The sequence below is a fragment of the Mycobacterium barrassiae genome (genome assembly GCF_025822765.1).
GTDB lineage: Bacteria > Actinomycetota > Actinomycetes > Mycobacteriales > Mycobacteriaceae > Mycobacterium > Mycobacterium barrassiae.
The window spans coordinates 626206-668819 of sequence record NZ_JACKUK010000016.1; the positions used below are offsets into that span (position 1 = coordinate 626206).

Genomic DNA, 42614 nt, shown 5'->3' on the forward strand with positions numbered 1-42614 from the left:
AGCACCCGCTCGGCCGGGATCCCGGTCACCCGCGTTGCCGCCTCGGCGACTTCGGTGACCAGACGACTGGTCTCGTCGTCGGGATGTCCGCTCCGGACCCACCCGTTGATGATCAACGGGCGGGCCGGACGGCCGGCGGTGTAGACGTCTTCGGTCGGCAACTCGTTGAACACCACATTGATGTAGGTGCTCGGCACGTGGTTGACCGTGGAATGGATCCGGGTCACCTCCGCGGCGAGTTCCGCCTTGTCCTCGGGTCGCAACGTCCCCTTGGCAGTGGTGCAGGTATAGATGGGCATCCGCCTACTCCTGTATCTCAGCCGAGGTGCGGCAGTTGAGGGATGGTGGGGACGACGATGACGGTCGGACCGTCAGCGTTCAGCGCAGTCGTGAACTCCTGGGCCAGCATGTCGGAGCTGTCGACCTCCACCGCACGGCACCCGAATCCGGTTGCCAGCGAGGTGATGTCGAGGCCGGGCAGCTGAAGACCTGGCACGTTCGGTGTCTTCTCCAGCAGCGCAAACGATTTGAGAATCGCGTACTCACCGTTGCGCAGCACCACGAACACGATCGGCAGCTTGTGCTGAGCCGCGGTCCAGATCGCCTGGATCGAGTACTCGAAGGAACCGTCACCGATCGTCGCCACGATGGTGCGCTTGACGCCGCGGGCCCGGTCGCCCAGCGCGATGCCCACTGCGGCGGGCACGCCCCAGCCGATGCCGCCGCTCGGAGTGGCGAAGAAGCCCTGCGAGTGGGTCGTCGGCAGCCAGTTGAACAGATCGACCATCGTCGACGTCGACTCCATGACAACCGAAGCGTCGTCCGGCTTGACCGTGCTGATCACCTCGTAGACCGCGTTGGACGTCATCGGCGCCTGCGCGGGCAGGTCCGAGTGAAGGTCGCGCACCAACGGTGCGGGACGCTCGCGGTCGGCGGGCACCTCGATCAGTTCGGTCAACTGCGTCAGCGCCGTGGTGACGTCACCGGTCAGGCTGTCGCCCACCGGTGCGACCGCCGACAGGTGGGTGTCGGACGTGATCTGCAGCAGTTCGGTGCCCTCAGGCAGGTACTCGCCCGCGACGTAGGGGTAGTACCGGAACACCTGGGCACCGACCACCACGACGAGATCGTGGCCGTGCACCGTCTGCTCGACCTCGGCGATCGTCATCGGCATCACCCCGGCATACAGCGGATGAGTCTCGGGGAAGGAGACGCGATCACCCAGGGCACTGCCGTACACGGGTGCGCCCAGCTTCTCGGCGAACGCGATTCCGGCGTCCCAGCCTCCGGCCCGGTCCACCTCGGGGCCGAACAGCACCATGGGGCGCTTCGCGGCGCTGATGCGCTCGGCGAACTCGGCCAGCCGGGCGGCATCCGGTGCGACCCGCTCGCTGACGGTGCGCACGACGGCGGGGCCCAACGCGGGCTTGTCCCAGTCGTCGAGCGGGATCGACAGGAAGACCGGGCCCATCGGCGGCTGCATCGCCACCGCGTAGGCCTGCATGAACGCCGCGGGCACATCCTCGGCGCGAGCGGGCTCATACGACCACTTCACCCACGGCTGCGGCAGCTCGGTCGCGCGCGGATTGTTCAGGTACGGATCGGTGATCGACATCTCGCGGGCCTGCTGCCCCGCAGTGATGATCAGCGGGGTGTTGGCCCGGAAGGACGCGATCAGGCTGCCCATCGCATTGCCGGTGCCCGCCGCGGTATGCAGATTCACCAGCGCCGGCCGGCCCGTCGTCTGCGCGAAGCCGTCGGCCATCGCCAGGGCCGACGCCTCCTGCAACGCAAGCACATAGGTGAAGTCGTCCGGGAAATCCCGCAGGAACGACTGCTCGGTGGAGCCCGGGTTACCGAAGACCGTTGTCAGGCCCAAGGTCCGGAGGAGGTCGTACGTCACGTCGTGAACGGTCTTCTGATCAGCCATGGTCAGCCCCTTAGCAGTTGGAATAAATGCCCACTGCCAGGTGTTTCCCAGCAGCTTGCCAAGAAGGGTCGCCTGTACGACGTCGTGGGTCATCAACGCTGGCAGCCATCCAGCCGCACGGCAGACAGGAAAGTGTGGGTACCGCTAGCCGGTATCGGCGCTACACCATCTGTTTGGATAAGGGCAGGCCGCCGGTCTCCTCGAACACGACTCGCCTGCCGATTTCGACGGCGTGATCGGCGAATCGTTCGTAATAGCGCCCGAGCAGTGCGACGTCGACCGCCGAGCAGACGCCGTCCTGCCACTTGTGGTCCATCAGCAGCGTGAACAGCCGCCGGTGCTCGGTGTCCACGGCGTCGTCCTCATCGCGTAGACGGGCGGCCTTACTGTGATCACCCGACACCAGCACCTCCCGTGCGGTGTTGGCCAGTTGCACTGCCCGCGCGCCCATTTCGGCGAAGCTGGCGCGGACGTCGGCGGGCAGCGCACAGTCGGGATGGCGCAGCCGGGAGATTCTCGCGACATGGACTGCGAGCGCGCCCATCCGCTCGATGTCGGCCCCGATATGGATGGCGCCGACGATCGACCTCAGGTCACCGGCGACGGGTTATTGTAGGGCGAGTAGGCGCAGCGCGACAGCCTCGGCCCGGCCGGCCATGTCGGAGATCTGTTCGTGCTCCGTGATGACCTGCTCGGCCAGCGCCAGGTCGGCGTCGAGCAGTGCGCGGCTGGCGCGCTCCATGGCGGTCGCGGCGAGCCCGCACATCTCGGCCAGATGTGCCCGGAGTTGTTCGAGCTGCTCGTGGTAGGCGATCCGCACGCGCAAGGTGTACCCGCGGCGGACCTTTCTAACCGGTCGAGCTGACCGGCTCGATGGGCAGGTGCCGCAGCGCGCCGGGTGCGTCGGCGGGGACGACGGGATGCTCCGGCGGGATCGGCGCGAGCCGTTTGTACGGCTCGCCCTGCGCCGGCCGCAGGTCCGCCTGCCCCTTGTTGGGCCACAGCGACGCGGCGCGCTCGGCTTGCGCGGTGATCGAAAGCGACGGGTTGACACCGAGATTCGCCGAAACGGAGGCACCGTCGTGCACCGACAGCGTCGGGTAGTTGAACACCCGCTGATAGGGGTCGATGACGCCGGTTTCGGCAGAGTCACCGATCGCGGCACCACCGAGGTAGTGGGCGGTCAGCGGGATGTTGAACAGTTCTCCCCAGGTCCCGCCCGCGACGCCGTCGATCTTCTCGGCGATCCGCCGGGTCACCTGGTTGCCGACCGGAATCCACGACGGGTTGGGTTCGCCGTGGCCCTGCTTGCTGTCCAACCGCCGGAAGCCGAACCTGGTGCGGCGGGTGAACGTGGTGATCGAGTTGTCGAGATGCTGCATGACCAACGCGATCATCGTCCGCTCGCTCCACCGGCGCACGATGAGCAGTCGCAGCAGTTTGCGCGGATTCGACGCGGCCTGTTGGAGGAACTGTCTCCAGCGCGGGACGTCGGATCCCGAGGGGCCGGCACCGTCGGTCATCAGCGTCTGCAGCAGCCCCATCGCATTGGAGCCCTTGCCGTAGCGCACCGGTTCGATGTGCGTGTCTGCCGTCGGGTGGATCGACGACGTGATCGCAACTCCGTGCGTGAGGTCGAGGTCCTTTGACACCTCGAAGCGTCCGGCGCCGACGATCGATTCCGAATTGGTCCGGGTGAGCACGCCGAGCTTGTCGGACAACTTGGGCAGCTTGCCCGCGTCGCGCATCTTGAACAACAGCCTCTGGGTGCCGAATGTGCCTGCCGCGAGGATCAGGTAGGTCGCGGTGAGCGTGCGACGCCTGCGCAATGGCGAGAGGCCGGTGCGTGCCGTGCGCACCTCCCACAGCCCGTCGGACCGCTGTTCGAACCCGGTCACGGTGGTCATCGGAATGACTTCTGCCCCAGCCTTTTCCGCCAAGCCGAGGTAGTTCTTCAGCAGCGTGTTCTTGGCGCCGTAGCGGCAACCCGTCATACACGAACCACATTCGATGCAGCCGGTGCGCTCGGGGCCTGCGCCGCCGAAGTACGGGTCGGGCACGGTTCGACCGGGGGTCTTGGTGCCGTCCGGGCCGAAGAACACGCCGACCGGTGTCGGCACGAACGTGTCTCCGACGCCCATCTCGTCGGCGACCTCTTTCATGACCCGGTCGGCGTCGGTGAAGGTCGGGTTGGTGACGACGCCGAGCATCCGCTGGGCCAGGTCGTAATGCGGCATCAACTCCGCGCGCCAGTCGGTGATGTTCTTCCACTGCGGATCGTTGAAGAACGGGTCCGGCGGCACATAGAGCGTGTTGGCGTAGTTGAGCGATCCCCCACCGACCCCGGCGCCTGCCAGAATCATCACGTTGCGCAGCAGATGGATCCGCTGGATGCCGTACATGCCGAGTTTCGGCGCCCACAGGAACTTGCGCAGGTTCCACGAGGTCTTCGCGAACTCCTCGTCGGCGAACCGGCGACCCGCTTCGACTACGCCGACCCGGTAGCCCTTCTCGGTGAGCCGCAGCGCCGAGACGCTGCCACCGAACCCCGAACCGATGACCAGGACGTCGTAGTCAGGCTTCATCGGCCCAGTATCCCGCTACCCATGGGTAACTACTACCCAGGTGACCCTTACAGCTAACCTCTCAGGCGCGTCAGACCCCGACGGTCAGACCGACCTTCTGGAACTCCTTGAGATCGCAATATCCGGCCTTCGCCATCGACCGCCGCAAGCCGCCGACCAGGTTCAACGAGCCGAACGGATCGTCGGACGGACCGGTGAGCACCTGCCCCAGCGATGGCCGCTCCCCGAGCGCCACCTGCAGCAGAGCGCCGCGCGGTAGCGACGGGTGCGCGGCTGCCGCGGGCCAGAACCAGCCGCCGCCCAGCGCTTCGGCGGCCGTGGCCAGCGGCGTGCCGAGGACGACGGCGTCGGCGCCGCACGCGATGGCCTTGGCCAGGTCGCCGGAGGTGTGGATATCGCCGTCGGCGAGCACGTGCACATAGCGGCCGCCGGTCTCGTCGAGGTACTCGCGGCGTGCCGCGGCGGCGTCGGCGATCGCCGTCGCCATCGGCACGCTGATGCCCAGCACCTCGTCGCTGGTGGTGACGCCGCTGGTCGACCCGTAGCCGACGATGACGCCGGCCGCACCGGTCCGCATCAGGTGCAGGGCGGTGCGGTGGTCGAGCACACCTCCGGCCACGACGGGTATGTCGAGTTCGGAGATGAAGGTCTTGAGGTTCAGCGGTTCCCCGACGCCGTGATCCTGGGCGACGCGCTCGGCCGAGATGATGGTGCCCTGGATGACCAGCAGGTCGATGCCCGCGGCGACGAGCGCAGGCGTCAGCGCCTGCGCGTTTTGCGGACTCACGCGAACGGCAGTCGTCACCCCGGCGTCGCGAATCCGCGCCACCGCGGCTCCCAGCAGCTCGGGATCCAGCGGTGCGGCGTGGAGCTGCTGCAGCAGCCGGATGGCTGCCGACGGTTCGGGTTCTCCCCGGCTACCGCGTGGGCCCATCTCGGCGGCGGCGATGACTTGGGCGATCTTCTCCTCGACATCGGCGTGCCGACCGATGAGGCCTTCGCCGTTCAGGACGCCGAGGCCGCCGAGGCGACCTATCTCGATGGCGAACTCCGGCGAGACCAGCGCGTCGGTCGGATGCGTGACGACCGGGATCTCGAACCGGTACGCATCCAGTTGCCAGGCCGTCGAGACATCCTGGGACGATCGCGTGCGCCGTGACGGCACGATGTTGATGTCGTCGAGTTCGTAAGTGCGACGGGCGGTTCGGCCCATGCCGATTTCGACCATGTCACGCACGGAGCCATCTCCTCTTCGCGCATGCGCTCTTCGGTGAACGCAAACGCTCGTCAGCGGGTGTAGTAGTTCGGAGCCTCGACAGTCATCGCGATGTCGTGCGGGTGGCTCTCCTTCAGACCCGCAGCGGTGATCTGGACGAACTGCGCCTGCTGCAACTGCTCGATGGTGGCCGAACCTGTGTAGCCCATGGCGGCACGGAGCCCACCGGTGAGCTGATGGATCACCGTCGACAGCGGACCGCGGAACGGCACCCGGCCCTCGATGCCCTCCGGCACCAGCTTGTCCTCGGACAGGGCATCGTCCTGGAAATAACGATCCTTGGAGTACGACCGCGCACCTGCACGTCCGGCCATGGCACCGACCGACCCCATGCCCCGATAGCTCTTGAACTGCTTGCCGTTGACGAAGATCAACTCGCCCGGCGACTCGGCGGTGCCTGCCAGCAGCGAGCCCAGCATCGCGGTCGACGCGCCGGCGGCGAGCGCCTTGGCGATGTCGCCCGAGTACTGCAGGCCGCCGTCGGCGATGACGGGAATGCCTCTTGGTGCACAGGCCGCGACCGCTTCGAGGATCGCGGTGATCTGCGGCGCTCCGACGCCCGCCACCACGCGTGTGGTGCAGATCGAACCCGGGCCGACGCCCACCTTCACGGCGTCGGCGCCCGCCTCGACGAGCGCGGCCGCGGCCGCGCGGGTGGCGACGTTGCCGCCGATGACGTCGACGCGTTCGCCGACCGCGTTCTTGAGGCGGTGCACCATGTCGAGCACCAGGCGGTTGTGTGCGTGTGCGGTGTCAACGATGACGACGTCGACGCCGGCGTCCACCAGCGTCATCGCCCTGGTCCACGCGTCGTCGCCGACACCGACCGCCGCGCCGACGAGCAGGCGTCCGTCGCTGTCCTTGGTGGCGAGGGGGAACTGCTCGGTCTTGACGAAGTCCTTGACGGTGATGAGCCCGGTCAGCTTGCCGTGCCCGTCGACGATCGGCAGCTTCTCAATCTTGTGACGGCGCAACAGCCCTAGCGCGGCTTCGGCCGAAACACCTTCCTGCGCAGTGATCAACGGCGCTTTCGTCATCACTTCAGACACCGGCTTGGACTGGTCGACCTCGAAGCGCATGTCCCGGTTGGTGATGATCCCGACGAGCGAGCCGGTGGCGTCGACGACCGGAAGCCCGGAAATGCGGAAGCGCGCACACATCGCGTCCACCTCGGCCAGCGTGTTGTCCGGCGAGCAGGTGACGGGATCGGTCACCATGCCGGCCTCGGAACGCTTGACGGTCTCGACCTGGCTGGCCTGTTCGGCGACGGGGAGGTTGCGGTGCAGCACACCCATTCCACCGGCGCGGGCCATCGCAATGGCCATCCGCGACTCGGTGACGGTGTCCATCGCCGAGCTGACAAGGGGCACCCTCAACCGGATCCGCTTGGTCAGTTGGCTGGAGGTGTCGGCTGTGGCGGGCACCACATCGGAGGCGGCGGGCAGCAGCAGTACGTCGTCGAAGGTGAGGCCGAGCATCGCGATCTTGGTCGGATCATCGCCGCCGGTCGACACAGGAACGGCAAGGGGAAGGCTGCTTTCAGCGATCGACATGGGTGGGCCTCCCGGGACGGACGAGCTAGATTCCCCATCTTATCGGCATTGACGTCGTCAGTTCGGTGCCACACTCCCGGTTGCGCCATGCCGCTACACGGCTGGCGCGAAATATGGACCGCTGCGTAGTGTGGAGGCGTGCGCGACCACCTCCCGCCGGGTTTGCCGCCCGACCCGTTCGCTGACGACCCCTGTGATCCCTCGGCTGCGCTCGACGCCCTCGAGCCGGGGCAGCCACTGGACCCGCAGGAGCGCACCGCGGTCGAAGCCGATCTCGCGGACCTCGCGGTGTATGAAGCACTGTTGGCGCACAAGGGAATTCGTGGACTGGTCGTCTGCTGTGACGAGTGCCAGCAGGACCACTACCACGACTGGGACATGCTGCGCGCCAACCTGCTGCAGCTCCTGGTCGACGGCACTGTCCGGCCGCATGAGCCCGCCTACGATCCCGAGCCCGACGCCTACGTCACCTGGGATTACTGCCGCGGTTACGCCGATGCCTCGCTCAATGAGGCCACCACGGACACCGACGGGTATCGCTGAGCGCGCAACGTCGAGTTAGCCGCCTGGGTTAGCTGCCGTCTCCCCCGGACCCTGACTCCGGCTTCGGTTCGGGCACCACGATCGTCGTCACCGGCGCCTGCCGCTGGGTCTGCGGTGCTTGCCGCGGGACTGACGGCGCCTGAACTGTTGCCGACGGTGCCTCCACGGTTGCCGGCGGCGCCTGGACTGCTGTCGGCGCCTCCTCGGCGGCCTCAGAAACAGTGGATGACGGCGCAGGCTGGGTTTTCGTAGTCAGCGCCACGGTGGTGCTCGTCGTGGGCGGCTGCGTCGTCGAAGGTGGGGCTGTCGTGGGTGAGGCTGTCGTCGGTGAGGCTGTTGCCACCGACGAACTCGCAGGCAGTTGCTCTTCCTCCTCCGGCGTCGGCGTGTTGGGTACCGATGTCGGCGCCACCGTCGTCGGGAGCGTCGAAGGCGGCGGGGCTTCCACGGCCGTGGTCCCTGGAGCCGACGTCGCGGTGGTCCCCGGGGACGGCGAGGTCGGCGACGGGGTCTCGGACGAAGGCGTCGTCGAAGTCTCCGAGGGCGTCGTGGACTCAGACGGTGAGGTCGTGGCATCCGACGGTGGCGTCTCCGACGAGGTCGTCGCCTCCGGCGAAGTCGGCGTCTGCAGCACGACCACCTCGGGGAAGGTCGGCGGCGGGACGTCAGGCGGCAGCGTCGCCGCGGCGTCCTTCGCCTCGACCTTGACCGTCAGCTCTTGCCACTGACTGACCAGTTCCTGTTTCTGCACATCGTCGCTGACCGTCGCGACCGTCGTGGTCAGCGTCTCCAGCTTCTGCTGCGCCGCGTCCCACTGTCCTTGATCGACGAGTTGCTGCACCTCAGCGAGCTGCTGCGACGCAAGCATCACTGCGTCGTCCCGGGGCGTCGCCTGCTCACCGAAGATCATCGTGCGCAACCCGTACAGCGTGTCGCCCGGTCCTGAACCCGCGACGACGCTGGCGAACCCGCCGAGGCACAGCACCGCCGCAGCGGTCGACCCGACGAGCGCCAGGGTCCGGCGTGACCGGCGGGTGCGCTGCGCGGAGTCCAGTGCGATCACCGCATCCCGCGGCGTCACCGGCACCGACAGCGGCTTCTGCCGAATCTCGTCGCGCCATCCGGACAACAGGCTGATCAGCTCTGCCTCGCTGGCGTCGGTCGCATACACCGGTTGCTCGGTGGCGAGTGCGTCCAGGAAGCGATCGCTCCGGTTGATCTCGTTGAGCGACGGATCGCCCCCGTTGGAAGTCCAGCGTCCGAAGTCAGGCATGGTCGTGCCCCGTCGAAATGATCTCTTCCTTGAGCCGCGCCAGCGCACGGTGCTGGGCGACTCGGACGGCGCCAGCAGTGCTTCCGACGGCCTCGGCGGTCTCTTCGGCACTCATGCCGACGACCACGCGCAGGATGAGGATTTCCCGCTGTTTCTCCGGTAGCACGGCCAGTAGCTTCTTCATCCGCGCCGATGCTTCGGAGTCCAGCGCCATCTGCTCAGGTCCTGCGTCCAGCGAGAAGCGTTCCGGCACGACATCCGTCGGGTCGGAGCGATTTCTGCCCGCTGCGCGATGCGCGTCAGCGACCTTGTGCGCAGCAATGCCGTACACGAAGGCCAGGAACGGTCGTCCCTGATCCTTGTACCGCGGCAGCGCCGTGATGGCGGCCAAGCACACCTCCTGGGCAATGTCATCTGCTGACAGGCCACTTCGCTCAGTCGACCCCACCCTTGCCCGGCAATACCGGACGACGATGGGACGAATGGTCTCAAGCACCCTCCGGAGTGCGTCCCGGTTGCCCGCTACAGCCTCAGCAACGACAGCATCGAGACGTTCTCCCGAAATTGTCATCGTGGGCGATCTCTCCAGCGTTACTTACAGGGACAGTTACAGGTGGCGGTTGGCTCAGCTAAACAATAACTTTCAGGATGGCGTGCTCCTGGCTCAGCGGACGGCCCACACGCCGCCCCGTGACCGGACTGTGTCGGCAGATTCGTCGCGGATGGCGACCACCTCTATCTCTGAGTGCGTGGCGCTGCCGATGCCGGCCAACAGGCTCGCCAACGCCCAGCGCAGCGGGATCATTCCGAGGCGTTCGGTGTCGGCCAGTGCGCTGTCCGCGACCCGCCGGGAGCCGTCCAGGTCACCGGCACAACAGAGCGCCGCAGCCCGCACCACCTCTGATTTCACAGTGTGTCGTGCTGAACCGAGCGCCGCGGCGGCGGCAACCGCCCCATCGGCATGTTCGACCGCCACCGAGCCCTGCCCCCTGGCCATCGCCAGTTCTGCGGACACCCACGCCATCCGCACGTGTAGCCGGGCCGGCACGGACTCGTCTATCAAGTCGGCCGCGCGGCGCAAGGCCCGCTCCGATGCCGTGAACCGACCCACGCCCAACGCGTCGGCGGCCAGACCGATCAGTGCGTCGGCGCCGGCCTCGCGGTCGGTTCCTGCGACCGCCGCCGCGTGCCCGTCCCAGGTGCGGGCCAGGGCGTGCCAGCCGAGCTGCCGCAGGAACGACGCGCGCGTGCTGTGGGCCAACGACAGCAACTGACCTGGCGCCGCGCGGCGCAGCTGCGCGAGATCGGCGAATGCGCTGCTGTAGCGGCCCTGACCGCCGGCCGCCACGGCACGCAGCCACAGATCGTGAGGAGTCATCGCGGCGGGCAGCGGCCAACGTCCGGGGTCATCGCCGAAGGCGACGTCGGACAGGGCTGCTGCCAGAGAAGTGGTCATCGGAGCCGCACGCTATCAACGAGCGGTGCGATACCCGGTACCGGTGGGCACGTTTCCGAATCGGCGTGGAAATCACATTGGTTAACAGTTGGTGCTGCCAATGTTAATTCCATGTAAGCCAGAGTCGGGTCGAAGAAATTTGCCACAGCGGCACCATTTGACGCGATCAGGAAAAATGCGCTTCGTCGACCGTCGCGGCACGTTTGCTTAACATCGACTTCGTTGCGACTGAGTCCCAATGATGAACGTGAAGTAAATTCTGGACCAGCCCCTATGCCGCTAAGCACATGTGCAGGCTATTGACGGAATTTCATGAGCCCCCCTAGTTTGTGGGCACGAGAAGTCATCGGCGACTTGAGCTCGGATCGGTTTTGAAACTCACGCACTCGCGTAGTTAGCGAAATGGGTGTGTAGAGAGGGGTTTTTCCAATGCCACAGCCGCAACAGCTTCCCGGGCCCAATGCAGATATCTGGGATTGGCAGATCGCCGGCCTTTGCCGAGGCGTCGACTCGTCCATGTTCTTTCACCCCGACGGCGAGCGCGGCCGGGCACGCGCTCAGCGCGAGATGCGCGCCAAGGAGATGTGCCGGAGCTGCCCGGTGATCGCGCAGTGCCGTTCGCACGCACTGTCCGTCGGGGAGCCTTACGGCATCTGGGGCGGGCTGTCCGAGTCCGAGCGCGAATTGTTGCTGAAGCGGGGTATCCGCCGAGCCTCGTAGTTCACAACCACTAAACAGAGCGAAGGGCCCCACCCGGGCGTACCGGGTTGGGGCCTTTTCGTACGTGACGCCAATACAGGACAACCGGCCCGCTCTCACCCAGAATGAGCTCCGTGAACTATGACGGCGGCGTTGCCAACTCCGAGTCGATGACGGCCAGCACCGCCGTGGCCGGATCCACAGCGACAGTGGCCAGCTCCGCGGTTGCCGGATCGGCGGCAACGGTCGCGAGCACCGCAGTTGCAGGCTCGGCGGCGACCGTGGCCAGCGCCGGCGTTGTCAGTTCCGCGGCGACCGTCGCCAGCACCGCCGTGGCCGGATCGATCGCCACTGCGGGCAGCGCCGCCGTCGCCGGAAGCATCGTCACCGCGATGTCGCTCGCGGTCGCCGGAAGCATCGCATGTGTGGCGTGCGCGTTCTGCAAGAAGTGTGTCGCCTGCCTCGGCTGTGTCGGTTGCACCAATTGCGTCGGCTGCGTTGGCTGTTACAACTGCTCAGGCGTGCGATTCGCCGTCGGCCTGCGCGACGTCCACGTCTGATTTCGCGGCGTCTTGCTCAGCCGGCGTGGCCGCCGGGACGGTCGCGGGCCGGCGAGCCCCCGCCACTCGGACGATGCCGTAGATGACGCCGACAACGATGGCAAGCAGGACCAGCCATGGCAGCAGCAGGCCGAAGAGCAGCACCAGGTTTCCGGCGACGAAAACCATTGTGTCCCAGCCTCGTTCGACCTGGCCCATAAAGCCCTGATACTCCTTGGGCGCGGGCCCGCCGATTGTCTGCGCCGCGAAGGTCACATTGATGGTGCTGTATTCGATCTGATCGCCGAGCGCTTCTCGTTGGGCACGCAGGCTGTCCAGATCCGCTTGGCGTTGGGAGAGCGCGTCCTCGGCGGAGATGAGCGCCTCGGGGTCCCTGGCGTCGCGCATGATGGCCAGCAGACGATCGACCGATGTCTGCAGGGCCCTGATGCGGGCGTCGAGGTCGACCCGCTGCGCCGTGACATCCTCGGACCTGGTTTCGGCGCTCTGCACCGTGCCGAGACCTTTGAGTTCCCGCACCACACCGTCGAGCTTGGCCGCGGGAACTCGCAGCACGATCGAGGTGCGGGCGAATCCGCGGTCTGACCCCGCGTCCTCGCTACGGCTGTCGACCCGACCGCCGGCCTGTTCCACCAGGACGGCCGCCTTGTCGGCGGCCTCGGAGGTATTGGCAACCGTGATGGTCATCGACGCGGTCTTGATGACGTCGCGCGTCACGTCATCGACTGGCGCAGGCCCCTGCTCTGGTGGGGCTAAAGGTGCGGCGACGCCGCCTTCAGTGAAATTGGAGGCGGGCGCCTTATCGCGATGGGACTGCGTGCCGCACGCCGTCACAAAGCCCAACATCGCGATGACCGAAATCGCCAACGTCGCCCACTTGCGGATCAAACTGCAGGAAGTCCGGCTCATGGCAGCCACCATGCCATTCGCTGTGAGCTTCGACCATTTTCGCTGGTTGGATAGCCGTCGGTCAGGTCTCCTCGACATCCATCCGTTCAGATATCTGGTCGAGAAAGGCTCGGGCAGGCGCGGATGCGCTTGCCGACACGGCAACGCCCAAGTGTCTGACGGTACGAGGAACCAAGCGCCGGACTGCAACACCCGGCAGCTCCGGCAGACCTGCTCCAGGCAGGATGCTCACTGCGAGCCCCGCCGCCACGATCTCGAGGGTCGCCGCGATCTCGCGCGCTTCAAATGCCAAGTCGAACCGGACACCGGCCTTTCGAGCCACCGGCATGAACACATCTGCCGCGCCCCCGGTCCCCCGCGCAAAGGGCTCCTTCGCCAAATCGACGTAACCGACAACATCTTTCGCGGCCAGCCAACTGTCAGCGGGCACCACGGCAACCATCTCCTGATCGCCGAGCGCTGCAACGTCAAGGCCCTTGGCGGGCAGGCTCACCACACCGGCTTCGACAGCCCCCTGGTCGAGCCAGTCCCGTATCTCCTGCTCGCTTCCCTCCAACAACCGAATAGTGACGGCCGGATGCCGATGAGAGAACGTCCGCAGTTCCGGAGCGATCAACGTCGCCGTGGCCGTCGGTATGCTCGCCAAACTCAGCCTCCCGGTCACGTCGCCGGTAAGGGCTGCGGTCTCGGTCCGCATTAACGCCATCTGCCGCACCGCTTCCCGCGCATGGGCCACGGCGACGGAACCGGCTTCGGTCAGGACGGCGCCATCGCGACGGCGGACAAACAGCAGTGCCCGCCAACGCCGAACACAAGTTGACCAACACCGGCGATGACGACCTGATCTTCCTCGTCATCTACGACCCACCGCACGTTGCGACCGACTAAGCGTCGAGCGGGTTCGCCCCGATCCGTCCGGCTCCGTTGTTGGCGATCGATGCCGCAGCGGCGCTGTCCGGCTTGCGTCGAGCCTGCTCTTCGAAGTGCGCGATGAACTCACGACCGAATCCCTGTCGTGGATGGCGCGCGAGTATCACCGCACGCAGTTCCTCCGGGAACTCCTCGGGGCGACGCCCGGCGACGTCCCAGCTGGTGGCGACCTGCAACAGGTGGGATTCCGGGTCGTCGGCCGCAGACACGTCAGGACGCATGTGCAGCACGATGATCTCCTCGGCCCGTGCTGCCCGCTCGGCGGGCCATCCGGCCGCGACGCCGAACACCCAGGCCAGGCTGCCGCCGGACTCTTCGAACGCGACGCGGTGAGTGTCGAACGCTTCAGTCAGACCGAGGTCGTGCAGCATCGCGGACACGTAGAGCAGTTCATCGTCGAAGGTGATGCCGTGAGCCGCCGCGTACTTTGCCGCCCACAGGTACGAGCGGAAGCAGTGGTGGAGCAGGGCGGGCGAGTAGAAGCGGGTGGCTACCGACAGAGCGGCTGTGGCTGCAGGCGTCTGCGGAAACGTGAGCTCGACCCCCGCGCGATCGGTAACAGGTGATCCCATGTCAGACACAACGTCCACGGCTCCTACTTTCATTGCCCTGTCAGGAAACAGCCTCGTCGGCAAGGCGTTCCGGTACGTCGTCGACAACTCGGATCACGGTCTTGCCCCGACCTCGACGCGCCGGATCGAATGCCGCAGCGGCCTCATCGAGGGGCCGTATCGCTCCGACGAGTGGACGCAACCGTCCGCCTCTGAGCCGTAGCTCCAACTCGGCGAGTTCCGCACGGTCAGGTTCGACGACAAAGAACACCGACCGGATGTTGTCGGGCGGATTCGGAGGCGGTTCCGCGATGCTTACCAGCACACCGCCAGCGCGGACCACAGCCGCTGAGCGACAGAGGACTTGACCTCCGATCACATCGAAAACCATGTCAACCTCCCCCACCCCTTCAAGTCGATCCCGATCCAGGTCGACGAAGGTTTCGACACCCAGCCCGTGCACGATCTCCCGACTGGCAGCGCGGCCCGTACCGATCACCCGCGCACCCGCCGCTAAGGCCAGTTGCACGGCTATCGAGCCGACACCGCCAGCCGCACCATGAATCATCACGGTTTGTCCTGCGCGAAGTTGACCGTGGGTGAACAGCCCCTGCCAGGCCGTCAGACCTGAAATCGGAAGCGCCGCAGCGGTGGTGTGGTCGATCCCTGCAGACAGTGGCGCAAGGTTGCGCGCCTCCACCGCGACGAATTCGGCCAGTGTGCCATTGCGAGCCCAATCGGTGACCCCGAAGACTCGTTGACCGACCGTCAATCCGGTCGTCCCGTAACCGAGCTCAGCGACGATCCCCGAGACTTCGTGGCCGGGAATAGTCGGCGCTCGATCGCGACCGGCTCGGTCGATCCAGGTCCCCGGCCAGTCGAGTTCGCCCGGCGTGAACCCCGCCGCATGTACTTCGACGATGACGTCGTTCTCGGCGACGTGCGGATATGGCATCTCCCCCAACGCAAGTCCACCGACTCCGGCGGCGCGGTCACGCGCAACGATCGCTCGCATGGTGGTCAACCTCCGTACTGACGGGCGCTTGGATGGCGCAACGAATCTCGGGCCACGATCTCGTCGGGTTCGAGCATGGTGATCATGTCGACTCCGGGAGCACAGATGCAGACGGCCAGGAAGCGACTCCACCCGTCGGTGTCAAGGTTGCTCACCTGATAGTGCACGACTTCGCCGCCAGGCTCCCAAAATGCCTCGCCCGCAACGATTTCACGCGGAGCATCCCCTTCCAGCTCGAAGAGGATCCTGCCCTTCAGCACATAACCGAAAACCGGGCCGGAATGGCGGTGTGGTCCCACACCCTTGTCCGCTGGGGGCAACTCGACGAGCTGCGTCATCGCGTGTGCCCCTGCGGGAATCGGCGGTGGCGTCGCCGACAGCAGATCGGTGACCCTGACATTCCCGGTGACCAACATGCCTCCAACGCTAATGTCGGAAGATCCGCCAACATGGGCCACTTGAAGACTGCAGGCAGGGTCAGGTTGAGGGCAGCGCTGCGATCAGGGCTTCCAAGGCCGCCGACCACGCGCTGGGTGCAGGCGAGGCATAGCCGATCACCAAACCGTCGCGATCGCGCGCGCCCTCAGGATGGCGATACAGGTCGAGTCCCTCCACGCCGAGGCGCCGCCACTCGCGTCGTCGGGCCAGCGCACTGCTGTCGCCGCCGCGAAACTCGAGCATCATGTGCAGTCCTGCGGGCATTCCCTTCACCACCGTCGACGGCGATGAGCGGGCGATGGTGGTGACGAGCTGTTCACGCCGGCGCCGGTACTCGGAGCGCATGGTGCGAATGTGCCTGTCGTACGAGCCCGACGCGATGAATTCGGCCATCGCCAGCTGGTCGACGAACCCCGAGGTCTCCTCGGTGTCACCCTTCTGCCTCGCGACCGCGTCGACGAGTCGATCCGGTACCACCAGCCAACCGAGCCGAAGCCCCGGCGCCAGCGACTTGCTCGCCGTCCCCATGTAGATCACATGGTCGGGGTCGTTGCCGTGTAACGCCCCGACCGGGCTGCGGTCGTAGCGAAACTCGCCGTCGTAATCGTCTTCGATGATCACACCACCGGTTCGGCGTGCCCAATCGATGACGGCTGCGCGGCGGTCGGAGTGCAGTGACACTCCCAGCGGGAATTGATGCGACGGCGTGAGCATCACGCCACCTACCTCTGGCCTGTCCGCCAGCGCGTCGACGGCGGCGCCGTTGGCGTCCACTCGCAGTGGCGGACAACGTAATCCCGCCCGGCGCAACGAGGCCCACTGAGAAGACAATCCGAACTCCTCGACCACCACCTCCACGACGCCGGTACTCGCCAGGGCGCCGGCGATGAGACCCACGCCCTCCGCGGCGCCACTGCAGACGACGATGTTGCGTGGCTGCGCCCGAACTCCCCGCGCCCGAGCCAGATACTCGGCAAGCGCGTGACGCAATTCCCTCCTGCCGTAGGTGTCGGTATAACCGAACGCCTCGAATGGTGCCGCGTCGAGTGCTCGTTTGACCGCGCGACTCCACTCCGTCCGAGGAAACGACGACAAATCGGGATGTCCGGGCCGGAGGTCGTGCTCAAGCCGGCGCGGTGCGCGTTCCTCCGGTGGTGCGGATGCGGACCGGACCGCCTGGCCGGCCCGTTGGGAGACAAGGGTTCCCGAACCCAGTTGCGAGGTCAGCCACCCCTCGGCGATGAGTTCCGCGTAGGCGCGTGCCACCGTGTTCCGAGCGACACCCAGATCCGCGGCCAACGCACGACTGGAGGGCAGGCGGGTGCCCGACACCAGTCGGCCCGAACGGATCGCGTCGCGGATCGCGTCCATCACGCCGTCGCGGACCCTGCCGCCCGGGCGATCCAGATGCAGATCCAGTCCGCTCATCCGCCTGCGTCGGAGTCCTCACCCTTGTCTTCAGCGTCCTTGTCTTCAGCGTCCTTGTCTTCAGCGTCCTTGTCTTCAGCGTCCTTGCCGGAGTCGTCACCCTTGTCATCGTCGTCCTTGCTGGCCTTTGCCGCGTCGCTGATCCCATCCGCGTGCTTCGTCAGCAGCCGAGCCAATTGCCGGGCCTCTTCAGGCGCCAACGAGTCCTCGAACATCCGCTCGTTGTCCTCGGACATCCGCTCGAGGTACACCTCGTTTTCCTTCGTGGCGACGTTCCACTGCCCACCCTCGTGTTCCACCATTTGCGTTGGGTACCCCGGCTTCTGGGTTATCACCCATTTTCAGGTCACGCGGGTCCAGGGTTGGCAGTTCCGCGACTCGAAAGCCATCACCGTCGTGTTGATGTTCGCGAACATCGGCCCCATGGAGATGTTCGTCGCCACCACATTGTCCTTGTTGGCATCAGGCGTGCTGTAGGTGAACCAGACGCACATCGAGTCCTGGGTCGGCACATCGTTGATCCAAACCCCGAAGGTCGACGCCGTGCCAGCCGTTTGATAGAGACCTGGCGCGATGTCGGGCCCTACGAGAAAGAACCCGTTGCCCGGGATCGGGTCCAGCGGGGCAGCACCGGCCGACGCCACAGGCGCGACAGCGGAAACCGCGGCAATGAGCGCAGCGGCAGCGCAACACGAGATCGAGCGCATACGCACCTCCTAAATGCCTGACTTGGACGGCCCTCGAAAACGTCGGAAGCGAGCCTCCAGGCTCAGCGGTAAGCCCTGTTTGGCCGGTGAGGGCGACATCGTTACAGCCGGAAGAGCGCGATTCTGCGCACGGACGACCACCGGCATGGTGAGCATCTTGGTGAGCACACTGATCTCGCGCTTGGCCTGCTCACGGGCGATGAACAGCAAGTCGAGCGGGTACCACAGGCCGACCCACGCGACGACGAGGAACACGCCGCTGCCGATCAGGTCGTTGGCGAATTCACCCATCCCCGGTCGCGTGAATGCAAACGATAAGGCGATGCCGAGGACGAACAGCAGCGAGCCACTGAGCAGCGACCGCAGGCCTTGGCGCCAGATGAGGTCGTGTTCGCGGTGGGCCCGGCGCAGTCGCAGCTCGCAGTAGCGGCGGACGGCCGCGATCACCTTGGCGGTCTCGTCATCCGAGCACACGCTGGCGATGTCCAGAATGACGCGCTGGTGGGGGCCGACCTCTCGCTGGGCCAGTAAGCGTTCCACCAGTTCGTCCATACCGCTGTCGATGCGACGCGCTCCGGCCATCAGGCCGCTGGGGTCGGCGTAGAACAGCTCGTCGGCGTTGGCGACCTCGATCACCACATCGGCCGGGGGCGTACGCCATCTGCGTCGTAGGTTCACCACACCTCCCCGGCCTGGGGCGCACCGTTCCGCAACGGCACCAGCGAATAGTACGTACCGAGGTGGCCCCCACGAGCGGGATCGGCACAGCTTATTTTCTGACCGATACCGCGGCGGCCGTCGTCAGTCGACTGTGAGGTGATGGCTGATGTCGCCCATGAGGTCAGCATGGATCAACCGTTCCTCGAATCGCCATTGCCCGTCGACTTTGGTCAACCTGTCGTGCCAGCGACCCGCCAGCACGGGTTGAAGCGGGAAATCCGGGAGCGCCTGCAACGCGACGAAGTACGAGCGTGCGTCGGCGTCGCGTCCTCCTGCGGCGATATCGATGATGACGTTGGTGATGAAGTGTTTGGTCATCGGAATGCCGTCGTACAGCCGCATCCTGTCGGTGAGCAACGAACGTATCGCTGCGCCGGTGAAAGTCGCATCGCTACCAGACACACGAACACGAGCTTCCGCGAAAAGACCCACGGCAGAATCGAAGTCACCGGTGTCGAACGCCTCGGAATAGCGATATACCAGATTCTTGATCGCCTGAACGTCATCGATCATGTTGGACAACCTCCGCTCAGGCATCGGACGCACGAAACACTTCTGGCCCAACAGAACCGGGCCGCATCACCAGTCAGGCCGGCGCTTCTCGATGAAGGCCGAGACACCCTCGAGTGCGCTCGGATCCATCATGTTGCAGGCCATCGTCGAGCCCGCATCGCCATAGGCCGACTCGATGCCGACTTCAATCTGGCGGTAGAAGAGCGCCTTCCCCATCGCGACCGCGACACGGGGTTTCGCAACGATCTGCGCCACCAGCGCCTCGATTTCGTCGTCCAGGCGCTCGGGTGCCGTCACCCGGTTGACCAACCCCAGCACCCGGGCCTCCTCTGCGGAGACGAACTCGCCCGTGACGAGCATCTCGAAGGCGGCCTTACGCGGGACGTTGCGTGATAGCGCCACTCCCGGGGTCGCACAGAAGAGTCCGACGTTGATACCGCTGACTGCGAACCGCGCATCGTCGCTGGCAACCGCGAGATCACACATCGCGACGAGCTGACATCCTGCCGCGGTCGCGATGCCCTGCACGCGCGCGATCACCGGGACCGGAAGGCGCTGGATGGACAGCATCACGTCGGTGCACTGGGCGAACAGCTGTTGGTAGTACTCCAGCGACGGCTCGGCCCGCATCTCCTTGAGGTCGTGGCCGGCGCAGAAGGCCTTGCCTGCCGCCGCAATTACGACGGCGCGAACCGACTCATCGTCGGCGAGCGCGTCAAACGTCGTGCCCAGCGCTGCGAGCATCGCCTCCGACAGCGCGTTGAAGGCGCCGGGACGGTTCAGAGTCAGCGTGACGACGCCGCGGTCGTCACGGCAGTCCAGCAGCAGTGGCTCATCCATGGGGTCGACCTCACTCGGCTACGCGGGGTGTGCGGCCAAGCATGCACGATCCACCCCTGAATCGGTGGCGAACGAAAACACCCCCGGCCCAACAGGGCCGAGGGTGCTTCGTAATGACGAACTAGTGGTGGTGGTGATGACCGTGGCCGTGGCCATGGCCGTCATCCTCCGACTCGGCCGGCTTGTCGACCACCGCGGTCTCGGTAGTCTAGATTTAAGCCATGCCTGACCACGCTAAACGAGCCCTTATCGTCACCCGACTCTCCCGAGTCACCGACGCTACTACCTCCCCCGAGCGTCAGCTTGCGATCTGCCGAGAGCTGGTCGCTCAGCGTGGCTTCGACGAGGTCGGCGTTGCCGAAGACCTGGACGTGTCCGGTGCGATCGATCCGTTCGACCGCAAGCGGAGACCCCAACTGTCGGGCTGGCTCCGGGAGCGGAGCGACGAGTTCGACGTTCTGATCGCCTACCGCGTTGACCGGTTCACTCGGTCGCTGCGACATCTCCAGGAGCTTGTCTACTGGTGTGAGGACAACCGCAAGACCCTAGTATCGGCGACCGAACAGCACTTCGATACCACCACCAAGTTCGCCGGTGTCGTCATCGCGCTTATGGGAACGGTCGCACAGATGGAGCTGGAGGCGATCTCCGAGCGCAACGCTTCGACCGCCCGCCACAACATCAAGGCAGGCAGGTACCGGGGATCACAACCGCCGTGGGGATACCGTCCCGAAAAGATTGATGGGGCTTGGCGTTTGGTCCAGGATGCCGGACAGGTCCAGGTGATTCACGAGGTTGCGGGTCGCGTAGTCGATGGAGAACCGCTACAACGGATTGCCCACGACTTGACCCGCCGAGGCGTTCCCACCCCGAAGGATCACACCCTGAAACTGCAAGGCAAGCCGACGAAGGGGACGGCGTGGAGTGTGACTCCGCTCAAGCGATCACTACTCAGTGAGGCCATGCTCGGACGAGTAACCGACGCCAACGGCAAGTCGATCCGTGGTGATGACGGCTCCCCGATCGTCCGTGCGGAGCCGATCCTGACCCGCGAAGTATTCGAGCGGCTACGGGTGGAACTTGACAGCAGGTCCAAGCGCGGTGAGCCGACCGAGCGCTCGTCGTCGCTGCTGCTGCGCGTGCTCCACTGCGGGATCTGTGGGAAGCCCGCCTATAAGTTCAACGGCGGCAGCCATAGCCAGTTCCCCCGGTACAGATGCAAGTCGATGACTCAAGCCGTCAAGTGTGGAAACAAGACGATCCGCGCAGACCAAATCGATTCGCTAGTAGAGCGTTCGATCGCTACGTTGCTCGGTGAGTCCGAAAGGCTTGAGCGGGTATGGGATTCAGGCTCGGACCACTCAGCAGAATTAGAAGAGATCAACGCCGAACTGGTGGAAGTGACGGGCTTCATCGGCACCCCCACGTTCCGCACCGGGACACCTCAGTACGACGCTCTGATGGCCCGCATCGAGACGCTTGCGGCCCGCCAAGAGAAGCTATCCACCGATGAGATTAAGCCTGCTGGATGGAACTGGCAGCCGACGGGCGAGAAGTTCGGCGACTGGTGGGGACGCCAGGACGTGACCGCGAAGAACGTCTGGCTCCGGACGATGAACGTGAGAGCCGAGTTCGGCCGTGGGGGAATCAATTTGGACCTCGGAGACTTGAGCACACTCACGCAGCAGTTGAACGCCAGTGGACCTGTGGCTCAATGGCAGGAGGTCTTCAGAACTATGGGAGAAAACGGCGTAGCGGGTATCGAGCTGAGTGACGACGGTGTGGTGCTGGTCAGCCCTGACGGGCAGAGGTCACAAGCTTTCGACCTCGCGTCGGATGTCCCGATCACCGAATTGCTTAGCCGCGAGTAGTGCGAGCCGCCAGCGCACAAGGTCGAGTGCTACTAGTACGGCGGGTGCGTCCGCCGGGGTCCGGCCCCGCCTCAGATTCCTTCGCCTTCGTCGTCGTTCATCGGTTATTGAACGCGGCTTGGACCGATTCGGTTCGGGTGTTCTTCGTTGATCCGGTTTGGAACACTCTTGCAGATGTTGGAAGAATTCGCGGCTTGGGCAACCATCGCCGCACTGCCACTCACCGCGGTCGGAGCCCTCATAGGCGTCGCTAGCATTGGTCGGCAGCGGGGACTGCGACAGCAACTCCGCGAAGTTTTGGACGAGGTGTTCAAGGCGTGCGACGAATACCAGCAAGGCAATCATGTCTTCCTGAACGAGCGGTTTCTCCGCTCGTCTGCTGAAAGGCTGCGGCTCCTGTCCGAACGTGACGGCCTGAGGTCACCGAGTACCTTCCACATGGCCCAGCTCCGAGACATATTGCTTGACATCGCTGGTCGGTTCGATGTGCCTGCGTCGTTACCGACTCACGGCCTCTCGCCACAACAAAGGGAGGAACTGCTCGAAGCCAATGAGCAACGGTTGACGGCTGGTGTCGATGAAGCCAGACGCCGATCCGCAACCTATTTACGCGCTGTCAATAAGATGGACGCTTGGCGATACCTGACATACCTGCGATTCAAGCGATTCGGCATCACGAGCCGAACATTCGCGAACGCGGCATCGGACGACTTCAGCCATCCGTGGACCGGTCCTCTCAGGTGAAAATTTCGGCAAAGGCCGGGGCGGAGTCGCTTGCCCGACTCCCGCGCTCTGCGATGCTCCTAGTCGTGACTACAACGGTGCCCCCGTACACGGACATGCTCTGGCCCACGCTCCAAGCCGCGAAGGGTCTCGGCGGCTCAGCGTCCATTGCTGAGTTGGACGCCGCCGTGATCGAGGCCGAACAATTCTCAAGCGAGCAACAAGACGTTCTGCACGGAGATGGACCTCAGACCGAGATCCAGTACCGGCTTGCTTGGGCGAGGACCTACCTCAAGGGAATGGGCCTCCTAACGAACAGCAAGCGCGGTGTTTGGACCGTCACCGAGGCCGGCCAGACGGCCACCCAGCCAGAGATTGGCCCCCTTCACTCTCAGTTCGTCGCCGCGTACTCGAAAAAGAAGAAGGGCAAGAGGAAGAGCGGTAAGTCGAACGTCTCGAGTGAGCTTGACCAGGTAGAAGCGGAGGCCGAGGCCGATTGGAAGGACGAGCTTCTGGAGTCCCTGCTGAAGATGTCGCCGACCGCTTTCGAGCGGTTGGCGCAGCGGCTGCTGCGAGAGTCTGGCTTTTCGAGCGCGATGGTGACGGGACGCACTGGCGATGGTGGCATCGATGGCCAGGGTGTCTACCAGATCTCGCTGCTGAGCTTCCCGGTGTTTTTTCAGTGCAAGAGGTATTCCGGGAGCGTCGGCGCAGGGGCGGTGCGGGACTTCCGTGGAGCTATGGCTGGACGTGGCGAGAAGGGGCTGCTTATTACAACGGGCACCTTCACGAACGACGCGCGGACGGAATCGAAGCGGGATGGAGCACCGCCGATTGATCTCATCGACGGCGATCGGCTTTGCGAGCTTTTGAAGGAATACTCGATCGGGGTCAGCACGACGGAGCGGGTGGTCGAGGACGTAAAGGTTGAGGCCGATTACTTCCTTTCGCTGGAACCCAAGCAAATTTCTCCGGCTGATCGACTACTTGGCGCAAGCGGTAATACTGCTGAGCTGGGCATTGGTAGCACTTCGTAAAGTGCAAGTGGCGGCCTGATGCCGCTGGCCGCAATCCGAATGACACACGAGAGCAGATGAGCATCACCTGTGGGAGGGCCTGGCAATGAGGCCTGAGGCGGTAGCCGCCGTTCGTATAGCTGACGTGCTAGTGCTTGCGCTGGCGGTGGTGAAGCCCGGCGGCGGTGCCAGGCTGCTGAACGAAGACAATTCGGCTGACCCGGGGGGATGGGTGTCCATCGAGGACGCCGCGGAGTCGGGACGCGCTTTCTTCGTCGACCTCAAGGACACGCTTACGGCCTTCGACCTCGATACGCCCGAGTTGGTTGCGTCCGGCGAACTCCTCGCAAGCTGGGCAAGCGCACAAGGCCTTCCGGTGCTCGTCGCGTCGTCTGGTCGCCTTGGGCACCGACATCTGTATGTGAGGTGTGACGACCGCGCTTTGGTCGAGGCAGAAGCCTTATCCCTGGGCATTCCGAAATCAGCACTTCGTCGGTCGATCCGGCCGCCGCTGGCCCCTCATCGCAAAGGGCTAATGACGGCGCTGATCTCCCCAGTGAGGGTCGATGATGCGTTGGAGGTCCTCGGCCCCTCGGAGTACGTCGAGCCGCGCCGGAAGAACCTGCCGCCCTGGTTGATGACACTGATAAGCGAGGGCGATTCCGACAACCGCTATGCGGGCCGTTCTCCCATGGCACTGGCTGTTGCTTCGGGTCTCCGCGCATGTGGGTACGACTACGCAACCTACCGAGTCGTGATGGCCAACAACCCATGCGGTGCGAAATACCATGCGCTCTTAGCTGGCGAAGGGACCGAGAACCCGGAAAGCTTCTTAGCTCGGACATGGGAGAAAGCGGCCAGCCAGTTGTCGCCGGCAGAAATCCTCAAGAGGATCTCGGAAATCCGGGTGGCCGTCGAAGCGGCCGATTGGCCGGGCCGGACAGGCACTACGGACCGTGCTGTCATGCTCGCACTTTGCGAACTTGGAACTGCATCAGGAACCACTGCACTCACTTTCGGATCCCGCAAGATCGCGGAGGTGGCGCAGCTCGAGGACCGCACGGTGCGCGGCGCGCTCAGCCGCCTAGTAGACGCGAGATGGCTGGAACGATCGCACGCTGTTCAGGCAGGGGACGCCGACACCTACCGGTTCGGCTCCAAGTTGGACAGGATGACCGCACTAATACCGTCCCCCCCTATAGGGGATAAGTGCGGCAACTATGACCAGTCCGAGAGGGACCGGGTGTTGCTTCACCCTGTCTTCAGGAATGGGTCCGGACTGGGCAAGAACACAGGCCGGACGTGGCTGGTACTGGGTGGGCTCGGCCGTCCGGTCACGACGAAGGAGCTCGCAGAAGTCCGAAGGGCTGACAGGCGGACGGTGGACCGTCACTTGAAGGTTTTGGAGAAGCATGGTCTCGCCGCGAAGTCGGGCACTCAATGGACAGCGTCCGGTGACGGTTGGAGGCTCGATGAACTGGCCGTCGCCCTTGGAGCCGCCAAACGATCTGAGATGCAGTCCGAACGCTATCGGCGAAACCGCGACGGCTACTTCATGGCTCGCCGATTGAAGGACGCTCGTCTGGCCAGCACTGCAGGGGCATCGGCCGTGGCCGGTTCGCCATCCGGCCAATCATCTGATTACGACGAGGCCGATGGGATCGAGCGCTTGACGGAAGAAAAGTTCCGACGCTGGTATGAAGAGCAATTGTTGCTGGATCATTTGGGGCTACCCAACGAGTTGATTTAGGCGCCCACTCGAAAAGATTCGGCATCAGTAGGACAGTGCGTCGCACGGATTACCTGACGGGGGTCACGCCGCGTAGTTGTAAACGGTTTGCCGGCTTACACCAAACTCCTTCGCGAGCGCGGTCACGGCTTCCCCCGCTGCTATACGGGCACGGAGCTCTTTGGCCTGTTCATCGGAGAGCGAAGCTTTACGGCCCTTGTACTTCCCGGCAGCCTTCGCGAGAGCAATTCCCTCGCGCTGGCGTTCGAGGATCATCGACCGTTCGAACTCTGCGACAGCTCCCAGCATGGAGAGCAGCAGCGTGTTCATTGGCGAGTCATCACCAGCGAAGGTCAAGTTTTCTTTCAAGAATTGGACTTTGACGCCCTGGCCGGTGAGCTCCCGAACAATGCGGCGCAGGTCTTCAACGTTGCGTGCGAGTCGATCCATCGAGTGGACGACCAGGGTGTCACCCTCACGGATGTACCCCAGGCAAGCGGCCAATTGAGGTCGCTGCGTGTCCTTGCCGCTTGCTCTGTCGCTGAACACCTTGTCCAGCTCGACCCCATCGAGCTGGCGATCAGTGTTCTGGTCGACTGTGCTTACTCGCTGGTATCCCACGCGATGGCCCATGTGTTCCGCTCCTAGCTCCGCAATGTTAATCTGGACTCTAGACATTGATAGACAGTCTGTCAATCAAAGCGAAACGGGCCCTAGTTTGACATCTGAGAACCCGTTGGGCGCTGTCCACCACGGGTGTACCCCAGATGGACATTCGATCGTCAGCGTGGACGTTGGAGGACTGTCTGGGCCTTCTGAGGGAGGCTGTGTTGCTGCAGGACAGCTATGACCCTGCGGTAGCTTCGTACTTGTTTACTTGGGCTTTGAGGAGGTTTATGACCTCCTCGGCATTGGCGTTCATCAGCCCGCCACCGCCGGTGTTCACGAGGACAGGCCCTATGACTGCGAAGAACTGAAGGAGGTCTGGGCCGCCATCAGAGGTGATCTTGATGCCGATTGAGCCGTTGCCGACCTTGGGTGCAGACATGGGCGCGTAAGTGAGTTTCGCTCCGCCGTAGGTTTCGGTAGTGCACGATGCGAGCGCATCAGTGAGGGACTTAAACGATGCCCCAGCTTGATCGGCGTCTGCATACTGGCGCAATCCAACACTCAGGAACTCGGCGGACAGGCCACCGCCCTTGGTGAACTCCCGCTTCACCCTGATCTTCTCTTGGAAGGGCGGCACGTAGTCGCAAAACGTCTTCGGGGCGCCTGGGTCCGAGGGTGGGTCTTGGCTATACCCGGCCGGAAGGTCCTGCAGGCCCAGAAGTGCCTCGGTGAGCGCTTCCTCGGAGAGGAGTCGTTGGGTGGGGGTAGCGGTTGAGGGCGTGCCTGTCGGAGCGGTCGTGGTTCCACTCGAGTCTGATCCGCCGCCAGCGCCGCAGCCTGCGACGGACAACAGCAGCACGAGAGCTACCAGAATCCGTTGCACCAGTCCCCCTGTGAGTTCACTTGCCGCGACTTCCCTGTACCCGGATCCTTCCAGTTGGCATCGCCGCCGGCATGGACGTGGGCGAGGACACCGATCGGGACAGGCACCGGTGGTAGGAGTGCTACGTGGCCCCCAGGGGGTTACCCTCCCCGGGCACTCCCTGACCGGTCGGTTATGCGGCCGAGCCATCCTGTACGGGTTTTCAAGTTTTACCGTAACTTACCGTAACAGCTACTTCCGGCGGGTCCCAGTCGTGCTCTAACGGGGACACGCATACGTCGCCGTGACTGTCGGTCTGCGCGAACTAGCCTTCCTGACGTCCGCGGGGATGTTCGATCTTCGAGAGGCACGGCCAACCTCCAGCGCTCAGGCGTCGTCTGCGTCGCGGGACCAATGGAGTCAATGGTGGTGATCCAGGAGGACAAGGGTGTGCACCAGGTCGCCGTCGAGGAAGTAGGCGCGGCAGGTGAAGAGCGTCTGCATCGTGCTCCCGTAGTCGTTCTTTGAAAGCACAACGCCGGCCACATTCCAGACTTCTATGCGCGATTGATCGATCCCCTTAAGTGGAGGCTCTAGCAACGAGAACAGATCCCGGCTGTTGGTATCCAACACATCGCTTCTGGCGTCGATCTGCGAAATCTGCGCAGTTGCCGGCGAGGCGAGGCGATTAATGACATCAACCTCGCAACGCTGCTGCGCGGCATCGTCCTCCGATAGCGAAGACGTCCCCGAATCTTTGACTGCAAGAACGGCTATCACCGCAGCGATCGCTATTGCGGCCGAAATGCCAGCGACTATCCACCACAGACGCGCTCGGCGGCGAGGGCACGGCTCTTGACGGTGATGGTTCATTGAGTCGAGTCGCGCCGCCTGCTTCGGTAAATTCTTACATCGGCGGCGGCGGGGGTGGGGGCGGCATCACTGGCATAGGCGGACCGCCCGGACAGCAGGCTGCCGCAGCAGCCATGGCTTCACAGCAGGCACACATTGCCATGTCCATCGAAACTCCTCCAGTCAACCGTTTGGATCGAACTCGATTCCATCTACGTACCTCGATAGTAGTTAAAGATGAGAGCCCGACGTGCGTTATGACGGCATTGACAGACCGTGCTGCCGCTAGACGGGATGCATCTTGTGAACGAGGCAGTGCCGTCGGGTCTCGATAGATCTCGGGGGTTGAGGTCAGGCGCCGAATAGCAGGTACAGACCGGCAAACGTATAGCCGACCATCGTCAGCATCATTGCCAGCTGGCCGGTCAGTTGGTGGCCTACGGGCAGCGCCCGCAATGCTTTATCGTGCGCGGCGACTACTGCCAGCATGTGTCCGATGACCACGGAGGCAACCTTGATGGCCCACAGCAGTGTCGGATTTAGAGAAAGGAAGTACTGCACGTCGCCGGAGTCCAGTCCGAGTAGGTGCCAGCCCCTTCCAAGCGGGTCAGCCAGCCGCACGATTGTCTCCTGGCCCCGCTCGACGAGGTAGGAAAGATAGTGCGCGAAAATGTAGCCCACGACTATCGGAATGAGACTGTGAGCGAGTAGGCCCGGCAACTGACGGCGTTGCTCCCGACTTACACCGGCGGCCGCGCGTGCCGCAGCCGAGAACGTCACACCGACCGCAAGCACGAAAAGCAATAGCCCGAAGGTCCGCAGTACCGTGCCTCCCGCGACATCACCGACCAACGGAATGGCTGCGGCGTTGCGATTAACGAAGTTGCTGAAGGTTGCGGACTGGGAGAAGCTGTCGAACGCGGTGGATCCGAGGAGCACAGCCATCACCGCGACGGTGCCTGATCGCACCGGCATGGTGGGTAGATGATCGAGCGGGTTCCCAAGGACGATGCGCCCTGTTGCGCGGTTTCTCCTGAACGGTGCCAGCCGCGAGACGGTCACGCTGTACACCTCGAACGGGTCGGCCCGCGCGAACCAAGTCGTTCCAAAGAATGCTGCGCCAACCAGCATTGCAACGAGGTAGAGGAGAATCCAGATCTTGATCGCCGTCAGCGAGCCTGGATCAGAACTTGCTAGTTCCAGCCACACGAACGCAAACAACCCCACCACGCCGGGCCAGTAGCCCCAGCCCGCTCGGTACTGCATGCGGCCCTTTGAGGGGGTCGCGCCCTGCCGCCCAGCGTGGACGAGTCGCCACATAGTGCGTACCGGCGAGATCACTCGCCATACTGGGCCGATGATCACCGAGACGGCGACCAGACCTACCCAAAGCAGCACATAAAACGCGCCCGGGAGGGCGTTGTCGCTGCCCTGGGGTCCCCAAATCGCGGCCACGGCTACCCATATGGAGAAGATTGCGGCGGCAGCTGCGAAGAACCATCGAACAATCGAGGAGTCGACGACAGCAGTCACCCACGTCGGTAACTCCCGACCGGGCTTCGCCGGGTCGAACCGCGGCGTCCTCCACGCCACTGCAACCACAGCGAAGGTCGCGGCCAATGCCCACGCGGCCCCAATCACCGCATAGGACAAGGGCACTGGGAGGTCAGTCGATCCCCCTACACCATGCGCGAGGACTGTTTCAGTGGCTTCGCTGATCAAGGCCGGACTTCGATGGTGACGACTGTGACATGCAGGTCATGTAGCTCCACGGCGACGCGACCGGGAATGTCGACGGTGAACTCGAAGCGCTGACTTGGGGCGGCCGCCACCTCGAAGACGTGTTCGGGTACTGAGTGCACGTGCAAGCTGTCCACGGCGTCGCTGGTCACCTGCAGCACGATCGGCTGCCCGGCTACAGCCTGAGCCTCCGCGTTGGTAGGTGTTGCCACACCCTTGTCGACCGTGACATCGATAACCGTCCCGGCGTCAGCACTGGTCGAAGGCGAGGCGGCCGACGTCTGCGCGGAGGGCGATTGCACAGCATCGGATGAGTTTGGGGGCGCGGGTGCAGAGCCACACGCAGCCACCAGGACAGCTGCTCCTATTGCGCTCGTTACTAGGCAAACGCAGCTTTTACGCATGAATTGGTCCGTCCAGTGATGGTTTGAGTACACGATTCGTTAAGTTGGGCACCGCGAGTCCACGGAGGGACCGGGCGGCTGCTACTCCGTAACCGCGGAACGCTCGGGCGAAGGCTCAGCGCTTGGCGAGGCAGGATGCGCGGATCGGCGTGCCCGATCTATCGAGAAAATGCCTAGTGCGACGGCGATTACGGCAAAACCCAAAGCGGTCCAAGCGATCACCGAAGTCATGCCACCCCCGGCACTTGATCCTGCGTCCGAACTCGCCCCGAGATTTACCGAGGGCACCGGGAACTCTGGGTCGCTCCCCTCGGGTGCCGGTTCGGTCCAGGCGTCGGTGGTCCCATCGACGAAGGTCTGATATGTGGGCAGGGCTAAGGACTCGACATCTGGTAGCGGTCCCGCTTCCAGGACGAAATCGTCGAATTCCCCTCGCTGGATTCCCGGACCCGTTGCCGTCCACGTCACGGAGCTGACCACCTCGTCGACGGGTGTGCCGTCGTCTCTGTACATCGGCGGATTGGGTTTCTTCTTCTTGATATCGAGTCGCCATCCCGGAACTGGCTGAGCCAGCACGGTGCGGATCTGAACGTCGTCGGGAATCCGCACTTCTACCTTGGTGGTGGCGGGCTTATTTCGTTCACCGGGAACCCGCAACGTGATCAGGCCAGTCTCCCCTGGCCCGCCCCCGTCGAGGATGGCGTCCACATGAGCGGTCGCTGACGGGCTTGCAAGCAGAGCGGCCACTCCACTTAGCACGAAAATCCCGACGATGCGTCCGAGAATCCTCAACACCGACGACCTCCATCTGTTGTTTGCAGTCCTTCGACGTGGCATCGAAAGGCATGTCGGGAGTCTCAATTTCGCCCCGGGGAGACGGATGATCGCTCGCTACGGTTCACGGCACCTCTCCACATGCGATCAGCTACCGATAACCTGTCGGCATCCGCACCTTTCTCAGCGAAGGCACAGTCTACGGGGTAAGTCCGTAGATGCGTGCAGCAAGGGTCGGCGGGTCGCGCATCTCCGAACTAAACACCGCTGACCTGCGACGCTCCGACCGAGCCGTATTTGACTATCAGACGCACCTTTACAAAGTCTTGATCAAACATCGAGACAACGAATACGCCGACGGCGGACCGTAGACATCACGGACTGTCATGCGCTGACGCGCGAGTGGACAAATGAAAGAGGTCGATGGTGCAAACCAAGCAAATTGCCGTTGCGATCGTCGCAGCTGCAGCAATTACCACCGTTGGTGCGTGCAGCAATTCAGACTCGAATACACAGTCATCGTCCAGCCCAGCCATAACGTCAGCTCCGTCGTCGACGAATGTGGCCCCAGCAGATGCTCAGGGGCACAACGACACTGATGTGATGTTCGCCCAGGGCATGATTCCCCATCACCAACAGGCGGTGGAGATGAGTGACATGCTGCTGGCCAAGGGGGGCATAAATCCTCAGGTCGTTTCATTGGCCGAGAAGATCAAGGCGGCCCAGGCGCCCGAGATCGAGACGATGAGAGGTTGGCTGAGCGACTGGGGTGTTGCACCGATGCCACCGATGAGCAGCGAGATGGACCATGGGGGCATGCCCGGTATGAGCGGTATGCCAGATCACGGCAATATGCCGGGGATGAGCGGTCAGGGGATGATGTCACCCGCCGATATGACGGCGCTTCAGAACGCACAAGGTACCGAGGCCAGCCGACTCTTCCTTACCCAGATGATTAAGCATCATGAGGGTGCTATCTCGATGTCACAGAACGAGATTGACAACGGCGAGAATGCCGCTGCTATCGAGATGGCACGCAACATCGCCTCTTCGCAGCAGGAGGAGATTGCTTCGATGCAGCAGTTGTTGCAGTCTCTTTAAGTCCGCTGCTGGGCGGAATAGGTTGAACCTCAGATGCTTGCGGTGGTCATTGCGGCCGCTGGATTCTTCCCTAGGGATGCCTTCGGCAGCCGCACAGCGAACGCGCATCCCTGGTCTGGGCCGTCGCTGCGGGCGCTGATGCTGCCGCCGTGGGCTTCTACCAACGCTTTCGCGATGGCCAATCCGATACCGGCACCGCCATGGTCGCGGTCACGTGCGGCGTCGGCTCGGTAGAAACGTTCGAAAACGTGGGGAATGTGTTCGGCGGTGATTCCCTCACCCGTATCAACGACTGACACTTCGACGGAGTCGGCGTCTACCGCGGTGGTCACATCGACGCTGCCGCCGGAGGGCGTGTGGCGCAACGCGTTATCCAGTAGGTTACCGATGACTTGTTCAAGGCGTTGCGAATCGCCCATGACCAAGGCCTGTCCTTCACTACCCATCTGCAAGCGAACATCCTTGGCGGCATAGCGTTCTGCGGATGCAGTCACCACCTTCTTGACCACGCCTTCGACATTCACCAGGGTTGGTTCCATCGAATGTGAGCTGTCCTCGGCCTGCGCCAGAGCTGCCAAGTCTGCGGAAAACCGTACAAGTCGGCGGGTCTGATCGCGCAACATCGCGGTGGTCGCTGGATCAAGAGTTCGAACACCGTCTTCGAGTGCTTCCATGTATGCCTCAAGAACAGATACCGGAGTGCGGATTTCATGTGCCAGATCGCTGAACAACCGGCGGCGAGTGGCGTCGACCGCTTGGAGTCGCGACGCCATCTGGTTGAAGGCACTGGCGAGCGCGTCGAAGTCGTCGCCCAATTCTGGGGGCGAGACCCGAATGTTGTAGCGCCCCTGTGCTATCGACGCTGCTGCAGAAGCGACTTCGTTAACGGAGTGTTGCAGCCGGCGACTGATATACCAACTGACAGCGAGAGCGGTTAGTGCCGACACCGCCAGAGCCCCACCGACCGATAAGACCGTGGCGTAGGTGTAAGCCTCTTCAGCGTGAATCTCTTCCATCGAGTTGGCGGGCACACCGGCGCGGTGAAGATGCTCGCGAAACAGCGGCGGACCGACGATCGCGGCGATCACCGCCGTTGTGAAAACCCCTGCAAACAAGACCATCGCTTGCGCTAAAAGGAGTCGGATGCCAAAGCCATGCCGACGCCGTAACGGCCGCAATGCGGCGTCTCCCGGGGCGCCAGGAGTCATTGTCCTGTCCCCATCCGATAACCGACGCCCCGAACCGTGACGATGTAGCGCGGTGCTGCCGCGTCATCGCCCAGCTTGCGGCGGAGATGACCAACATGCACATCGATCAGGTGGTCATTACCAACCCAGGCGTCGTCACGAATGGCTTCGAGAAGTTGGCGGCGGCTGAGCACGACGCCGGGCCTAGCAGACAACGCCTCGAGAAGGTCGAACTCCGTTCGGGTGAGAAGTATCGCGTCATCGTCGATCGTCACTTCACGGGCTGCCACGTTGATTGTGAGTGGACCGAAGTGTCGTGGCGGCGCGGCAGGAATCGGCGGCGCCGACGCATCCGCGACTGGCATCGTGCGTGGCCTTCTAAGCATGGCTCTGATTCGGGCGACCAATTCTCGCGGACTGAATGGCTTGGTGACGTAGTCGTCAGCGCCGACGGTGAGGCCGAGTACGGTATCCAACTCCGTATCGCGAGCGGTCAACATGACCACGTATGCATCGGAGAACGTTCGCAGTTGCCGGCATACTTCCAAGCCGTCGATGCCGGGAAGCCCAAGATCGAGGATGACGACATCTGGGTCGAGTTCGCGAGCAATGGTAATCGCGTCTGCACCGTTGCCTGCGACAATGGCTTCGAAATGCTCACGTTCCAGGTAGCTGGCGACCACCTCAGCTAGCGGCGCTTCATCGTCGACCACCAGGGCGCGGAACGAGGGTTGTCGAGACAATCGCGGGCCAACCATGACCCTATGTTGCCTGCTCATGTCATGAGTGGGGTGTCGTGAATCGATCTAGCTGACGTCTTGAGCAGATCTTCACACAATCAAAACTGTTTCGACGTACTTGCGCGTCACGAACGCCGCAGCGGATCGGCAGATACATTGTGTCGAAAGATCAATCGACTGACGCGGTGGATGCGACCGCGTCGATGCGGAGCGCGCCATGCAGCAGCGAGGTTTCGGTGACCTAGAAGCCGTCATCATGGACCTCATTTGGGACTACGAGGACCCCGTGACAGTGCGTCAGATTTTCGATGAACTCTCTGCGGACCGCCAGATCGCCTACACCACTGTGATGTCGACGATGGACAACCTGCATCGCAAGGAGTGGCTGAATCGTGAACGCAGCGGTAAGGCGTACTTGTACCGCGCTGTGATGAGCCGTGAAGAGCGGTCCGCGCGATTGATGCGGGCCGCGTTCGAGACCGGTGGTGACACGAACGCGGTGTTGGCCTTCTTCGTCGACCAGATGAGCGCTGAAGAATCAGCGCAGTTGCGCTCGGCCTTGCGTCGTAACGGTAACCGACGGCGATGACTACGGGCTTATGGCTCCTGGTGTACGGCGCCGCGCTGGCCTGGCTTTCGCCATCAATACTTGCACGGCTCACCAAGTCCGGTATTAGCCCTCAGATGGGTGTGGCGGCCTGGTTGACCGCGATCGCAATGACGGTCATTGCCTGGGTTACTGCCGTAGTGCTCATCGGTGTTGCCGCAATCGACGGTCTGAAGGGCACATCGGCGGTGACGCTGTGTCTGGAGCTGTTCGGTCTCTCCGAGCACGGCGGGCTCCTCGGCCTGAGTGGCTCAATCGCGTTGACGATCGCTGGCATCACCTTGTCGGTCCTTTTCTTTGTGAGAACCAGTCGGTCGGTCACGCGGCTGAGGTCGCGAAGCCGCGAGCACGCGAACGCAGTGCTGCTGGTAGGTCGGCGGACCACACGCCCCGGCGTTGTGGTTGTCGATGCCCAGAGGTCCGCGGCCTACTGCGTGTCCGGGCGCCCTCCTGCGATCGTGGTAACCAGCGCTGCGTGGTCGTCTTTGCCTCGGCCCGAGTTGGCGGCTGTGTTGGCCCATGAGCAGGCACATATCGCGGGTCGGCACCACCAGCTTCTTATGGTGCTGCGAGCAATGGCGGCGGCCCTTCCCCGACTGCCCTTGTCACAGCACAGTGTTTCCGCTGTTGCTGAACTACTGGAGATGTGTGCCGACGATGCCGCTGCTCGACGACACGGCGTCGACCCCATCCTGGGCGGCTTGCTTGCCATGGCTGTACCGCGCCACCCGCTCCCGGCCGACGGACTAGCGGCGGCGAGCACCGCTGTGGCAGCGCGGGCGATGCGGCTCGCTCAGCCTGCGCGCGAGCGTGCCAAGTGGGGCCAGAGACTGCTGCTCGCGCTCTCTATGACGACGATGCTCAGCGCGCCTGCCCTCATCGAGCTGCTGTGTCACCACTGAGTGGCCGCCTAGCGTTCGCCAGGCCAACTGCTGCGTTGCGCGCGTAGCGGCTTACGTCCGTTAGGCACACGGGCCGTTCGACGCGACCGCCCTCTTAACAGACGCCCGAGCTTCCGCTGTGATTCCCATCACACGTTTGGCTGTGGCGACGGATAGCACACTGTCGCACCGATACGACCAGAAGGCGGAGCCAGGAACACATTCAGTGAATGTCGAAAAAGGAAAGCGACCGTAAACCTACGTAGAAAAACCGTAGATAACCAGCATGGATACCACGCGCGAAAAATAAAGATTTCGTCAAAAGCGTTACTGGGCAATAACACTCGGCCGACTTATCGAGCTCGCCGTCAAGCGGGGCGAATCACCAACACACGCTCATTGCGGCGCGATCACGAGATGGCGTCGAATCGGCGGGTCCTCAATTCGGGCTCGATTCGCTGCTACAGTCGGCTACATTGTGAGGTACAACGACGCTCCCATCGATGCGCGACGGAACACCGTCGTCGCCGTCTTGGTCGCGTTCGTTGTACTGATCTCAGCCACCGGGTGGAAACTCGCCGAGCAAGAGCATCCCGCACATCATGGCCCCCATGCGCTGACATCCAGTATTTCTAGCGACTTTCCAGTCGTCGTGGAGCACCCACACGTGCAGGACGGATCCGTCACCGTCACACCTGACACGTTCGCCGAAGCGGCCTTGCCGCGCACGGTGACGCTGCTGGCCGCCATCGGCCTCGTCGCCGTTATAGGTGCCGCATTCTCATCGTGGGTGACAGGCTCGCATGCTGTCATCCGAGGTCCCCCAAGACGTGGTGGCTCTGTCGCCGGACAGCAACTGCTGCTCCGGCTCTGCATCGCGCGCCGCTGATTCGGTAGCGCCAGACTCACCGCCCTTCGGCGTGAGTCGGTGACCGCTACTCGTGTCAGCCGCCGCGGCAAGGAAGTCGTGGCCTCACCGAAAGTGACCCACGTACATGAGTCATGCTCTGTCCGTTCACTCACCCCACCACTACGCAATCCAACATCACCGCCTACGTCGCTTCGACCAGCCGGGCACGATGATCGGAAATACGCCAGTCCTGCGTATCTCAGCGCCGTTCACCGACGGCAGCCGCGGGTTCTGGGCCAAGCTCGAAGGATTCAACCCCGGCGGCATGAAAGACCGTCCCGCGATACACATGGTCGAAAGAGGCCGCGCCCGCGGTGACCTACGGCCCGGCAGCAGAATCGTCGAGTCGACAAGCGGCACGCTGGGACTGGGACTGGCCTTGGCCGGCACCGTGTACGGCCATCCGGTCACTCTCGTCACAGATCCCGGACTCGAACCGATCATCTCCCGGATGCTGACCGCCTACGGTGCTGATGTCGATGTCGTCACTGAACCGCACCCTGAAGGCGGATGGCAGCAGGCACGACGTGATCGAGTGATGGAAATCCTCGAATCCGAGCCCGAAGCTTGGTACCCAGATCAATACAACAATCCCGACAACGTCGATGCCTATCGGGGACTTGCAGAAGAGCTATCGGCGCAGCTGGGCGCGATCGACATACTCGTCTGCTCGGTAGGCACCGGCGGCCATTCGGCCGGGATTGCGCGCGTGCTCCGCGAAACCAACCCCGACCTGCAGCTCATCGGGGTCGATACCATCGGCTCAACCATCTTTGGCCAGCCCGCGCGACCGCGATTGATGCGAGGGCTGGGGTCGAGTATCTACCCTCGCAACGTGGACTACGCCGCCTTCAACGAAGTTCACTGGGTCGCTCCCAGAGAGGCTGTGTGGGCATGCCGCACGCTGGCGGCTACCCACTACGCCACAGGCGGCTGGAGTGTTGGCGCCGTTGCCCTGGTGGCCGGTTGGGCCGCGAGGACGAATCCATCGAACGCAACCATCGCGGCAGTCTTCCCAGATGGGCCGCAGCGCTATTTCGACACCGTCTTCAACGACGACTACTGCAACGTCAATGGACTGCTTCCGGGCAGTCCGCCGCGCAATCCAGAACTCATCACCGACCCACGCAATCATGTCGTCACCTCCTGGACACGGACGTCAGCGATAACAGATCCGACAGCGGTCTCACCATGAGCTTCACGGCGCAGTTTCGTAGCTTTGGCTGGCCCAGCCGGATGCTGATGATCAATCAGTTCGGCATCAATCTCGGTTTCTACATGCTCATGCCCTATCTCGCGGGATACCTCGCCGGCCCGCTCGGTCTTGCCGCATGGTCGGTCGGACTAGTACTCGGAGTGCGGAACTTCTCGCAGCAGGGCATGTTCATCGTTGGCGGCACGCTCGCGGACCGTCTCGGTTACAAGCCGTTGATCGTTGCCGGATGCATACTGCGTACCGGCGGGTTCGCATTGCTAATTGTTGCCGACTCGTTGCCCGCAGTGCTGATCGCCTCCGCAGCAACAGGGTTCGCGGGGGCTCTTTTCAATCCGGCGGTACGCGCCTATCTCGCTGCCGATTCAGGACAACGACGCGTCGAAGCATTCGCGACCTTCAACATCTTCTATCAAGCGGGGATACTGGCCGGGCCGCTGGTTGGGCTTGCACTATTGGCCCTCGACTTCCGCATCGTCGCGGCATCGGCGGCGGCCGTCTTCGCACTCCTTACCGTGGCCCAGCTTTTCGCCTTGCCGCAGCATCGGGGGAAACCCCCAACCGAAAAGACCACCGTTCTGCAGGATTGGCGGACCGTTCTCACAAACCGGTCCTTCCTCCTGTTCTCCATAGCGATGATCGGCTCCTACGTTCTCTCCTTCCAGGTCTACCTTGCCCTGCCCTTGCACGCGAAAACCCTCGTGCCGGCTCATGAATCACTTGTTGTTGCAATGGTCTTCGTGGTGTCAGGCCTTGTGGCCGTCGCGGGACAGCTACGTATCACCCGATGGTTCACCAGGCGCTGGGGATCGGGGCACTCGCTGGTTATCGGCATGCTCATACTGGCAGCCGCTTTCACGCCCATGATTGCGTTCCCCAGCGGAGCACGGTTCGGGGAGCTCGCCGCCATCCTCGCACTCGTCGTCGCAGCAGCAGTCCTTGCCGTCGGTTCAGCGGCAGTGTTTCCATTTGAGATGGACACCGTCGTCTCGCTGGCCGAAAACCGATTGGTCGGTACGCACTACGGCTTCTACAACACGATCGTCGGCATCGGCATTCTTGCGGGGAACCTAGCCACCGGTGGCCTGATGCAAGCGGCCCGCACTGCTGGCCTTGAAGAACTCGTCTGGATTGCGTTGACAGCGGTCGGGTTGCTGGCTGCCGCGGCGCTCTACCGGCTCGACCGCAGCGGACGTTTGGTCCCCGAGTTGCCAAGCGCAACGCACGCCGCTTGAGCACGAACAACTACGCCTCGCCACGTGACTGCAAAACGGCAGTAGCTGAACCAGCCGAGGACCGTCTAGAGGTGCGCCAGTTCGCCTTGCCGAACGTGCACCTGCACCGCACTTATCGAGACTTCAGAAAATTGCGTAAATGCCTGTGCGACAAGCGAATAGCGTTACCCACCCGACGCCTGAACGGGATGACAATGTACCCCCTTAAGGCAGCGACACGGACTAACATTGACTTATCTACTAAGTAACTACGTACGTAGCTGCAACGTAAATAGCTTCGGACGCTTACAGATCGGAGAACTGATGAAGACATTCCTCACAGCTGTTGCTGTCGCCTTGAGTGCAGCGAACATCGTGGGCACTGCAGCAGCCTCGGCTGCACCCAGCGGCCCGCGGTCGGCAGCGGACACGGTGGCCTCGCTCGAAGCACAAGGTTTCAAAGTGATCGTGAACAAGGTCGGCCACGCCCCGTTAGATCAATGCACCGTCAGAGGTGTTCGCCAGGGCCAGGACGTAACCGAACTCAAGCGCAACAGGCGGGACCAAACAGTCGAAAGAGTCAAGTACACGACCGTCTACGTCGACGCGACCTGCTGAGCCCGGCAGTTTAGTGCCCCAGGAGTTTCGGCTTCTGGGGCGCTGACGTTCCGGCTTGGGAGCGGTTTGATCGTCGGCGCAAGGAACACGGGGCATCGTGGATGGAAACGGTCGAGCGACGGCAACTGCGCCCACGTCATCACGCCCGCGCAGCGTTGGTCGCGCGCGATCGAGAATCCGACTCGCGAACTTAGGAACGGTACTGCGTGAAGTTATACGGCTGCGTTGCCAGCGCTCCATTGCTCCCAAGGGATGTTCCAGTCCCCCAGGCCGTCTATACCGGAAAGTGTTGAGCCCACCGTGTTGATTACTTCTACGATGTCTCCCCGCTTGGTGTTGTCGTAGAACCAGCGGGCATTGGCGGGATTGACGTTGAGGCATCCATGACTGACGTTCGAAACGCCTTGACTGCCCACGGACCACGGTGCTGAATGAACGTAGATCCCGCTATACGACATCTGGGTCGCCCATTCGACCTCCGTACGGTAGCCGTCGGGTGAGTTGACAGGAACACCGTATGTGGACGAGTCCATGACCAGGAACGAGTAGCGGTCGCCGATGATGTACTTTCCGTTATTAGTCGGGGTTCTGTCCTTGCCCATTGACATAGGCATAGTCTTCTCGATCTGCCCGTTGCGGCGAACCGTAAGAGTCTTAGTGGCGTCGTCTGCGACGGCGATAACCTCGTCACCGATCGTGAAACGCGTGGCGGCGTCGTCCTGCCCGAACAACCCGTTACCAAAGTTGACCCCGTAGGCGTTGACCCGCACCTCCACCGCCGTTCCGGGTTTCCAGTACTGCGCTGGACGCCAGCGGACCTCGCGATCGCTGAGCCAATAGAAGGCGCCCTCGACCGGAGGGGTGGCTGTTACTGAGATCGCTCGCTGAGCGGCGACTCGGTCGGGAATGGGCTCGTCGAATCTGATGACTACTGGTTGCCCTACTCCGACGACCTCGCCATCGTTTGGCAGCACATAGGGCATCGTCAGGTTTTCAGGCGAATGGGTTTCGAAGGTCATCGTGTTACGCACGATCCCGCCCAGTCCCAAAGCCTCGGCCTTAAGGGTGTACTGCTTGTTGTAGCCGAGCGGTTCAGCCGAAGACCATGTCGTCCCATCGGCTCCGACTTGACCGGCGACGGACAGCCCGGCTTCGTTAACAAGCCTTACCGTCCCAAGTACTCCATCGCCAGCACTGACTGTTACCGGTGTGTCGACCGAGACCCCGATCGCGCCGTCGGTTACCGAGGCTTGCAGTTCAGGCACGAGCAGATCACCGTAGGGAGTGCCCTTTTCGGCGATCACCTGTGGCGAGGGCGCCGAAGGCGCAGCGGTGCAAGCTACTAGCGCGAGCAATGTAAACACCACCAGCGTTGTGGTACAAAGCCAACGCGGCGACGGCCCGCGCACGACCCGGCGTATGTCCGGCATGTGTCTCCTCCATGTGCATAACGATTGCCGGGCTATGCAGGTTCTGCGCCCCCTCGCTAACAGTTAGTTCCAGTGTCACGGTCCTCGATGTGGCTTGCTTAGCCCTTTCATCAAGGTTCGGTAAAGCAACCCCCGAGGACTCATAGTCCGCATATGCCGCCGACTCCGACGTGAGCGCACCGCGATACACCAACCAGGCGTTCACCAAAGTCGGCACTTTGACCGCACTCGCAAGCGAACCCGTTCGCCCTTTCGATCAACGAGATCACCGCGACCGTGACCAACACTCTTGCGAGCGCCGGATCGCGAGAGTACCGTCTCGGCTATACCCCAGGGGGGTATATAGAAATTAGGGCCGTGTCTTTAGTGCGGGTCGTGCCATGTTTTGTCACATGCGCGCGAGCCGATACGGAAAGAGTGCGGTCAAACATCTGTATCGCGCACCCTGACCACGAAGGACCATCATGAATATGCCCTCGCCGAACGAGGCCGCGCACAGCCACCATGAATCACACCATGACATGGGAAGCGTCAACCGGATGGCCGTCAGCGCGACGTTGCACTGCCTAATGGGAGTCGATCAGCGTGTCCTTGACGGGGATCTTGGTTCTTCAGCGGGAGGCTGATCACCGGACCGCCGGCTGGTGAGCACTGTTACAGCCTGGAGTGCTGGTCGACTCCTACGGTTACCTAATGGGAGTCGATCAGCGTGTCCTTGACGGGGATCTTGGTTCTTCAGCGGGAGGCTGATCACCGGACCGCCGGCTGGTGAGCACTGTTACAGCCTGGAGTGCTGGTCGACTCCTACGGTTAGATCGTGCCCCGGCCGGTTGGTGAGGTCATCTGTAGCGCTCATGGGATGTCGTGCCGGTTCTGAGCACTGATCCATTAGGTCGCCGCCGGGTGCCTTCGGTTCGAACAGGTTCCACCCACGCTGGACCAAGGGAGGCCAATCGATGCTGTTAGTCGGAGACGACTGGGCAGAAGACCACCACGACGTGTATTTGATGAACGAGGCCGGTGAGCGGCTGGCCGCACGGCGACTACCCGAGGGCCTGACCGGGATCGGACGGTTGCACGAGCTGATCGCCGAGCATGCCGAAGACCCTGCCCAGGTCGTGATCGGCATCGAGACCGACCGGGGCCTGTGGGTCGATGCGTTGACTGCGGCCGGATATCAGGTGTTCGCGGTCAACCCGCTGGCCGTGGCCCGCTACCGCGACCGTCACCACGTCTCGGGAGCCAAGTCCGATGCCTCGGATGCCAAATTGTTGGCTGATCTGGTGCGCACCGACCGGCACAACCACCGCCCGGTCGCTGGCGACAGCTCAGATGCTGAGGCGATCAAGGTGCTGGCCCGGGCCCACCAGAATCTGATCTGGGCCCGCACCCGCCACACCAACGGTCTGCGCTCGGCACTGCGTGAGTACTACCCCGCCGCTGTAGAGGCCTTCGACGATCTGGCCGACCGCGACGCGCTGGCCGTCCTGGGCCGCGCCCCGACCCCCGCCGACGCGAAGCGTCTGAGCCTGTCGAAGATCCAGGCGGCGCTCAAAGCCGGTGGGCGCCAACGCAATCTGGATAGCCGGGCACTGCAGATCCAGGAACTGCTGCGCAGCGAGCAGCTCACCGCATCGGCCGCTGTCACGGCCGCCTTCGGAGCCAGCACCCGGGCCACGGTCGCCATCATCGTCGAACTCAACCACCAGATCGTCGATCTGGAAGCCGAACTGGCGACACATTTTGAGACACACCCGGACGCCGACATCTACCGCTCCCTGCCAGGACTTGGTGTCATCCTCGGCGCCCGGGTGCTCGGTGAGTTCGGGGACGACCCGAACCGATACACCAACGCCAAGTGTCGCAAAAACTACGCCGGAACCTCACCTTTGACGATCGCGTCGGGCCGCAAACGCGCCGTGCTGGCCCGCCACATCCGCAACCGACGCCTCTACGACGCTATCGACGCCTGGGCCTTCAGCGCCCTTACCCGCAGCCCCGGAGCACGCGCCTACTACGACCAGCGCCGCGCTGCCGGCGACCTTCACCACCAAGCCCTACGCGCGCTGGGAAACCGTCTCGTGGGCATCCTCCACGGCTGCCTGCGCCACCGCACCGCATACGACGAGCAGACAGCATGGTCGCACCGCCAAAACATCCCCACCGCAAAGGCCGCTTGACAACTTGCGCACTTGGGATGTCTAACC

Annotated in this window: 43 protein-coding genes and 1 pseudogene (1 of these 44 running past the window's edge); 15 read left to right on the forward strand and 29 right to left on the reverse strand. The window is 63.5% G+C overall.

Features of this window, described 5'->3' with window-relative positions; genetic code table 11:
• From H7J93_RS08895 to guaB, 6 genes and pseudogenes are all read right to left on the reverse strand, one after another.
• Nucleotides 1-299 carry the 5' portion of a tautomerase family protein gene (locus H7J93_RS08895; RefSeq protein ID WP_264073071.1) on the reverse strand. The gene continues 100 nt to the left of window position 1, outside the view, so the window shows 299 of its 399 coding nt (coding positions 1-299); its start codon is at nucleotides 297-299; the stop codon falls past the left edge of the window.
• A gap of 17 nt (nucleotides 300-316) precedes the next feature.
• Entirely contained in the window at nucleotides 317-1930 is a 1614-nt protein-coding gene (gene mdlC, locus H7J93_RS08900) for a benzoylformate decarboxylase (RefSeq protein WP_267305897.1), read from the reverse strand.
• A gap of 160 nt (nucleotides 1931-2090) precedes the next feature.
• Nucleotides 2091-2750, reverse strand: a pseudogene (phoU, locus tag H7J93_RS08905) (phosphate signaling complex protein PhoU).
• 28 nt (nucleotides 2751-2778) lie between these two features.
• Complete coding sequence (locus H7J93_RS08910; RefSeq protein WP_267305898.1) at nucleotides 2779-4515, reverse strand: GMC family oxidoreductase; 1737 nt, start codon at nucleotides 4513-4515, stop codon at nucleotides 2779-2781.
• 70 nt (nucleotides 4516-4585) lie between these two features.
• A complete protein-coding gene (locus tag H7J93_RS08915; protein ID WP_267305970.1) occupies nucleotides 4586-5743 on the reverse strand; it encodes a GuaB3 family IMP dehydrogenase-related protein in 1158 nt (385 codons plus the stop codon).
• A gap of 59 nt (nucleotides 5744-5802) precedes the next feature.
• Complete coding sequence (gene guaB / locus H7J93_RS08920) at nucleotides 5803-7344, reverse strand: IMP dehydrogenase (RefSeq protein WP_267305899.1); 1542 nt, start codon at nucleotides 7342-7344, stop codon at nucleotides 5803-5805.
• Between the two features lie 138 nt (nucleotides 7345-7482).
• Between guaB and H7J93_RS08925 the strand changes: the two genes are divergently transcribed.
• Nucleotides 7483-7887 (forward strand): DUF5319 domain-containing protein, encoded by a 405-nt coding sequence (locus H7J93_RS08925; RefSeq protein WP_014209027.1) that lies wholly within the window; start codon nucleotides 7483-7485, stop codon nucleotides 7885-7887.
• Nucleotides 7888-7915: 28 nt separating this feature from the next.
• On the opposite strand, the gene H7J93_RS08930 is transcribed toward H7J93_RS08925, so the two are convergent.
• The 3 genes from H7J93_RS08930 to H7J93_RS08940 form a co-directional block, all read right to left on the reverse strand.
• Nucleotides 7916-9160 (reverse strand): anti-sigma-D factor RsdA, encoded by a 1245-nt coding sequence (locus H7J93_RS08930; RefSeq protein WP_267305900.1) that lies wholly within the window; start codon nucleotides 9158-9160, stop codon nucleotides 7916-7918.
• Complete coding sequence (locus tag H7J93_RS08935) at nucleotides 9153-9731, reverse strand: sigma-70 family RNA polymerase sigma factor (protein WP_267305901.1); 579 nt, start codon at nucleotides 9729-9731, stop codon at nucleotides 9153-9155. Before H7J93_RS08935 ends, H7J93_RS08930 begins: the two co-directional genes overlap by 8 nt.
• A 93-nt stretch (nucleotides 9732-9824) precedes the next feature.
• Nucleotides 9825-10616, reverse strand: a complete 792-nt coding sequence (locus tag H7J93_RS08940; protein WP_267305902.1) for a hypothetical protein — start codon at nucleotides 10614-10616, stop codon at nucleotides 9825-9827.
• Nucleotides 10617-11045: 429 nt separating this feature from the next.
• Between H7J93_RS08940 and H7J93_RS08945 the strand changes: the two genes are divergently transcribed.
• Both H7J93_RS08945 and H7J93_RS08950 read left to right on the forward strand, forming a co-directional pair.
• A complete protein-coding gene (locus H7J93_RS08945) occupies nucleotides 11046-11336 on the forward strand; it encodes a WhiB family transcriptional regulator (RefSeq protein ID WP_083154061.1) in 291 nt (96 codons plus the stop codon).
• A 149-nt stretch (nucleotides 11337-11485) separates the two neighbouring features.
• Nucleotides 11486-11875 carry a hypothetical protein gene (locus H7J93_RS08950; protein WP_267305971.1) on the forward strand — a complete coding sequence of 130 codons (390 nt, stop codon included), beginning with the start codon at nucleotides 11486-11488 and terminating at the stop codon, nucleotides 11873-11875.
• Here H7J93_RS08950 and H7J93_RS08955 read toward each other — a convergent pair.
• The 11 genes from H7J93_RS08955 to H7J93_RS09005 form a co-directional block, all read right to left on the reverse strand.
• Nucleotides 11831-12784, reverse strand: a complete 954-nt coding sequence (locus H7J93_RS08955; protein ID WP_267305903.1) for a DUF4349 domain-containing protein — start codon at nucleotides 12782-12784, stop codon at nucleotides 11831-11833. The genes H7J93_RS08950 and H7J93_RS08955 overlap by 45 nt on opposite strands.
• Nucleotides 12785-12845: 61 nt before the next feature.
• Nucleotides 12846-13481 carry a LysR family transcriptional regulator substrate-binding protein gene (locus H7J93_RS08960; protein WP_267305904.1) on the reverse strand — a complete coding sequence of 212 codons (636 nt, stop codon included), beginning with the start codon at nucleotides 13479-13481 and terminating at the stop codon, nucleotides 12846-12848.
• Between the two features lie 187 nt (nucleotides 13482-13668).
• Nucleotides 13669-14286 carry an HD domain-containing protein gene (locus H7J93_RS08965; protein WP_267305905.1) on the reverse strand — a complete coding sequence of 206 codons (618 nt, stop codon included), beginning with the start codon at nucleotides 14284-14286 and terminating at the stop codon, nucleotides 13669-13671.
• A 40-nt stretch (nucleotides 14287-14326) separates the two neighbouring features.
• Nucleotides 14327-15280 carry an NADP-dependent oxidoreductase gene (locus H7J93_RS08970; RefSeq protein WP_267305906.1) on the reverse strand — a complete coding sequence of 318 codons (954 nt, stop codon included), beginning with the start codon at nucleotides 15278-15280 and terminating at the stop codon, nucleotides 14327-14329.
• Between the two features lie 5 nt (nucleotides 15281-15285).
• Nucleotides 15286-15696, reverse strand: coding sequence for a cupin domain-containing protein (locus tag H7J93_RS08975; protein ID WP_267305907.1), 411 nt, complete (start codon nucleotides 15694-15696; stop codon nucleotides 15286-15288).
• Between the two features lie 61 nt (nucleotides 15697-15757).
• Nucleotides 15758-17146 carry a MocR-like pyridoxine biosynthesis transcription factor PdxR gene (gene pdxR, locus H7J93_RS08980; protein ID WP_267305908.1) on the reverse strand — a complete coding sequence of 463 codons (1389 nt, stop codon included), beginning with the start codon at nucleotides 17144-17146 and terminating at the stop codon, nucleotides 15758-15760.
• Entirely contained in the window at nucleotides 17143-17448 is a 306-nt protein-coding gene (locus H7J93_RS08985) for a hypothetical protein (RefSeq protein ID WP_267305909.1), read from the reverse strand. The genes pdxR and H7J93_RS08985 overlap by 4 nt, the downstream gene beginning before the upstream one ends.
• Before the next feature lie 39 nt (nucleotides 17449-17487).
• A complete protein-coding gene (locus H7J93_RS08990) occupies nucleotides 17488-17853 on the reverse strand; it encodes an Rv1352/Rv1906c domain-containing protein (protein WP_267305910.1) in 366 nt (121 codons plus the stop codon).
• Nucleotides 17854-17862: 9 nt separating this feature from the next.
• Nucleotides 17863-18531, reverse strand: a complete 669-nt coding sequence (locus H7J93_RS08995; protein ID WP_267305911.1) for a hypothetical protein — start codon at nucleotides 18529-18531, stop codon at nucleotides 17863-17865.
• A 123-nt stretch (nucleotides 18532-18654) separates the two neighbouring features.
• Entirely contained in the window at nucleotides 18655-19086 is a 432-nt protein-coding gene (locus H7J93_RS09000; RefSeq protein WP_267305912.1) for a nuclear transport factor 2 family protein, read from the reverse strand.
• Nucleotides 19087-19152: 66 nt separating this feature from the next.
• On the reverse strand, nucleotides 19153-19926 hold the full coding sequence (locus H7J93_RS09005; protein ID WP_267305913.1) for an enoyl-CoA hydratase: 774 nt from the start codon (nucleotides 19924-19926) through the stop codon (nucleotides 19153-19155).
• A 221-nt stretch (nucleotides 19927-20147) separates the two neighbouring features.
• Between H7J93_RS09005 and H7J93_RS09010 the strand changes: the two genes are divergently transcribed.
• The 4 genes from H7J93_RS09010 (at nucleotide 20148) to H7J93_RS09025 (ending at nucleotide 25286) form a co-directional block, all read left to right on the forward strand.
• A complete protein-coding gene (locus H7J93_RS09010) occupies nucleotides 20148-21797 on the forward strand; it encodes a recombinase family protein (protein ID WP_267305914.1) in 1650 nt (549 codons plus the stop codon).
• A gap of 174 nt (nucleotides 21798-21971) precedes the next feature.
• Nucleotides 21972-22541: a hypothetical protein gene (locus H7J93_RS09015; RefSeq protein ID WP_267305915.1), complete on the forward strand. Its 570-nt coding sequence runs from the start codon at nucleotides 21972-21974 to the stop codon at nucleotides 22539-22541.
• 53 nt (nucleotides 22542-22594) lie between these two features.
• The gene (locus H7J93_RS09020; RefSeq protein WP_267305972.1) at nucleotides 22595-23557 is read left to right on the forward strand and encodes a restriction endonuclease; all 963 of its coding nucleotides are present in this window, start codon (nucleotides 22595-22597) and stop codon (nucleotides 23555-23557) included.
• 130 nt (nucleotides 23558-23687) lie between these two features.
• Nucleotides 23688-25286, forward strand: a complete 1599-nt coding sequence (locus H7J93_RS09025; RefSeq protein WP_267305916.1) for a helix-turn-helix domain-containing protein — start codon at nucleotides 23688-23690, stop codon at nucleotides 25284-25286.
• Nucleotides 25287-25349: 63 nt separating this feature from the next.
• On the opposite strand, the gene H7J93_RS09030 is transcribed toward H7J93_RS09025, so the two are convergent.
• The 6 genes from H7J93_RS09030 to H7J93_RS09055 form a co-directional block, all read right to left on the reverse strand.
• Nucleotides 25350-25898 (reverse strand): recombinase family protein, encoded by a 549-nt coding sequence (locus H7J93_RS09030; protein ID WP_267305917.1) that lies wholly within the window; start codon nucleotides 25896-25898, stop codon nucleotides 25350-25352.
• Nucleotides 25899-26109: 211 nt separating this feature from the next.
• Nucleotides 26110-26484 (reverse strand): hypothetical protein, encoded by a 375-nt coding sequence (locus H7J93_RS09035; protein ID WP_267305918.1) that lies wholly within the window; start codon nucleotides 26482-26484, stop codon nucleotides 26110-26112.
• 672 nt (nucleotides 26485-27156) lie between these two features.
• Nucleotides 27157-27516, reverse strand: coding sequence for a hypothetical protein (locus H7J93_RS09040; RefSeq protein WP_267305919.1), 360 nt, complete (start codon nucleotides 27514-27516; stop codon nucleotides 27157-27159).
• A 423-nt stretch (nucleotides 27517-27939) separates the two neighbouring features.
• A complete protein-coding gene (locus tag H7J93_RS09045) occupies nucleotides 27940-29310 on the reverse strand; it encodes a hypothetical protein (RefSeq protein ID WP_276021469.1) in 1371 nt (456 codons plus the stop codon).
• Entirely contained in the window at nucleotides 29307-29630 is a 324-nt protein-coding gene (locus H7J93_RS09050; protein WP_308204910.1) for a hypothetical protein, read from the reverse strand. Before H7J93_RS09050 ends, H7J93_RS09045 begins: the two co-directional genes overlap by 4 nt.
• A gap of 183 nt (nucleotides 29631-29813) precedes the next feature.
• Complete coding sequence (locus H7J93_RS09055; protein ID WP_267305921.1) at nucleotides 29814-30527, reverse strand: YcnI family copper-binding membrane protein; 714 nt, start codon at nucleotides 30525-30527, stop codon at nucleotides 29814-29816.
• Nucleotides 30528-30932: 405 nt separating this feature from the next.
• Here H7J93_RS09055 and H7J93_RS09060 point away from each other — a divergent pair, with 405 nt between their 5' ends.
• Nucleotides 30933-31607 (forward strand): DUF305 domain-containing protein, encoded by a 675-nt coding sequence (locus H7J93_RS09060; RefSeq protein WP_372507829.1) that lies wholly within the window; start codon nucleotides 30933-30935, stop codon nucleotides 31605-31607.
• Between the two features lie 29 nt (nucleotides 31608-31636).
• On the opposite strand, the gene H7J93_RS09065 is transcribed toward H7J93_RS09060, so the two are convergent.
• Both H7J93_RS09065 and H7J93_RS09070 read right to left on the reverse strand, forming a co-directional pair.
• Nucleotides 31637-32815 carry a sensor histidine kinase gene (locus tag H7J93_RS09065; RefSeq protein WP_267305923.1) on the reverse strand — a complete coding sequence of 393 codons (1179 nt, stop codon included), beginning with the start codon at nucleotides 32813-32815 and terminating at the stop codon, nucleotides 31637-31639.
• Nucleotides 32812-33552, reverse strand: coding sequence for a response regulator (locus tag H7J93_RS09070; protein ID WP_267305924.1), 741 nt, complete (start codon nucleotides 33550-33552; stop codon nucleotides 32812-32814). The genes H7J93_RS09065 and H7J93_RS09070 overlap by 4 nt, the downstream gene beginning before the upstream one ends.
• Nucleotides 33553-33751: 199 nt before the next feature.
• Between H7J93_RS09070 and H7J93_RS09075 the strand changes: the two genes are divergently transcribed.
• The 6 genes from H7J93_RS09075 to H7J93_RS09100 all read left to right on the forward strand — a co-directional run bounded on the left by H7J93_RS09075 (nucleotide 33752) and on the right by H7J93_RS09100 (nucleotide 38977).
• Nucleotides 33752-34123 carry a BlaI/MecI/CopY family transcriptional regulator gene (locus H7J93_RS09075; RefSeq protein ID WP_068147241.1) on the forward strand — a complete coding sequence of 124 codons (372 nt, stop codon included), beginning with the start codon at nucleotides 33752-33754 and terminating at the stop codon, nucleotides 34121-34123.
• A complete protein-coding gene (locus H7J93_RS09080; RefSeq protein ID WP_267305925.1) occupies nucleotides 34120-35043 on the forward strand; it encodes a M56 family metallopeptidase in 924 nt (307 codons plus the stop codon). The genes H7J93_RS09075 and H7J93_RS09080 overlap by 4 nt, the downstream gene beginning before the upstream one ends.
• A 457-nt stretch (nucleotides 35044-35500) precedes the next feature.
• Complete coding sequence (gene lpqS / locus H7J93_RS09085; RefSeq protein ID WP_267305926.1) at nucleotides 35501-35911, forward strand: putative copper homeostasis (lipo)protein LpqS; 411 nt, start codon at nucleotides 35501-35503, stop codon at nucleotides 35909-35911.
• 106 nt (nucleotides 35912-36017) lie between these two features.
• A complete protein-coding gene (locus H7J93_RS09090) occupies nucleotides 36018-37127 on the forward strand; it encodes a PLP-dependent cysteine synthase family protein (protein WP_267305927.1) in 1110 nt (369 codons plus the stop codon).
• On the forward strand, nucleotides 37124-38380 hold the full coding sequence (locus H7J93_RS09095; protein ID WP_267305928.1) for an MFS transporter: 1257 nt from the start codon (nucleotides 37124-37126) through the stop codon (nucleotides 38378-38380). Before H7J93_RS09090 ends, H7J93_RS09095 begins: the two co-directional genes overlap by 4 nt.
• Nucleotides 38381-38683: 303 nt before the next feature.
• Nucleotides 38684-38977 (forward strand): hypothetical protein, encoded by a 294-nt coding sequence (locus tag H7J93_RS09100; protein WP_267305929.1) that lies wholly within the window; start codon nucleotides 38684-38686, stop codon nucleotides 38975-38977.
• A gap of 212 nt (nucleotides 38978-39189) precedes the next feature.
• Here H7J93_RS09100 and H7J93_RS09105 read toward each other — a convergent pair whose 3' ends face one another.
• Nucleotides 39190-40407 carry a L,D-transpeptidase gene (locus H7J93_RS09105; protein ID WP_276021471.1) on the reverse strand — a complete coding sequence of 406 codons (1218 nt, stop codon included), beginning with the start codon at nucleotides 40405-40407 and terminating at the stop codon, nucleotides 39190-39192.
• A 956-nt stretch (nucleotides 40408-41363) separates the two neighbouring features.
• Between H7J93_RS09105 and H7J93_RS09110 the strand changes: the two genes are divergently transcribed.
• Complete coding sequence (locus H7J93_RS09110) at nucleotides 41364-42587, forward strand: IS110 family RNA-guided transposase (protein WP_267305930.1); 1224 nt, start codon at nucleotides 41364-41366, stop codon at nucleotides 42585-42587.
• Nucleotides 42588-42614: the final 27 nt, after the last annotated feature.

What these genes read in the sequence shown, in the direction of transcription:
- mdlC (WP_267305897.1), bottom strand. Translation starts at nt 1,930, where the DNA reads ATGGCTGATCAGAAGACCGTTCACGACGTGACGTACGACCTCCTCCGG.
- H7J93_RS08910 (WP_267305898.1), bottom strand. Translation starts at nt 4,515, where the DNA reads ATGAAGCCTGACTACGACGTCCTGGTCATCGGTTCGGGGTTCGGTGGC.
- H7J93_RS08915 (WP_267305970.1), bottom strand. Translation starts at nt 5,743, where the DNA reads ATGGTCGAAATCGGCATGGGCCGAACCGCCCGTCGCACTTACGAACTC.
- guaB (WP_267305899.1), bottom strand. Translation starts at nt 7,344, where the DNA reads ATGTCGATCGCTGAAAGCAGCCTTCCCCTTGCCGTTCCTGTGTCGACC.
- H7J93_RS08930 (WP_267305900.1), bottom strand. Translation starts at nt 9,160, where the DNA reads ATGCCTGACTTCGGACGCTGGACTTCCAACGGGGGCGATCCGTCGCTC.
- H7J93_RS08935 (WP_267305901.1), bottom strand. Translation starts at nt 9,731, where the DNA reads ATGACAATTTCGGGAGAACGTCTCGATGCTGTCGTTGCTGAGGCTGTA.
- H7J93_RS08940 (WP_267305902.1), bottom strand. Translation starts at nt 10,616, where the DNA reads ATGACCACTTCTCTGGCAGCAGCCCTGTCCGACGTCGCCTTCGGCGAT.
- H7J93_RS08945 (WP_083154061.1), top strand. Translation starts at nt 11,046, where the DNA reads ATGCCACAGCCGCAACAGCTTCCCGGGCCCAATGCAGATATCTGGGAT.
- H7J93_RS08950 (WP_267305971.1), top strand. Translation starts at nt 11,486, where the DNA reads ATGACGGCCAGCACCGCCGTGGCCGGATCCACAGCGACAGTGGCCAGC.
- H7J93_RS08955 (WP_267305903.1), bottom strand. Translation starts at nt 12,784, where the DNA reads ATGAGCCGGACTTCCTGCAGTTTGATCCGCAAGTGGGCGACGTTGGCG.
- H7J93_RS08960 (WP_267305904.1), bottom strand. Translation starts at nt 13,481, where the DNA reads ATGCGGACCGAGACCGCAGCCCTTACCGGCGACGTGACCGGGAGGCTG.
- H7J93_RS08965 (WP_267305905.1), bottom strand. Translation starts at nt 14,286, where the DNA reads ATGGGATCACCTGTTACCGATCGCGCGGGGGTCGAGCTCACGTTTCCG.
- H7J93_RS08970 (WP_267305906.1), bottom strand. Translation starts at nt 15,280, where the DNA reads ATGCGAGCGATCGTTGCGCGTGACCGCGCCGCCGGAGTCGGTGGACTT.
- H7J93_RS08975 (WP_267305907.1), bottom strand. Translation starts at nt 15,696, where the DNA reads ATGTTGGTCACCGGGAATGTCAGGGTCACCGATCTGCTGTCGGCGACG.
- pdxR (WP_267305908.1), bottom strand. Translation starts at nt 17,146, where the DNA reads ATGAGCGGACTGGATCTGCATCTGGATCGCCCGGGCGGCAGGGTCCGC.
- H7J93_RS08985 (WP_267305909.1), bottom strand. Translation starts at nt 17,448, where the DNA reads ATGGTGGAACACGAGGGTGGGCAGTGGAACGTCGCCACGAAGGAAAAC.
- H7J93_RS08990 (WP_267305910.1), bottom strand. Translation starts at nt 17,853, where the DNA reads ATGCGCTCGATCTCGTGTTGCGCTGCCGCTGCGCTCATTGCCGCGGTT.
- H7J93_RS09000 (WP_267305912.1), bottom strand. Translation starts at nt 19,086, where the DNA reads ATGATCGATGACGTTCAGGCGATCAAGAATCTGGTATATCGCTATTCC.
- H7J93_RS09005 (WP_267305913.1), bottom strand. Translation starts at nt 19,926, where the DNA reads ATGGATGAGCCACTGCTGCTGGACTGCCGTGACGACCGCGGCGTCGTC.
- H7J93_RS09010 (WP_267305914.1), top strand. Translation starts at nt 20,148, where the DNA reads ATGCCTGACCACGCTAAACGAGCCCTTATCGTCACCCGACTCTCCCGA.
- H7J93_RS09015 (WP_267305915.1), top strand. Translation starts at nt 21,972, where the DNA reads ATGTTGGAAGAATTCGCGGCTTGGGCAACCATCGCCGCACTGCCACTC.
- H7J93_RS09020 (WP_267305972.1), top strand. Translation starts at nt 22,595, where the DNA reads ATGCTCCTAGTCGTGACTACAACGGTGCCCCCGTACACGGACATGCTC.
- H7J93_RS09030 (WP_267305917.1), bottom strand. Translation starts at nt 25,898, where the DNA reads ATGGGCCATCGCGTGGGATACCAGCGAGTAAGCACAGTCGACCAGAAC.
- H7J93_RS09065 (WP_267305923.1), bottom strand. Translation starts at nt 32,815, where the DNA reads ATGACTCCTGGCGCCCCGGGAGACGCCGCATTGCGGCCGTTACGGCGT.
- H7J93_RS09070 (WP_267305924.1), bottom strand. Translation starts at nt 33,552, where the DNA reads ATGGTTGGCCCGCGATTGTCTCGACAACCCTCGTTCCGCGCCCTGGTG.
- H7J93_RS09075 (WP_068147241.1), top strand. Translation starts at nt 33,752, where the DNA reads ATGCAGCAGCGAGGTTTCGGTGACCTAGAAGCCGTCATCATGGACCTC.
- H7J93_RS09080 (WP_267305925.1), top strand. Translation starts at nt 34,120, where the DNA reads ATGACTACGGGCTTATGGCTCCTGGTGTACGGCGCCGCGCTGGCCTGG.
- H7J93_RS09090 (WP_267305927.1), top strand. Translation starts at nt 36,018, where the DNA reads ATGAGTCATGCTCTGTCCGTTCACTCACCCCACCACTACGCAATCCAA.
- H7J93_RS09095 (WP_267305928.1), top strand. Translation starts at nt 37,124, where the DNA reads ATGAGCTTCACGGCGCAGTTTCGTAGCTTTGGCTGGCCCAGCCGGATG.
- H7J93_RS09100 (WP_267305929.1), top strand. Translation starts at nt 38,684, where the DNA reads ATGAAGACATTCCTCACAGCTGTTGCTGTCGCCTTGAGTGCAGCGAAC.
- H7J93_RS09105 (WP_276021471.1), bottom strand. Translation starts at nt 40,407, where the DNA reads ATGCCGGACATACGCCGGGTCGTGCGCGGGCCGTCGCCGCGTTGGCTT.
- H7J93_RS09110 (WP_267305930.1), top strand. Translation starts at nt 41,364, where the DNA reads ATGCTGTTAGTCGGAGACGACTGGGCAGAAGACCACCACGACGTGTAT.